We start from the raw sequence: 57671 nt of genomic DNA on the forward strand, positions 1-57671 counted from the left end.
CCCCCCGGCCGGCCGGAATCCTCACCGAGGATTCCGGCCGGCCGCCGTGTGCTCACGCAGGCGGCAACCGATCGGCACCGTACGTGGACCGGCTCTGCCTCCTACGGCCGCCACCGTATGGGGCATGACCCGACTGCACATGTTCCTTCTGCTCGCCGTCGTCGCGCTCAGCGTGCTGGCCCTGATCGACTGCCTGCGCACCGACCGGTCGCGGGTCCGGTCGTTCCCGCGTGCCGCGTGGGCCGTGATCATCCTGCTCGTCCCGATCAGCGGTCCGGTGGTCTGGTTCCTCGGTGGTCGTGCCGCGTCGGCGCCGCTCCTCGCCGTGAACGCTCTCCGCCCGATCGGGCCGGACGACGACCCCGAGTTCCTCCGCATGCTCGCCGAGCAGCTGCGCCGCCGCTGACCGCGCGCCACCTCCGAGTGCCACCGCGGCGCTGACGGCCGGCACGCCCGCGATGGCCTCCGACGGTGCGGATGTCACCGCGCCCGTCGGGCGCTACCGGCTCGACTTCACCAAGCTCTGGGACGGTCAGAGCGCCACCCTGACCGCGCTGGAGGTCTCCGACGACGTCTCGGCGCGGCAGGACATCCGCCAGTTCGTCGACTGGGGGGACGGCGACTTCACCTACCTCGACGGTGACGAGACGTCGGAGCGGCATCAGTTCTTCAATCCCGGCTCGTACACCGTGACCGTCCGGGTCACCGACAGGGCGGGCCCGGTGCGCCCGACCGCGAAGAACACCTGGCAGGTCACGATCAAAGGCCTCAAGAAGGGTACGTTGTACGCCTTCTACGCCGCCGTCGACAAGGACGGCAACCAGTCCGAGGTGAAGGTCAAGAAGCAGAAGTTGACCCGCTGACCCGGTTCTGAACGTCTGTCCGGCCCATGCCGTCCGGCCCGGCCGGCGGGGATGATCACCCCCGCCGGTCGGAACGACGATGGGAATGAGCTGGTGGGAGAAGACAGCGTCACGGCAGCGCCGAGGCGGCCCCGGTGGAAACGGGCGCTGACGGCCTCGGTGTTGCTGGTCGCCGGCGCCGCGGCCGCCATCGTCTGGTGGGGCCGGCCGCAGCTCGGCGAAGGCGGCCTCATCGCCGCCGGGGACGGCATGACGTGGGCGAACGACGGCGTCGCGAACACCCGCATGCTGGTGAAGGGCAAGCCGGTCGATACGGTCACCGCCACTTTCAGCATCCGGAACAGCGGGCGTCTGCCGTTCACCGTGCACGGCCTGGACGCGGCCGACTCGGACGACTGGCTGTCCCGGCAGCAGGTCACCTTCATCGCGGGTCACCCCGGCGAGGACGCGAACGCGACGCCACGGCAGCAGGTGACCCTGGGCCCGGGCGATGAGGCCACCGTCTTCTGGTCGCTCGACATGCATTGCCGGCCGCCGCTGGCCGAGGGCGTCCGCGGGGAACTCGACGCCCTGCGGTTCCGGGTGAGCTGGTGGGGCTTCCCGGCGAGCCGTGCGCTCGAACTGGAGCAGCCGATCACCTTCGTCGGTGACGACGTACCCGCGCCTCAGCCCGGGCCGGAGTGCCGCACCTGAATCAGGTTCATCCGCACGTGGGGTTACGCACCCGGCCGGATGAAAGGCAATAAAAACCATAAAAGCCCTAAATCATGCCGGTACGGTTCAGGCGTGACTACCAAGAGAGACCGTTCAGGTACTTGGAGTAACCTCGCGGCCGCTGTGGTGGCTTTGACGGGGTTGCTGATGCTCCTCGTCGTCGCCCCCATGCGTGCCGAAGCGCGACCCGCGTTCGCTCCTGATGCCGACCTCGCCGCGAAGGTCGACAAGCGGAACGTCGTGCCCGGCGAGGACGGGCAGATCGCCATGCGCCCCGGCGGGCACGTGTTCGCGACCGTGAGTCGCGGGACGGTGCGGCAGTGGAGCTCGCGGACCGGGCGCCCGGTCGGTGCGCCGATCATCGGCCACACCGGGCCGATCCACTCCGTGGCCTACAGCGCCGACGGCAGGCGGCTGGCGATCGCCGGCGATCATGACGTCTCGCTGTGGGACGCCGCCACCGGGCAGCGGGCCCTGCCGCCGCTGACCGATCACGCCGGGCCCGTGCGCTCGGTGGCGTTCAGCAAGCCCGCCCGGCTGATGGCCACCGCGGGTGACGACGGCACGGTGCGGCTGTGGAATCCGGTCACCGGGGAACCGGTCCGCACCATCGCCGCCAACCCCGGCGGCGTGCACCTGGTCGTGTTCAGCGAGGACGGCGACCGGCTCGCGACCTCCGGCGCCGGCGATGTCGTGCGGTTGTGGGACACCCGCACCGGCCGGCCGGTCAGCGAGGTGCTCGAGGTGAAGCCGGGCCCGGTGTACGCGATCAGCTTCAGCCCCGACGGCAGGCTCTTCGCCGCCTCCGGTGGCGACGACAAGGTGCGGCTGTGGGATCCGGCCACCGGCGAGTCGGCGGGCAAACCGCTGGTCAGCTCGTCCGGGCCCGTCTACGCGCTGACCTTCAGCCGCGTTCGCAAGCTGCTGGCCACCTCCTCCGGTGGCGACAACACCGTGCAGCTGTGGAACACGGTGACCCGTCGCCCGGTCGGCAAGCCGCTCGCCGGCCACACCGGACCGGTGCGGGCCATGCGGTTCGGCCCGAACGGCAGGTTGCTGGCCACCGGGGGCGACGACGGGGTCGTACGGGTGTGGAACAGCGGGACGGGGAAGCTCGTGGGCGTGCCTCTGACCGGGCACCGCGGGGCGGTCTGGTCGGTGCGGATCACCCCGAACGGCAAGCGCCTGATCAGCGCCGGCGCGGACGACAAGGTCCGGATCTGGCGGGTCCCCACGAGCGGGTCGCCGCTCAGAGCAGGACGATCATCAACTGGGCGATGAGGACCTTCAGGACCATCGCGATCGGGAACACCATGGCGTAGGCGAGGGCCGGCAGTTCGTTCTTCGTCCGGTCCTCGGCGAAGGTGAGCACGGCGGGGTTGGTGTCGATACCGGCCATGACGCCCATCAGCCAGGACAGTGGCATGCGCAGCAACCGGCCGACGGCGATGCAGACGACCGCGGTGCCGGCCGCGACCAGGGCTCCGGCGGCGATGATCTTCCAGGCATCGCCGTCGGAGAAGCCGCGTACGAGCACGCCGCCGGATTTCAGACCGACCCCGGCGAAGAACAGTGCCACGCCCAGCTGCCGCAGCACCAGGATCGTGGAGCGGGGCTGGTGCCAGGTGATCGGGCCGGTCCGCCCGGCGCGCCCCAGGACCAGGCCGGCGATGAGCGGGCCACCGGCCAGTCCCAGGCGCAGCGTGGCGTTCCCGGTGAGCGGTATCGCGATGGTGCCCAGGAGCAGGCCCAGCGCGAGGCCGAGGGTGAGGCCGGTGAAGTCGACCCTGGTCAGCGACTGGTCGGAGTCGCCCAGCAGGGCCGTCACCTCCGGCATGCGGTCCCGGGCGGCCACCACCCGGACCCGGTCGCCGAGTTGCAGCCGGGTGGTGGGGGTGGCGATGAGGTCGTGGTCGCCCCGCCGGACCCGGGTGATCATCGCGTGGTGGCGGCGCGGCAGGTCGAGTTCGGCGACGGCCATGCCGGCCAGATCCGGGTCGGAGACGGTGATCCGCCGGAAGTCCAGGGTGCCGCGGTCCAGCGACAGCGACGGTGTGACGTTCTCGCCGAGCCGGGCGACGAGGTCCCGGGTGGCGTCGCGGGTGCCGACGATCGACAGCAGGTCGCCTTCACGCAGGGCGGGCACGGTCGCGGCCAGGTGCATGCGGTCGCCGCGCCGTAGGCGTACCAGAAGGGCCTCGCCGTCCTGGTCGAGTTGTTCGGTGAGGTCGCGGATACCGGTGCCGGCCCCCCGGGTGACGAGCAGCGTGCGTTCGACCAGCCTTTTCGGGGCGGGAGCGAGGCGGGTGTTCTCGGCGGCCTCACGCCCGAAGTCGACCCGGACGAAGATCATGTAGGTGATCAGGGCGCCGATCATGGCGATGACGCCGTACCCATAGGTGAGGCTCATGCCGACCGCCGCGTCGTTGGCGAGCCGTCCCCCCTCGGCCGGGTCGATGGCGCGTAGCGCCTCCTGGGCGCTGCCCAGCGCCGGCACGTTGACCAGCGCGCCCGCGAAGACGCCGGCGGCAGTGGCGGGATTCAGGTGGAAGACGGCCGCCGCGCCGACCGCGATCAGCGCCGCGACGGTCAGGACCGCGGCGACGAAGGCGTTGTCACGCAGACCGCGCCGGCGCAGCGCCGCGAAGAAGGTCGGGCCGCTGGCGAGACCGATCAGGTAGACGAACAGGGCCAGGCCGAACTCGTCGGCGAAGTCCGGCAGGCGTAGCCGCTCGTCCAGCGCGCCGATGCCGAGACCGACGAAGAACACCGCGGCGACCCCGAGAGCCACGCCACGGATCCGGATACTGCCGACGAGATGTCCGAGGCCGAGGACGATCGCGCACAGCAGGACCTCGTTGGCCGCCAGAATCTCGATCGGGGACAAGATCACCGTTCATACCCCGTGATCACACTACAAAATCCCGATCCCGGGGTACGGCGAACGGCCGTACCGGGTGAGCCGGTCGATTCCGGGGTTCCGGCATGCGGTGACGATCGACGACGGTGATCTTTCTGTGCTTGCGGGCGGTCGCTACCGTACCGTTCTGTGATTTTGGAAGATCTTGGAAGGGGAGCCATGCCCTCGATCCCGCGCCTCGCGACGGTCGGCCTGATCGCCGCCGTGTCGGTCACCGCTCTCGCCGCGCCCGCGCAGGCCGCCTCCGTCGGCGTCGCCTCGGTGACGTCCGCGACCAAGGTGCAGTTCAAGGCGGCGTCCGGTAAGCGGAGCCGGGTGGTGGTGCTCCGTTCCGGGAACCGGATCACCATCTACGACGAATTCGCCCCGCTCAAGGCCGGGAAGGGTTGCAAGGCGGACAAGAGCGACAAGCGGGCGGTGCACTGCACGACGGCGAAGACGCCGGGACGGGTCACCGTCTGGACCTACGGCCGCAGCGACGAGATCGTCAACGACTCGGACGTGCCGATGACCGCCTACGCTGGAACCGGTAACGACCGCATCATCGGTGGCACGCGCCGGGACCAGATCTCCGGAGAGGCCGGCAACGACAACATCGACGGCGGGGGTGGCAACGACAGCGTCTGGGCCGGGTCCGGCAACGACGTCGTCGCCGGCCGCACCGGCGACGACCACCTGTTCGGCGGCTCCGGCAACGACCGTCTCTACGGCGGCGAGGACGACGACATCCTCCGTGGCGAGACGGGCGCCGACTACCTGAGCGGCGGCGACGGCAACGACTCGCTCGGCGGCGACGAGCCGGCCGGCGGCGTCGCGGCCGACACGCTGTACGGCGGGCCGGGCGACGACCTGGTCACCTACGCCTCCTACACCCGGTCGCTGTCGATCGACGCCGACGGCGTCCGCGGTGACGACGGGCAGTCCGGCGAGCGCGACACGATCGGCGCCGACGTGGAATCCCTGTTCGGCGGGGAGGGCAACGACCGGATCGGCGGGAACGCGGGGGCCGGCTCGTTCATGGGCAACGACGGCAACGACGTGATCAACGGCGGAGCCGGCAACGACTGGCTCGTCGGCGGGGACGGCAAGGACAAGCTGTACGGCGGGGCCGGGGACGACAGCCTGGACGGCGAGGACAGCCTGAAGCAGGTCGCCGACCTGCTCGACGGCGGCGTCAACGGCGCCTACGGCGACGACTGTCACGGCACCCGCCTGGACAGCCGGGTCAACTGCGAGAAGTGATCCGGGCCCGGTCGACGATCTTCGAACGGGGGAGGATGAACATGTCGAGGTCTTCTTCGCTGGGCAGGGCCGGAGTGGCTCTGCTCAGCGCCACGGCGGCGGTGGGTGTCTTCGCGGCGCCCGCCCAGGCCGCCTCCACCGGCATCGTGTCGGTGACCTACAGCAAGGCCGCCGAGGCGCCCTACCTGACCTTCAAGGCCGGCTCGGGCAAACGGAACGCGGTCGTGGTCAGCCGGTCCGGGCGCACGCTCACCATCGACGACCGGGTGACCCTGCGGGCCGGCAAGGGCTGCAAGGCGGTCAAGGGTGACCGGACCCGGGTCCGCTGCGCCATCCCGGCGGACCTCGGTGGGCTCGCCTTCACCCTCGGCGCGGGCGACGACCGCATCACCGACCAGAGCGGCCTGGGCATCTTCGTCAAGGCCGGACCCGGTCGGGACACCCTGGTCGGCGGCACCGGGCCGGACTCGCTGTTCGGGGGCACCGGGTCGGACCGTCTCTACAGCAACGGCGGTGACGACTTCCTGGTCGGGGACACCGGGCACGACACGCTCGCGGCCGGCGCCGGGAACGACTACCTCGACGGCGGCAACGGCAACGACCTGGAGTACGGCGGGGACGGCGACGACACCCTCAGCCAGGGCTACGAGACCACCGCGACGGACGCGGACCGGCTCTCCGGCGGCGCCGGGTCGGACATGGTCTCCTACTCCGGCCGGCAGAAGGCACTCAGCGCCGACGCCGACGGGGTGACGGGCGACGACGGCCGCAGCGGCGAGGGCGACACCATCATCAGTGCCGAGTACCTCGTCGGCGGCCTCGGCGACGACCGGCTCTCCGGCACGGCCGGCGCCGACCACCTGTCCGGTCTGGCCGGCAACGACGTGATCCTCGGCAACGGCGGCGACGACCTGATCGAGGACTACGCCGGCGTGAACCGGCTCGACGGCGGCGCGGGCGACGACGTCATCCGCGGCGGCAGCGGTAACGAGGTGCTGCTCGGCGGCCCCGGCGCCGACCGGCTCTTCGGCAACGCCGGTGACGACCACCTCGACGGCGCGCAGGACGGGACGGTCGACTCCCTGGACGGCGGCCCCGACAACGACGACTGCGTGCTCACCAGCGACCCGGACACCCTGGTCAGCTGCGAGTGACGGGAACGACGAGGGCCGGCATCCCGTGTGGGATGCCGGCCCTCGGCCGTTGCCGCTACCTCAGAATCCGGCGCTCACCCGGGTGAACGCCCAGTCCGCCTGGGCGATGCCGGAGCAGTTGCTGACCACGCCGCCGCCGGCGCAGCCGCGGTCCCGGTTGACCGCCCAGAACGCGAAGCGGGCCAGGCCCTTGCTCGTGGCGTAGTCACGGATCCGGGTCCAGGTCTCCACCGAGGTGACCTCCTGCTGGTCGGAGAGACCGTTCATGCCGGAGATGCCCATGTGCGAGTACGCCTGCGCGTCGGTGTACCCGAACGTCGACTTGAGCACGTTCTTCAGGCCCTCGGTGGCGCCGACGGTCGCGGCGTACATGTCGGAGTGGCCGCTGAAGTCGAACGGCATCTGGGTGAAGACGTCGATGTTCGCGCCCTTCGCCTTGGCCTGCTGGATCAGCCGTACGCCGTGCGCGTTCGGGCCGGTCGTCGTGGTGCCGAAGGTGAGGATGGTCTTCACGCCCGGGTTGCGCTGCTTGACGATCTTCAGCGCGTCCACGATCCGGTCGGCCACCGCGTAGTTCTCGAACTCGTCGGTGTTCTCGATGTCGACGTCGATCGCCTTGAGCTGGAAGGTGTCGATCACCTTCTGGTACGCGCCGGCCAGCGCCTCCGGGGTGGAGCAGTTCGGGCCGAGCTTGTTGCCGCTCCACCCGCCGATCGACGGGACCACGTCGGCGCCGGCCGCCCGGATCGCCGCGATGGTGCTGGCGTGCGCGCCGCCGGTGAGTCCGCTGGAGCCGTCCCAGGCCGGGTTGCAGCCGTTGCTGGCCAGGACGAACGCCATGGTGAACGCCTTGATCCCGGTGGCGTTGACGACCGTGGACGGGGCCGGCGGGTTGCCCCAGCCCGGGTAGATGTACGGCGCGGCGGCCATCTTCGTACCGGTCGAAGGGGGTGTGGTGGGGTTGGTCGTCGGCGGTGTGGTCGGGTTGGTGGTGCCCCCGCAGACGCCGTTGTCGATCCAGACGGCCCACTGGCTGCTGTTGGTGGCCGGGGATTCGTTCTGGGTCCACCACTTGGCGGTGTAGTTGTGGCCGTTCTGCGAGGCCACGTTGTCCTTCACGTAGACCGCGGAGGCGCTCCACGCCGGGGCGCACGCGACGGCCGCGTTCGAGGTGGCCATCGGGAGGATCGCGGCGGCCGCGCCGACCGCCCCGACCGAGGTCACGAGAGCGATTTTCCTGCTCAGCTTCATGGGGATGCTTCCTGGGAGGGGGTGAGAGATCAGGGAAGGGTGGCGAGGTGCGGGTCGATGGTGTTGGCCCACGCGTTGCCGTTGGTGACGTCCCAGTTGATCGACCACGTCATCGCGCCGCGGATGCCCGGGTAGGTGGCCGGCGGCTTGAAGGTGCCGCAGTTGGTGGCCTTGGCCAGGCAGTCGAGGGCGTTGTTGACGACCGACGGGGCGACGTAGCCGCCACCGGCGGCCCGGGTGCTGGCCGGCAGGCCGAGGGCGATCTGGTCCGGGCGCAGCCCGTTCTGCAGCGGGATGCAGGCCAGCGCGGTCAGGAAGTTGACCGTGCCCTGGCCGTACGCGGCGTTGTTGTCGCAGCCCAGCATCGCGCCGGAGTTGTAGTACTGGGTGAAGACGACGGTCAGGATGTCCTTGATGTCGAGCGCCAGCTTGAAGTACGACGACTGCGGGTTCTGCATGTCGATGGTCTGCGGCGCCATCGTGATGATCAGGTTCGCGCCGACCTTGGCCCGCAGGCTGCGCAGCGCGCTCGCCATGTAGGTCGGGTTGAGCCCGTTCTCCAGGTCGATGTCGACGCCGTCGAACCCGTACGTCTGGATCAGCGAGTGGACCGAGTCGGCGAACGCGGTGGCCGCGGCCGCGCTGTTGACGGCGACCGTGCCCTTCTCGCCGCCGACCGAGATGACCACCTTCTTGCCGCGCGCGTGCAGGGTGGCGATGTCCGCCTTGAACTGGGCGGTGGTGTAGCCGCCGACCGCGGTGGCCAGGCCCGGGTCGAGGTTGAAGGTGACCGCGCCCTGGGTGGCGGTGGCGTCCGCGAAGGCGACCGCGATCAGGTCGTACGTGGCCGGGACGTCGGCCAGCTTGAGCGGCGCGGCGCCGTTGTCGAAGTTCTGCCAGTAGCCGGTGAGGAAGTGCTTCGGCAGCGAGCCGTTGGGCGGGGTCGTGGTGGGGGGAGTGGTCGTCGGCGGGGTGGTCGTGGGCGGGGTCGTGGTGGGCGGCGTGGTGGTCGGCGGCGTCGTCGTGGGCGGCGTGGTGCCGCCTCCACAGACGCCGTTGTCCGCCCAGACGTCCCACTGACCACTGCGGACGGCCGGGGACTCGTTCTGCGTCCACCACTTGGCCGTGTAGTTGTGGCTGTTCTGCGAGACCACGTTGCCGTTGACGTACACGGCGGTCGGACTCCACGCGGGCGCGCAGGCCGCGGCGGCCGAGGCCTCGCCCGAGAACCAGGTCGCCGCGCCCCCGGCGACCAGCGCCGTGACCGTTGCGAGGATTACCGATCGGGAGCGCTTCATCGGCGTCCTTTCGAGTGATCTGGGGATTCTCCAATCTTTAGGACTGTTAACAGTAAAAGTAAAGAGTGTGGCGACCTTAAACATCCTTAAATCTCCATGCGTGATCGTGTGGCGACCGGGGTCTACCATCCGGGCATCGATCTTGAAGGGGGACGCGGATGTCCGGGAACACCTGGCTGAGCAGGGCGGCAGCGGCCATGGCCGGCGCCACGGCGGCGGTCGGAGTCTTCGCCGCGCCGGCGCAGGCCGCGACCACCGGAGTGGTGGACGTGCGGTACGCCGAGCCGGGCGACCCCGGGCAGATCGTTTACAAAGCCGGGCCGAGCCGGCGGAACGTCGTCGTGGTCACCCGAACCGGCCGCACCATCACCATCGACGACCGGGTCGCCATCCGGGCCGGCAAGGGCTGCAAGGCGGTCAAGGGCGACAAGACCAGAGTCCGGTGTACGCCCAAGGCGTACCAGGGCGTGAGCGTGTACCTCGGCTCCGGCGACGACCGGGTCACCAACCGCAGCGACGTGCCGATGGTGGCCCTGGGCGGCTCCGGGAAGGACACCCTGATCGGCGGCCCCGACACGGACCTGCTCCAGGGCGGAACCGGCGCGGACCGCCTCTACGGCCAGGGCGGCTTCGACATGCTCTACGGCGAAAGCGGCTACGACCTGCTCGTGGCCGGCGCCGGCGACGACCGGCTGGACGGCGGCACCGGCAACGACCGGGAGTACGGCGGCGACGGCGACGACTGGCACATGCAGGGCGAGGAGACCACCGCCGCGGACGCGGACTGGATCTCCGCCGGTAACGGCACCGACCGGGTCTACTACACCCACCGGACGAAGGGGATCAGCGCCGACTCCGACGGCGTGCGGGGTGACGACGGCCGCAGCGGCGAGGGCGACACCATCATCAGCGCCGAGTCGCTGGGCGGCGGTCATGGGGACGACCGGCTCTACGGCACCGACGGCGCCGACACGCTGATCGGCTTCAACGGCGCCGACCAGATCTACGGCCGGGGCGGCGACGACCATCTGGACGCCGGGCACGACGAGAAGGCGGACCTGCTGGACGGCGGCGACAACGGCACGGCGGGCGACACCTGCGTGGCGCCCGGCGACGACGACACCCGGGTCGCCTGCGAGCACTGACGACGGCCACATCAACGCGGCACGGCCGTGACCGTGCAGATCGACGCGCCGACGTACGCGAAGGGTGGGTGCCACCTTCACGAAGTAGCCGGTTCGCCTCCGAAAGCCGGCCGTGACCAACGATCCCGCTGGTCACGGCCGGCTTTCGGCGTACCGCCATCGTTGTACGTCCTGATAGTCCTATTGGCCGTGTGTTGCCCTCCGCGCCATCTTCCCGGCTGAACGATCGCGACACGTCGTGCCGTACCCCTCGGAGTTACCGGCTTGCGGCCCCTGTGCGACCCCCGTGCGTCAAGAAGGCCCTTCTCGGGAGTTGCTGTGCGACCCGTGCGACCGGCAGACAGGGACATATCCCGGCGTCTCATCGGTCCGGGCTTGCGCGAAGGGGTAGGACATGACGAACGACATCGCGAGTTTGCCCGATGCGGCGGCTGCGGAAGACAGAACGTGGGACAGCGCCTGGGAGTCCCTGTTGGGCGGATTGAACCTGGCGCGGGAGATCACCCGCCTGATCCTGGCTCGCCAGACCAATTCGGTGCGTGGGCACCTGACGGCGCTCGCGGAGTGCGAGTTCTTCCGGGTGGGCTCCGGTGTCACCGCCGAGCACCCGCGCGTGATCCGGGGCAGGGACGCGCTGCTCGAACGTCATCCGAAGAGTGCCGGCGCCTTCAAGGAGGTGTGGCAGGTAGCCGAGGGCGTTGCCGCTCACGGCCATCTGATGCATGCGCTCATCGTGGGCGAGCTGGTGGAGATGGCCGAGGAGTTCGGCTTCCGGCCGGACTCCTCGGCCGACACCGACGTGCGGATCAGGCAGGAGTCCATCTGGTGCTGGTACGAGCTGGTGCTCGCCGGGCTCAACGGTCGGGAATCGGTCGGCAGCACGACCCACGAGCCGAACCAAGGCATCTATCCCAACACGGAGAGCAATCGGGGCCGCAAGGAATGGGCACTTCGCCGGACCCGAGCGGGACGGAACGGGTCTCGGGGTGAGCGGTTGGCGGCCCGGGACATCGCCGAACGGATCGGCGGTTCGATCGAGTCGGTGCCACGGCAGATCGGTCCGGTCGATTCGCTCAGCATTCTCGATCAGATGCTGCCACCCGTTCTGGCTGCCGCAACCCGGCGCAGGCTGGCCCGGCTCACCGGCACCCCGCGGCTGACCACCTATCAGTCCGAGACCGTTCCGGTGCTGGCCAAGGCTATGGGATCGGGCGAGAACCTGCTGCTTAGCTCGGTCACCGGGAGCGGCAAGTCACTGCTGGGTCAGCTCGCGGCCGGGTACGTGGTCGGCCGGAGCGAACCCGGCCACCGCAACAACCGCCGGGCGGTCATCGCGCTTCCGCTCAAGGCGCTCGTCGGTGATGTCGTCGACGAGTTGACCGACTGGTTCAGGGATGCAGGTCTGCAGTTCCGGGTCCTGGGTGGGAGTCGCGACTACCCGGAGAACGTGGAGGACCTCGCCTCGGGGCGATACGAGGTCGCCGTGATGATCTACGAGACCCTCGACGCGTATCTCAGCAGCGGCCAGGACCCGCTCCGGGGCTGCGGCGTCCTGGTCGTCGACGAGCTGCAGTACCTCGACGACGAAGAGCGTGGCCCACGGCTGGAGTCGATGCTGACGAAGGTCCGTCTCAACTACCCGGCACTCCCCATCATCGGCATCAGCGCCGTGTTGTCACCAGCCAGCCGCACGCGGCTGGCGAAGTGGCTCGACGTCGACCAGGAGAGGCACCGGCACACCGAGGAGCGCCCGGTCTCCCTCGACGTCCGCGCCTACGACGGCTTCACGTGGCGCAAACTCCGCGACACCGGCCCGGGCAGCAGCGGGGGAGACGACGCGACGAGCGGCTTGATCGAGGAGGGACAGCTCGACCTGAAGTCGAAGGTGCTGTCGGACTGGAGGCAGGGTGGGGGCGCCGCCCACTCGATCGTCGCCCGCGCCCGAAGCGGCGGCAACGCCCTGGCGCCCGCGGTGGTCCTGCACAAACTCAAGGAGGACCCGGATCTTCGCGTACTCGTCTACACACGCTCGCGAACCAGCGCGGTCTCCCTGGCCACGGCGATCCAGGAAGCCATGGACCGGGAATTCGTCGCGGTCCGGCGGACCCGGACCAACCCGTGGCGGTTCGGCCGGTACCGCGACGAGTCGCTGACCAGCGAGCAGGTCGAGGAACGGCAGCGGCGGCTGAGTCGTACCGCCGCGCACGAAGCCCGCAGGGACGTCGAGATCGCGCTGATGACCGGCTGTGCCTACCACACCCGGCAGCTCACGCGCCCGCTGCGGGAGATCGTTCAGGACGAGTTCCGGGATGGCCTGCTGCGGGTGCTGGTGACGACGGACACCCTCAGCGTCGGCCTCAACCTGCCGGTCGACGTGGTCGTTCTCGCAAGCTCCACGGTGAGTACCGGCGGGTCCGCGGGGGAGCTGCGGTCGTTGGGGCTCGGTGACGTGAAGAATCGCATCGGGCGAGCCGGCCGCCTCGGCCTGAGCAAGGCCGGCGACGCGTGGGTGCTGACCGAGGACGCCGACTACCTGCAGAAGAAACTTCGCCCGAACGACGAGATGGACGCGACGACGCTCAGCACCGTCGACGGCCTCTGGAAGCAGTACGTCTTCCCCCGCCATGGCGGCACCGAGGTGGCGAGCCGGATGGCCGGCGATGCCATGGCGTCCCTCGTCCTGCAAGACATGACCGCACAGGGCCGGAGCAAGCCGCTGGAGATGCATCTCGCCCGGGCGGGGAAGGTCATCGACGCCACCCTCCTGGCGCATCTCGCGCCGCGCGACCTACCGCGCGCCGAGGACGTACTGCGCACTCTGATCCAGCGGGGCCTGGTGGAGGAAATCGGCGCACGCGGATGGCGCGCGTCCCCGTTGGGTGTCGCGATCGCCGTCAACAACCTGCCGCTGCCGACCGCCCCCATCCTGCAGCGGCTCGCCGACATGGCGGTCAGCGGAGCGAGTGAGCTGGATCTGATCGCGGTGGCGGCCACCAGCGATCCGGTACGGCGGCTCAGCTGGATCTCGATGTCGCCCTGGGAACCCGACTGGACGAACGGCGAACTCGAGCGGGAGACCACCGGGTCGGTCGCCCGCCTGCTCTCGCCGATGCGGGCCGAGGGGTATGACGCCCGGATCGCCGCCGAGGAGGAACTGCTCCGCGAGCTTCGGCGGCGCGACCCGAGCGCCGTACTCAAGCGTCTTCCGGACTCCGTCCTTACGGATCACGAGCATGGCGAGGACAGCACCGTGGCCGGTCTGCTGCGCGACTCGGACGGCCTCCGTGACGTGAACGTCGTGTTGCGGGCGATCGTCGCCTACCTGTGGCGGCACGGCGTGCCGTTCGCCGAGATCAAGGGACGGGTGGAGGCCGGCACCCGCTTCGAGCGGGAGCGGCGATGGAGCCGCCGGAATCGGATCACCAAGCAGGTGCGCCGGGTCGAGTTGCATCTCGCCGACGTGGAACAACTGTGCGACCAGTTGAGCAACGTGCTGGGAGCAGCCGACCACGTCGCGCGGCATCGGAAGTCCGGCCTCCGTACTCAGCGGCTGCGCCAGCTCTCTGAGGAGATCTCATCGGGCGTGCCGGCATGGCTGACCCCGCTTCTCGATCTGCACGTCGAGGCCCTGCACCGGGAACGGCTAATCACCCTGTCCGGCGAAGACGAGCCCGAGGATCTGCGGGATCTCCTGACGGCCGGGGGACTGGAGCTGACCGGCGACGAGATCGACGCCGCACGTGCCGCGCTGGACTCCGCCGAACGCCGCCAGCAGGCGCTGCAGGCCACGTTACCGGTGGGTCTGGCCGACAAACCGGTCGCCGATGATCCGGCCGCGCCCACCTATGGCAACTACTTCACCGATCTGAGCCAGGCGGAGGACGTACCAACGGTGATCGACATCCTGACGAGTCTCCTGGAGCACTACCACCTCGAGGTGCAGCCGCTGACCGACGGGGTGCGGTTCCGGCTGCCCACCGGCGAGACCGGCACCCTGATCGTCGCCGCGGAGCGCGTCACCCGGGCGATCGTCGAGGAGACGCTGGTCAGCGAGCACCAGGACGATCAGCCGCGGGCGCTGCTGTGCTTGAAAGGGATGACCGATCGTGCGCGATCGTACGCAGAGTCGGCGCTCGTGCCGGGGCGTACCGTCCTGACCGGCATCGACAGCCTGCTCACTCTGCTCAACCGCTCGCTGCGTGCCGGGCAGGACTCTGGTACGTCGAAGGCGGAGGCGGTCTTCGAGAGCCTTGCGGCGGAGTGCGGCCGGGTCTCGGTCGTCCTGACGTCCGTATGACCGCCGTGCGACCCCGCTTCGCCGATCGACCGCCGGTCGCCCTTGTCATGCGACCCGTGCGTCCCTCATCCATGAAGAGGGTTCTCGGCCGAGGACCCGAGGGTGAGACGACCACCGCGTCCGGCTGTTGGAGGTAGGAGGCGGCGGCCGTCTCGGAACGTCCAGGAGGACGCTCGTGCGCCATCAAATCATCAATGCCGTGGTGGCGGGAGCCACCGTCGGCGACAACGCTCTGACCATCCTGGTCACCGTGGGGCGCCTCGACCCGTACACGGAGAATCTGATCGCGGTGATCTTGAGCTTGACTCTGCTGGTCAACGCGCTGACGCTGCTGATCTGGACGGCTGGGGAAGCAGCCCGGTGACATTGACGGGTGAGTGAAGGACGGGGTGGCTTCCGCGGAAGCCACCCCGTCTCGTCGTGCGTCAGCGCTCGCAGCCGACCGTGGTGTCCGGGCCGGAGACGATGCACCGGTCGCCGAGGGTCACGTGGCTGCCGCCGTCCAGCAGGTCCGCGTCGAGGTCCCACTCGCCGATCTCGTCGTCGCCGGCCTCGCCGTAGATCCGGTCCCGGCCCTCCAGGCCGATCAGCACGTCGTCGCCCGCGCCACCGCGGAGCACGTCGTCGCCCATGCCGGAGTCGAACCGGTTGGCGGACGCGTTGCCGGTCAGCCGGTCGTCGCCGTCGCCGGTGTAGACGTCCTCCACGTCGGCGCCGACCGTGTCGTGCTCACCGGCCTGGCCGTCGTCGCGGGCCGAACCGTCGAGGTCGACCGTGACGCCGTTGCGGTAGGTCGAGTAGATCACCGAGTCGCGGCCCGGCCCGCCGCGGATGACGTCGGCGGTGGGTTCGCCCAGGCCCGGCTCGTCCCCGCGGAGCGAGTCGTTCCCGGAGCCGCCGTCGATCCGGTCGGAGCCGAGCTCACCGCTGAGGAAGTCGTCGCCGCTGGAGCCGAGAAGGACGTCGTTGCCGCGTTCGCCGAGGATGCCGTCCCGGCCGGCGCCGCCGTTCAAGCTGTCGCCGCCGGTCCCGCCGTAGATCAGGTCGTCGCCGCCGTATCCGTGGATCCGGTCGGCTCCGGAGCCGCCGCGGAGGATGTCCGCTCCCGGCCCGCCGCGGATCGTGTCGCCGCCGGTCCCGCCGTCGGCGGTCATGCCGAGACCGGTCCGGTTGACGATCGTGTCGACGCGGTCGCCGGTGGCGATCCGGATCCGGGTCGGTGCGGTCGTGGTGCGGCAGACGACCCTGGTCCGGTCGCCCTTGACGGCCTTGCAGCCGGCGCCGGCCTTGACCGCGACCCGGTCGTCGACCGTGATCCGGTTGCCGGACCGGGTCACCACGACCCGGTTCTGCGCGCCTTTCGCGGCGGTGTAGAGCACCCGGGTCCCGGAGACCCGGGCGTTACCGGCCGCGGCGGCCTCCGCCGGCACGGCCACGACCAGGCCGCCGAGCAGGGATGTGAAGAGAACGGCTCCAAATCTGGTGGATCGTCGCATATGGGTTCACCTCGTGATAGCGAGACCGGGATCACACAGGGAAACACATCGATGCAACGGCCCGCGGGTCAGCTGTCCTTGTTCACCAGGCCGGGGTTGTCCAGCAGGAACGAGGCGACCCGGTCCTCCCGGACGGCCTTGAAGAAGTCGTCGGCCGTCGTCGCCGGCCGGAACTCCTCGCCCAGGTAGTCGCCGTCGGACTCGAACTTGCCGCCGCCGGGGAGCTTGATCGTGGTCATGTCGTCGACGTTCACGCCCTTGAGCGCGAACGCCCACTCGAGTGGGTCGTTCCCGCCGCCCGCGAAGGTCAGCGACTCACCGGCCGCGTCGAGGATCTTGGTGAGCTTCTTGACGTCGGTGATGACCGACTTGCTCATCGCCTCCTTGGCCATGGCCTTGATGAACTGCTGCTGGTGGCGCTGCCGGTCGTAGTCGCTCATCGGGACGCCGGCGTTGGGGTAGCGCTGCCGCACGTAGTCGAGCGCCTGCCACGGCTGGAGCCGGACCGGCTTGCTGCTCTTCTTGTAGGACGCCTGCGGCCCCGTGTACGGATGCGGACAGTCACTGGTGACAGGGCAGCTCGACTTGCGCGGCCGCTGCTTGCCCTCGGGTGTCAGGTGCTCCGACTTCACGTCCATGTCGATGACCATGGAGACGCCGCCGAGCGCCTCGACCATCTTCTTGAAGCCGCCGAAGTTGATGATCGCCGCGGCGTCGAACTTGTCGATGCCGGTGTAGTTGCGGACCGTCTTGGAGAGCAGCTGGAAGCCGTTGACGACGTCGATCTTGCCGTTCACCTGGCTGCCCAGCGCCATCGCCGAGTTGATCTTCCCGCTGTGCGCGCGGACGCCGGACTTCGCGTCGGCCGGGATGTCCACGTACAGGTCGCGGGGCATGGAGAACAGGTAGGCCGTGCTCATGTCCGCGGGGATGTGCGCGATCAGGATCGAGTCGGACAGCGGCGGCGTCGAGGGCTTCCGCGGGTCGATGCCGACCAGCAGGATCGTCAGCGGGCCCTTGATCTCCTTGTCGGCCGGCGCCGCCTGCGCCGCGCCGTTGTCGAGCAGGTCGTTGTTGGTGAAACCGCCGGTGTACTTGGCGACCAGGGCCTGGCCGCCGACCATGGTCCCTCCGCTGACGACCATGAGTGCGCATCCGGCACCGGCACACAGCCGCGCCCACAGGGGTGTGCGGCGCTTCGCGGACTTTGGCAACCCTGTCTCCAACCTCGATGTGGGCGATGCGGCGGGTGACACCTTATCTGAGAGATTCCACGGCACGGGCCGGTCGATGGTTCATCGGAGGTCGCTGTGCGTTTCCTGTTATCCGACGGTTCCGGAACCCGTCGTCATTGACTGGCGGTCATCGAACTTTAAAGATTGTTACAAATAAAGTTCAGCTTCCCTCTCCCCCGGAGGATCCCCATGCGGAAGTTACGAGCCCTCCTCGGCGCGGCGACCGTCGCGCTCACCCTCGCCGGAACGCTGACCATCACGTCACGCGGAGACACGGCGGACGCCGCCATCGGCCCGGTGACCTGGTCGGACGAGTTCAACGGCGCGGCCGGAGCGGCGATCGACGGATCGAAGTGGAACTTCGACGTCGGCGGTGGCGGCTTCGGCAACAGCGAGCTGCAGTACTACACCAACTCCACCAGCAACGTCCGCCAGGACGGCCAGGGTCACCTGGCGATCACCGCCCGTAAGGAAAATCCGGCCTACTATCAGTGCTGGTACGGCACCTGTCAGTACACGTCGGGCCGGATCCTCACGTCCGGAAAGTTCACGCAGAAGTACGGTCGGTTCGAGGCCAGCATCAAGGTCCCGAAGGGGCAGGGCATCTGGCCCGCGTTCTGGATGCTCGGCGACAACCTGGGCAGCGTCGGCTGGCCGCAGTCCGGCGAGATCGACATCATGGAGAACGTCGGCAAGGAGCCGAACAAGCTCTACGGCACCATCCACGGGCCCGGCTACTCCGGCGGCGCCTCGATCGGGGGCAGCCGGACCCTGGGCGCCCCGCTCGGCGACGCCTTCCACTCGTACGCGGTCGAATGGTCTCCGAATCTGATCGTCTGGTACCTGGACGGCGCCGAGTACTTCCGCGTCACCCCGGCCTCGCTCGGCGGCCGCCAGTGGGTCTTCGACCACCCGTTCTTCATGATCCTGAACGTCGCGGTCGGCGGTAACTGGCCGGGCAGCCCGGACGCGAGCACCTCGTTCCCGCAGACCATGCTGGTCGACTACGTGCGCGTCTCGGCCTGGAACGACTCGACCACGCCGCCGCCGGCCACCGGCAACGCGCTGAAGAGCAACTTCAACGGCCGCTGCATCGACATCCCCGGCGCCAACGCCGTCGACGGCGCCCGGCTGCAGATGTACGACTGCAACGGCAGCGCCGCCCAGCAGTGGACCTTCGCGAGCGACGGCACCCTGCGCGCCATGGGCAAGTGCATGGACCCGGCCGGCGGCGCGCTGGCCAACGGCACCCCGATCCAGCTGGTCACCTGCAACGGCAACCCGGTCCAGCGGTTCACCCTGTCCGGCGCCGGTGACCTGGTGAACATCTCGGCGAACCGGTGCGTCGACATCACCGGATGGAACAACACCAACGGCGCCCCGCTCCAGCTCTGGGACTGCGGCGGCACCGCCAACCAGAAGTGGGCCAGGGCCTGATCCCGCCCCCGCTGGGAGACCGGATCACCGGTCTCCCAGCGGACGGACGTCCGCCTCGGTCAGACCCCATCGCTTCCAGAACAACTGATCCATCTCACGTTTGCCGGCGGCGATCTTCCCGAGAGTCGCGGTCCGCTCGCGGTCGGCCACGTCGGCCAGATCCCGGTGCAGTTTCCGGAGATCGGCCATCTTGGCCGTCACCGAGTCGTGGAAGGCGCGATCCTCCTGGTCCGTCAGATCCAGGGCCGGGACCGGTACGTCGGGGATGACATCCGTGCCCCGGGCGAAGTAGCCGCCGCGGAACGGACTGCCCCGCTTGCGCAGGAAGAACTCGACCGGCGCCTGATCGAGCAGCGCCAGGAGGAAGTCCAGCGAGATGCCGGTGTCGCGCGGGTAGAGGGCCACCTCACCGGCCGTGCCGCCCGAGGAGTAGACGACGCCGGTCTCGTCCAGCCCGTACTTGTCGCCCTTCTGGTTCACCGAATAGATGATCTTCGGGGACCGGGCGCAGTAGTCGGTGGCCTGCTTGCGGCCGTACGCGTAGAAGGTCTGCTGCCGGGTGCTCTCGTCCATGTTCCGCCCGCGCATGCTCTCGCTCTGCGCCGACAGATACTTCCAGGCCAACGGGTACGCGGACCGCATCTCCGCGACCGGGATGAGGTCGAGGCCGCGGTACGGGAAGATGATGCGCGCGTCGGGCAGCACCGCGTGGTAGGACCGGACGGTACGCGAGTCCTCCAGGTACGGCCGGGTGATGCCCAGCTCGACCGTCCACGTCCGCCCGTTCTTGACGAAACTCACCAGGTCGTTCTCGACCACCGGACGGTCCAGCACGTACACCCGGTTCCGGCTGGTCTGCACGCCGTTGCGGGCGTCGGCCAGCTCGGCGAGCGGAATCGACCGGCGCCGGAGCGCGGCCAGCACACGAGCCTCCCGGTCGTCCGCGGCCAGCACCCACGCGGCGCACGGGTCGGCCGGCAGCATGCCGTCGGTGACCAGGACACCCTCCGGGTCCGGTCGCGCGTACTCCCCGACCGAGCCCGGCTCGCTGTAGGTGAAGCCGTCCCGGTGGCCGCGCCGCGCGACCAGGGCGCACACGTAGATCGACTTGCCCGGGAAGATCTGCGTGTTGCGGAAGTTGGCCAGCCGGACCGGGCGCACGTCGTCACGCAGGCGTTCCCGCAGCTTCTCCCCGGTCACCAGGGTCATCCACTTGTTCGGGATCACCACACCCAGGCAGCCGCCCGGGCGCAGCCGGTCCAGCCCGAACTCGACGAAGGCGAAGTACTTGTCGAACTGCTTGTGCAGCAGGCGGTAGTTGCGCCGCAGGTAATCGAACTCGGGCAGATCGAAAGCGCGCATCTCCTCCGTCTTCATGTACGGAGGGTTGCCGACGACGAGGTCGAACCCGGCCGGCAGCCGGTGATCCTCGAGGTTGAGCGGCCGGGTGTGCGCCAGCTGCTCCTCGGAGGCGCCGGGCAGCTCCCGGACCAGCGTGTTGCCGTGCACGATGTTGGCCGTCAGGTCGGGCAGTATCCGGTCGCCGGGCGGGAGGGAGGCGCTCGACTCGTCCTCCAGCAGGCGTACGAGCAGCCCGAACCGGGCCACCTCGACGGCGTTGTAGTCGACGTCGATGCCGAAGAAGTTCTCCGCGAGGAACCGGCGCTTCTCGGTGAAGCGCAGTCGCCACTCGTCGTCGCCGGTCTTGTAGACCTGCGTGGAACGGGCCTCGGCCAGCCGCCGGGCGTGCCGGTCGGCCAGCACGTCGAAGGCGTGCAGCAGGAACCGGCCCGAACCGGTGGCGAAATCCAGCACCTTCGGCTCGGTGTTCTCCGGCGCAAGCTCGGCGACGGCGTCCCGGACGACCGTGGCGACCACGTCCTCGGGTGTGGTGACCACCTCGCGCCGCGCGTACTCCAGCTTCTTGTTCAGCGCGACGCGCGGTGCGCCGGTCCGGCCGATCGTCAGGTGCTCGGCCAGCGACGCCTCGTAGACCAGGCCGAGGAAGTTCGCGTCCAGCACCGCGAAACTGAACGGTGAATACGGCGCGTACAGGTTCTCGACGATGCCGCGCAGCAGTCCACTGTCGACCTGGAGGGCGGGATCCCGGTCCGGCGACGACGACTCGAACAGACCGGTGTTGTACCGCTTGTCCAGCCTGCTGAACAACTGGACGATATCGGTCCGCGGCCCGCTGAACGCCTTCCGCAGAACCTCCGCACCCTCTATGCCGCGGTCCTCGCACATGCGCACGAAGATCAGCCGGTTCAGCAGGCGCTGCACCAGATCGTTGAGCAGCGGGACGGCGATGTCCGGGCGGCGGCCGACGATGTCGTCGCCGAGGGCGACCCGCCACCGGTTCAGCTGGTCCACGAACGCCTCGTCCGCGGGGACGCGCTGGACGCCGGCGACGCCGAACCGGGTCGACCACTTCGGGTCCAGCACCGCGTCGCGGCCGAGAACCGAACCGATGGCGGCCCAGTCGCCGACGAAGTCCGAGTAACGCCAGTGGTGCAGCCGGCACACGGTCGGGCCGTCGGTCTTCCCGGCCGGCACGGTGGTGTCGTAGACGCAGAGATCACGGAAGTTGGTCAGCACCACGATCGGGTGGCCGGCCGTGTAGCCGTACGCCCGCGCCTGGAAGACGCTCGCCATGTCCGTCGTGATGTCCACCGACGGCTTCTTCGCCTCGACGTAGAGGACGCCGGTCCCGTTCCGTCGCAGCGTGTAGTCGGGTTTGCCGGCGGCCGACTGGCGGCTCTGCTCCCGGACCACGTCCTTGACGGACGGCGCCAGGCCGGCCCGGTTCTCCACGTCCCAGCCCAGCTCACGCAACAGCGGGTCGATGAACTCGCTGCGCGCGTCGGATTCGAGATACCTCTGCCGGGGTGCCACGTACTGGGGCTCGCCGACGGTGAACCTGTCGACGAGGGAACGCAGCGCCTCCGAGGGCAGCTCGGTCAACGGACCTCCCGGGCTCAGATCGCGACTGACCGGTTCCGGTCAAGACGGCGCTGGAGAAGCGTACGACGTGCGTCCGCGAGAGTGGCGAGAACCGAGTCGTCCAGGCCGTCCACCACCTTCGCCAGCCGCCGGTCCGTCTCCTCGACCAGCAGGCTGTCCTTGTCCGGATCGGTGGACCGGGAGATGCCGTCCAGCCGCTCCAGCTCGTCGGCGAGCTCGTCGGCCACGAAGGTCCGCAGCCGGGCCACCTCGCTGGGCACCAGCTCCAGCACCCCGCCGCCGAAACTGCGGCCCTCGATCTCGGCACTCAGGATGGTCAGCGAGTTGTGGAACGACGCCGCCACCGCCGGGCCGCGCCGCGCGTACGCCGTGGTGAGCCGCCCCTGGTAGATCGTGTCGGTGGTGATCGCCGACACGGTGTTGAGGACGACCCGGGGGAACAGGTGCGAGCGCTTGGAGAGCAGCAGCTCGGCGGGCGCGACCACGGGCACCCGGTACCACGGGCTACGGATCCGGCACTTGTACCGCTCGTGCAGCAGATCCTCCTCGCCCAGGCCCAGGTAGCCGGTGGGGCCGGGCGCCTCCATCGGGTCCGGTGCGGTGGAGGAGAAGTCCAGGAGATGACCCTTGCTGCCCCCGCTGCGGATCAGGTCGTGATCCTCCTGGGTGAAGACCAGGCCGGGCGCGTTGCGGATGCGGGGCAGCAGCGGCCTGGCCCAGGGCGCCAGCTCGTACTTCTCCACGGTCGCCTCGTCCACCGAGAAGAAGTCGTTCGCGCCGGTCACCGTGGCGACGCTGAACCGCACCGCGCTGCCGAGGCCGATGCAGCCCGGCAACTGCGAGGCGCCCGTGTACGCGTCCGCCTGGGCCGGAGTCAGCAGGAAGTTCGTCCACGTGGGCGCGCCCGGCCGAACCTGATGACTCCAGGCCGGGCGATCTCCACTGTGGTCGAACACGCTGAGGGTCGCCGTCTCGGCGGAGGCGTCGCGCCGCCGCCCGCTGAGCACCACGACCTCCTGGAGCACCCCCGGGAAGGAGTTCGGCGGGAACAGGTCGATCTGCAGCTCGGTGGTGTGGGTGAGCAGCCAGTCCCGGACCATCGAGGCGGAGATCCCGGTGAGGAACTCGGCGGGCAGGATGAAGGCGAACACCCCGCCCTCACGCAGGCAGGAGATGGCCTTCAGCAGGATCGGGATCCACAGGTTGGAGACGCCCTTGAGAGTCACGCCGAGGTGCGTGGCGACCGCCTCCGCCTTGCGCCGCTCGTCGGCGTCGACGAACTGGAAGCGGACGAAGGGCGGATTGCCCACCACCACATCGAAGGACGGCGCCAACCGGACGTAGTCGTCCAGAAAGCTGCCGTGGTGCACGTGCAGGCTCTCGCCGAGGGCCGCGCCGCTGTCCCGGCACGCGGCCGCCTCCGGCTCCAGGATCTCGACGGCCACCACATCACCGACCCGCTCGCGAAGCGGGTGCCCGGCGATGCCGCGCAGGAACGCCCCGTCACCGGCGCTGGGCTCCAGCACCCGGAGGGCATCGGTGCCGGTCACCAGCGCGGAGACCCGCTCCAGGCACACCCGCACGAGCCCGGCCGGTGAGTAGAAGCCGCCCCGCAGCTTGTCGGCGGAGACCTCACTGGCCAGCTTCACTGCGGATCTCCCCTGGTCAATCAGTCTTCGGGCGCCGGCACATTCTAGGCGTGCCGACCGCGATCCCGCCCGAGTGGTGGCCTTCCTCTCGGCGACCACCGCAGCGGCGAGGGCGGCGACGACCGGCTCTACGCCGAGCCCGCCTGACCCCGCGACCACGAAGGAGCCGGTGGCGTGACCGCACCGGCTCCTTCGCCGTTCTCACCACTCGCCCAGGTTCTCCAGGAACCGCTGCATCCACTGCCGGCCGGCCACGCTGGTGATCTGCCCGGCGGTGGACAGCGCGTTCGCCAGGTGCGCGGACGAGGTGGGGCGGAAGTCGGTCTGGTGCGCCTCGCACGCGTACCGCCAGCTCTTCACGTGCTCGACGCACCGGCAGCTCGTGCACCGGTACTGGGCACTGCTGCCCACCTGCACGAAACCGTCGTCGGAGGCGTGGAACCACTGTGCCGCCGGGCCGGGTTCCTTCCGCTCGGACAGGCAGGCCGGGCAGCGCATCACCAGGCTGAACCACTCGGCTTCCGGAACCTGCGTGTCGTACTGGCTCATCGGGGTTCCTCCTTCGCGGGCTGCGGGTGGTCGATCTGATAGGCCAGATGCACGGCCAGCTTCCGGTTGAGTTCGCTGAGCCGGACCAGACCGCTGCTGCGGCTGCGGGCACGGGTGTGCAGATGCCGGGTGGCCTCCAGCCGGGAGTCGGCGAGGAACCGCTCCTCGATCTTGTCGGACTCGTGCAGGCCACGGCCGAGCGCCTCGGCGGCGTCCAGGATGTCGGTCTCGGTGGGCACGACCTCGTCGAGATCCGGCAGCTCGTACGGGTGGTCCATGATGCAGTGCAGGACCGGTACGGCGTACTCGTCGGTGACCGCGAGCGGCCGCCGGGCCCGGCCGCCGAACCAGCGCAGGAAGTCGTCGGTCATCCACTGCGCGTCCTCGACGACCGGCTTGACGATCCGCTCCAGGCTCTTGATCTGGAGGTGGACCTCCCAACGGACGTCCAGCTCCGATTCGGTGATCCGGTCCCGGTCCGGGTGCTGGTCGAGCCGGGTGGCGGTCAGATTGCGGTAGCCCTCGCTCACCTGCTCCAGCCGCTCCAGCGCGTTGAGCAGCCGCTCCCAGGTGTCGTCGAGGAACTGGAGGTTCACCTGCCTCGGCGATTCCATGGTCTGCCGTGGCACGGCCTGACGGCGACCTCCGTTGGGGATGTCAGACACTGAGCTCGTCCTCCTCCGGACTGGTGTTACGGGTATGGGTGGCACGGTCGAGAGCCGTGATGAGGTGTCGTTTGCGGACGACCGGGTGATCCGGTTCGTCCCACAGCGCGCCGGTCAGCGCGTCGTCGCAGACCCGCAGCGCCTCGCCGATCGAGCGGTCGCGGAGTTCGGCGGCCAGCTCGTCGGCGGTCACCTCGCCGTCCAGGTACGGGGCGAGGCGGTGCTGCACGACCGTACGGATCTCGGTGGCCGACGGCAGGCCCAGCTCGACGGCGTCGGAGAAGAGCGGGTCGTGCCGGACCGCCGGAGGCAGGCCCCCGGTACGGGCCGTCACGATCACCGAGGCCGCGGTGGCGTACGTCAGTTGGGTCATCTCGTTGTCCACCTGGGCGAGCAGGCGGCGGACCAGGTCGGGATCGCCGGCGGTGAGCCGGTCGAGGTCGTCGATGAGCACGATGCTCGGCGACGTCTGCCGGGCCTTCACGAAGGTGTCGCGGATCATCCGCTCGGCCTCGCCCGCCCACGGGGTGAGCAGCTCGATCGCCGGCAGGCGCAGCAGCGTCGCCGACATCCGCCGGGCCAGCGCACCGACCAGGCTGGTCTTGCCGCCCAGCGGCGGTCCGGTGAGCAGCAGCGCGCCGGGCCGCGCCACGCCCAGCCCGGCCAGCCGGTCCCGTCGGGTGAGTGGCCAGTCGACGAGCTGGAGCAGGGCCTGTTTCGCCGTCTCCAGACCGGTCAGATCGTCCCAGTCCGGTCCGGTGAGCGCCGGGCGCAGCTCACGGAACGCCGACGGCTGCACGGTCCGCAGCCCTTCGGCGAAGTCGTCCGGGCCCACCTCGGCGCGGCTCAACGACGCCGGGTCCAGCCCGGTGCGCATCAGGCGCCGGGCCGCCGCGAACGCCGCCTCCTGCACCAGGCTGGCCAGGTCCGCGCCGACGAACCCGACGGTCCGTTCGGCCAGGTCGTCGAGGTCCACGCCGGCGGCCAGCGGGGTGCCACGGCTGTGCACCCGCAGGATGTCGCGGCGCCCGGCCTGATCCGGTGCGGCGATCTCCACCTCGTGGTCGAAGCGGCCCGGCCGGCGCAGGGCCGGGTCGATCGCCGCCGGCCGGTTCGTGGCGCCGATGACCACTACCTGGCCGCGGCCGTGCAACCCGTCCAGCAGCGTGAGCAGCTGGCTGACCAGGCGGACCTCCAGGTCGCCGGAGACCCGGTCCCGGGACGGCGCGATCGAGTCCAGCTCGTCGATGAAGACCACGCTCGGCTGCTTCTCGGCCGCCTCGGCGAACACCTCGCGCAGTCGGCGCTCGGCCTCACCGTAGAACTTGGACATCACCTCGGGGCCGTTGATCAGGAAGAAGTGCGCGCCCATCCGCTTGGCCACGGCCCGGGCGAGCAGCGTCTTACCGGTGCCCGGCGGGCCGTGCAGGATGATGCCGCGGGCCGCGCCGATGCCGAGCCGGGTGAACAGCTCCGGCTGCTCCGCCGGCCAGATGACCAGCTCGGTGATGCGCCGGATCGCGGCGTCCAGGCCGCCGATGTCCGCGAAGACGTCCTCCCCGGCCTCCGGGCGGCCGGTGGTGCGGTCGGCGGTGTCCGGGCCGATCGCGTCCTGGAGGGTCAGCACGGTCTCCGGGGTGCACCGGACCGGCACACCGGGCGGGTCGGCGGCGATCACCTCGAAGGTCAGGTCCGCCCCGCCGGCCGGCAGTGAGAAGCGGTGGCCGGGCAGGAAGGTGAGCCCGGAGTCGGTGAGGCGTACCCGTACCCCGCCGGCCTGCACCCGCCCAGCCGGGAGACCGGCGACCCGGGCCAGCGTCACCTCGGTCGCCGGCCGGGCATCCCGTTCCGGATCCCACCGCTCCACCCGGACGCTGTCACCGGCGACGATGCCGGCGTTGTCGAGGATGTATCCCTGCACCGCCACGATGCCCGGCGCGAGGTGCTCGCCGGTGTGCAGGCGGGCGTATCCGGCCGCTCCGGTGGACGGATTCACCAGCCGGACGTACCGGGGTGCGCGGTCGTCGGGCCGGTCGGAGACACCGAGTCGCGGGGCGACGTCGGACGCCACCACGGCGAGATGCATGCCGCGATGCCGCGGCTCCTCCGGTACGGCGGTCAGGACGACGCCGGGTTCGGCCACTCGCAATGCACTGCCCCTTTCGGTATCGCCGTCACCAGTCCGCGAGGTTGGTCAGCACGCTCATCAGCCAGCGGCGGCCGCCGGCCTGTACGAGGGCGGCGGACATGCTCATCGAGCTGGCGAACAGCGCGGAACTGGTGGCGCGGTAGTCGCCGCTGTGGTTGCCGCACGAATAGCGCCAATGCGACACATGGGCCGCCTCCCAGCAGCTCGCACAGCGGATCCACGCATTGCTGCCGAGCTCCAGAGGCCCGCCGCAGTCGTGGTACCAGTAACTGGCCACGGTGCTTCGCATGCCGCTGCCGACGCATGCCGGGCACCGGAAGTAGAGGCGGTGATAGGTGATCACCAGTCGCCGAGGTTTTCCAGGAAGGTCATCAGCCAACGGCGGCCGGCGACGCTGGTGAGCTGGCCGGCCGTCGACACGGCATTGGCCAGGTGGGCCGAGGTGGTCGCCCGGAAATCCGATTCGTGCTGCTCGCAGGCATACCGCCAATTGCGCACATGGTGGCGCTGATAGCAGCTCTTGCATTGGTAGTTGGCGTCGTCGCCGATCTGGAGTCCACCGCCGCACTGATGGTGATACCAGTAACCGGGCAATCCGCCGTCCCGCCCGTCGGCGATACACGCCGGGCATCGGATGACTAAATCGAAGTACTGCGCCATGCCCTCGTCTGGCGGACAGATTCCCGGCTTTTCACGTCCCACTTCGAGATCACCGGGAATTCACACCCGGACGGGTGGCCGATCATCGACGTTCGGACGAGCGCCGATCCTCCACATCAACCACGGGCGAACCGGATGGCGTCACCGTTCGTAAGATGCCATGGGCCGCCGACCGGTGGCCGTCCCGGTCCGTGAAGGGGAACCACTGTGACGGCATCGCTGGCCGAACGGCGACAGGCCGGTCTGACCGCGCTCTACCTGGGCGTCTTCGCGATGATCTGGTTCAGCGTGCCGGACAGCCGGCCGCCCCTGGGCACCTACCTCGTGGTGGGCAGCCTGACCTCGATCCTGGTGGCCGGCATCGGCGCGCTGGTGGTGCTCCGGGCCCACCGGGAGGGCCCGGTGGAGCGGAACACGAGCACCGACCGCAGGTATCTGGTGATCTTCGCCGGAGAGCTGGCGGCGGCCGGCTTCGGCGCCGTGCTGCTGGCCGTCATCCACCGGTCGGAATACATTCCGGTGCTGGTCGGCGTGATCGTCGGCCTGCACTTCCTGCCGCTCGCGCCGGTGCTGAAGGATCCCGCGCTGCGGGTGCTGGGTGTCGCGGTCTGCCTCGCCGGGCTGGCCGGCCTGATCGCCGGGCTGGTCTCGGAGGTGGCCCCGGCGCGGGTGACCGCCTCCGGCATCGGGGTGCTGCTCCTCGGCTACGCCATCGGAGCGCTGATCCGGATCGTGGTGGGGCGGCCCGGCCGGTGAGACCGGGCCGCCTTTGAAAGATCAACCGATGGCGTACGCGCGGAAGACGGTCGCCTCGGTGTACCCACCGTTGGTGTAGGTGGCCCGGGTGCGCAGCGAGACCGCGCCGGACGCCGGGTTCGGGACGATCGCGTGCCAGACCCCGCCGATCTTCCGAACTCCGACGGAACGCCAGGTCCGCCCGCCGTCGGTGGAGATCTTCGTGCTCAGCGACTTGAGCTTCGGGTTCGCGCCCTTCTTCATGTCGCCGTACTTCAGGTAGCGGCTCAGCCGGAGCGCCACGTTCGTGGTGCTGCCCGGCTTGGCCTGGTTGTAGCCGTTCAGGCCGGCCGGCACGTGCTGCACGGCCATCGTCTGGGTCAGGCCACTGGTGTTCTTCTTGGCGTAGAACCGGAAGACGACGCTGGTCGCCGTCGACAGCATCCCGGCCGGGAAGACGAAGCCCGGCTCGTAACGGGTGCCGGTGCTGGTCAGCGTGTACCAGCCGGCCTTCTTGACCCGGAAGTCGATCGCGGATCTGTCCGAAGTCGGGGTGAAGGTCTTGAGCGTCTTGCCGCCGAGCTTGAGGGAGGCCTTCACCTTGACGGTGCGCTCGCTGCCGTAGGTGCTGCCCACGCCGGGGAAGTTCGGGTCCTGGAGCATGTCGTTGAGCTCGTAGACGATCCGGCCCTGATAGGTGGCGGGCAGCCGGGTGCCCGGGCCCCAGGCCGCGCCGAAGAAGCGGACGAAGTACGCCTTCCCTGCCGCGATGGTGCGGTTCGTGGTGAAGTGGTTGACGTACCTGCCCTCGCCGTTGGTGGCGGTTCCGGAGCCGGAGGTGCGGATGTCCCACTTGCCAGGGCTCAGGTAGAGCTTCGAGGTGCTCGGCCGGTCGCTGCTGCCGAGACTGGCCATCATGTAGTCACCGCAGCCGCCGCCGACCGCTTGTGCGTCGACCTGGGCACTGGTTCCGGCGGACGGTCCGCGCCGCGAGTCGACCGTGACCGCGCCGAGCTTGGCGGTGCTGAACACCCGGGCCGTCGTGCTCGGCACGCCCTTGGTGGTCTGGTGCAGGACCGCGTAGCCACCGATCGCGTCGTAGCCGTTCCAGTAGCCGAGAGCCGCGTAGCTGAGGTACTTCGACGCGCTCGGGATGACGTAAAGCGAGTCGGCGCCGTTGACGTAGAGCTCGATCCCGCCGAAGGGTGCGCCCTCGGCACAGATACGAGCGCCCTGGGTTCGGCTCAGACCGGACGGGGCCGGGCTCAGACCGAGGTTCACCAGCCGGCCCTGGCGGGCGTCGATGGTCAGCTTAGAGGCACCGGAGACCTTGACGGTCCGGCCGCCGAGCGTGTGGGTGATGCCGGTGCTGATCCGGGCCAGCACGGCGTAGTTGCCCTTCGGCAGCGTCCGCTTCACACCCGTGAATCGAATGAAGAGTCCGGAGATCATCGCATAGAACGGAACGGTATCGATGCTCTGGGGAATCGCCCTCCTGATGGGCTTTGTCCCCCGCGTACGAAAAATGGCGGTGTAAGGTCCGGTTTTTACCGCTTGGGCGAGTAGGCTCCGGGTCCTGTGGACAGCCTGAGCCGCGACAGTGTGGACCCGGCGGCGCACGACGCCGACCGGCTCGCCGAGCTGTTTCCCATGGTCGTCACCGAGGTGGTCGGCGCGGACGGCCGAGCGACCCGGGCCATCGACTTCGATCAGTTGCGGCGGCGGCTCGGTGACCACGTGGTCGAGGGTGAGCGGGAGCGCTACCGGCTGGAGTGGCCGGGCAAGCAGCGGGCGCAGCGTGAGGCGCGTGAACCGGCATCCGGGACATTGCGCCCCGTCCGCTCCGAGTCGGTGGATTTCGACACCACCGGCAACCTGTTCATCGAGGGCGACAACCTCGACGTGCTGCGGCTGTTGCAGGAGCCGTACCTCGGGCGGATCAAGCTGATCTACATCGACCCGCCCTACAACACCGGCAACGACTTCATCTACGACGACGACTTCTCGCAGACCCGGGCCGGCTATCTGACCGGATCCGGGCAGGTCGGCGCGGGTGGCGTGCCGCTGGTCGCCAATCCCGAGTGGGGCGGGCGGTTCCACTCGAACTGGCTGACCATGATGTACCCGCGGCTGGCCCTGGCCCGCAACCTGCTGGCCGACGACGGGGTCATCTTCATCTCGATCGACGACCACGAGATCGACAACCTCAAGAAGATCGGTACGGAGATCTTCGGCGAGCAGAACTTCGTCGCGCAGATCATCTGGCAGAAGGTGTACGCCCCGAAGAACTCGGCCCGCTGGTTCTCCGAGGACCACGACTACATCCTGGTCTTCGCACGGAACCGGGAACGCTGGCAGCCCCGGCCACTGGCCCGCACCGAGGCCATGGAGGCGCGCTACCGCAACCCCGACGACGACCCGCGCGGACCGTGGAAGGCCGAGAACATGTCGGCCCGCAACCGGTACGACGCCGGCGTCTACCCGATCACCACCCCGTCCGGCCGGGTCATCGACGGGCCGCCCCGGGGCAGCTACTGGCGCATCTCCCGGCAGCGGTTCGACGAGCTGGACGCGGACGGACGGATCTGGTGGGGCGCGGACGGCGACAATGTGCCCGCGGTCAAGCGGTTCCTCTCCGAGGTGGCGGCCGGACGGACCCCGCAGACGCTGTGGCCGTACGACGAGGTCGGGCACACCCAGGACGCCAAACGGGCACTGCTGCGCTACGTCCCGTTCGAGAACACGGCGAACGTCCTCAACTCGGTCAAGCCGGTCGAGCTGGTCCGGCGCATCCTCCAGCTGGCCGGCGACCCGGGCGACGGCGACATCGTGCTCGACTTCTTCAGCGGCAGCGGCACCACCGCGCACGCCGTCCTGGAACAGAACCTGGCGGACGGCGGCAACCGGCGTTTCATCAGCGTGCAGATCCCGGAACCGTTGCCGGTCGCCGAGGCCGGGCTGGCGTCCATCTTCGAGATCGGCCTGACCCGGATCCGCAACGTGGCCGCCGAGATCCGCGCCCGGAACCCCGGGACGGACCTCGACCTCGGATTCCGGGTGCTGCGCTGGGACACGTCGGGTCTCACCGATGCGCGGGTGCCACCGGACACGCTCGACCAGGCCGGCCTGGACGCGCACACCGACCGTATCCGGCCCGGGCGCACCGGGGAGGATCTGCTGCTCCAGGTGCTGCTGGACGAAGGCCTGGACCCGGCCACGCCGATCACGGCGGCGACGGTCGACGGGCGCGAGATCCTGGTCGCCGGTGAGCTGGTCGCCTGTTTCGCCGCCACGGTCAGCCCGGCGGTGGTCCGGGCGGTCGCCGAGCGGCGTCCGCGGTGGGCGGTCTTCCGGGACTCGGCGTTCGCCGGGGACGCCGACCGGATCAACGCCGGCCAGGTGTTCGCCGCGGTGTCGCCGGCCACCGACGTGAAGGTCCTGTGAGCGGTGCGGCTCCAGTTCAAGGTGCAGGCGTACCAGACCGAGGCGGTGGCCGCCGTGGTGGACTGCTTCGCCGGGCAGCCGCGACGGGATCCGGGTAACCGCAACGCGCCGCTGCGCCTGGCCCCGGAGCGGCTGCTGGAGAACATCCGGGCCGTGCAGAAGCGGGCCGGGCTGCCGCTCTCCACGGCGCCGGCCCGCAGCGACGCGGCCGCGGACGGCACCCCGAACCTCGACGTCGAGATGGAGACCGGCACCGGCAAGACCTACGTCTACATCAAGACGATCATGGAACTGCACCGGCGGTACGGCTGGGCGAAGTTCATCGTGGTGGTGCCCGGGGTGGCGATCCGCGAGGGGGTGCGCCGGTCGTTCGAGGTCACCGGCGAGCACTTCCGGCAGGCGTACGGAACGCGGCCGCGACATTTCGTGTACGACTCCTCGGAGCTGCACGAACTGGAGCGGTTCCGGGACGGCGCCGGCGTACAGGTGATGATCATCAACGTCCAGGCGTTCAACTCGGCGGCCCGGGACAACCGGCGCATCTACGACGAGCTCGACGCGTTCCGCTCCCGGCGGCCGATCGACGTGATCAGCGCGGCGCGACCGGTGGTGATCATCGACGAGCCGCAGCGGATCGGGTCGGCGCGGTCGCTCGCGTCACTGAGCCGGTTCGACCCCCTGATGGTGCTGCGGTACTCGGCCACCCACCGGGTCCTCCACGATCTGGTGCACCGGCTCGACGCGCGGGCGGCGTACCGGGAAAGGCTGGTCAAGAAGATCACCGTGATCGGCCTGGAGTCGCCGTCGTCGGCGCCGGTCACCGCGATCCGGCGGGTGCAGATCCGTGAGGTGATCCGGGCCCACCTGGACAAGGAGCGGGAGCTCTGGGCGCGCGGGATCAAGGTGCTGTCGTTGCTCTTCATCGACCGGGTCAGCCGCTACCGGGACTACTCGGCCGACGACGAACTGGGGGAGTACGCCCGGATCTTCGTCGACGAGTATCAGGATCTGGTCGCGGCCGAGCCGGACGGCGACTACCGGCGCCACCTGGCGTCGATCCCGGTGGAGCGGACCCATCAGGGCTACTTCGCGATCGACCGGCGTACCCGGCGATGGGTCGACCCGACCTCCACCGACATAGACGCATATAGCCTGATTCTTCGGGATCGGGAGCGGCTGCTGTCGCCGGAGGAGCCGGTCCGGTTCATCTTCTCTCACTCCGCACTGCGCGAAGGGTGGGACAACCCCAACGTCTTCGTCATGGGCATGCTCAAGAGCAGCGACAACATCGTGTCCCGGCGGCAGGAGGTGGGCCGGGGGCTGCGGCTCGCGGTGGACCGCAACGGCGAACGGATGGACGATCCGGCCGTCGTGCACGAGATCAACGAGCTGACCGTGGTGACCGACGAGTCGTACGCGTCGTTCGTGGCCGGATTGCAGAAGGAGTCCGGGTTCGGGACCGTGGCCGACGGCCGTCGCCTCACCCGGCTCACGCGCAACGCCAACTTCCACCGGCCGGAGTTCCGGGCGGCGGTGGAGCGGATCAGTCGCCGGGCCGTCTACCGGGTCGATTTCGGCTCCGACGAGTTGATCGCCCGTTGTGTCGCCGCGCTCGACACTTCGCTTCGTGTCGATCCACGGCGGATCGAGGTGCGAGCTGATCGGGAAACGCGGATGTACCCGATTCAGAACGAACCGCGGGATCTGCTGGGTGATCTCGCCGGTCGAACCGGGATCACGCGGCGGACGGCCGGGGCCGTCCTCGCCGGAGTCCGCGCGGAGACCTTCGGCCGGTACCGTGACGACCCCGCCGGCTTCGCGGACGCCGCCGCGACCCTGATAAGCCAGGAAATGTCGGTATTGCTGCTGCGAGGGCTTGCTTACGACGTCCTCCCCGGCCGCCGTGAGATCTTCACCGACATCCGGCCCCGGATCGACCTCGCCCACGCCGGCCCGAGACTGGCCAAGAACATCTACGACCACGCCACCACCGACCTCGCCCTGGTCCACGAGCTGGAGACCCGCGAGGACGTCGCCGTCTACGCCCGGCTGCCCGGCGACTACACGATCCCCACTCCACTCGGCGACTACCACCCCGGCTGGCTGGTGGCCCTCGACGACGACTGCCTGGTGATCGCGGCCGGCGGCGACACCGACCCGGCCCGGATCGAGTGCGCCAAGCGGTTCTTCGCCGCACTCGACGTCCCGTTCCGCGTCGCGGCGCCATCAGCGGTGTCCCGGTCCGCAGACGGCCGAACACCTCGACCCGGTGCGGGCGCACGTCGCTGAGCGGCTCCCGGCGAACACCTCGCAAGGCGCTCCGGCAGCCAAGACACAAAGCCCGATCCGAGTACGACAGCGCGGTGCTCACTCCGAGACGGTCCGGCGGCCACGGCGCGAAGCCCGATCCGAGTACGAAAGCGCGGTGCTTACTCCGAGACGTCCCGCCCGGCTTCATGTGTGAGGAACCGGCCGGGGATTCCGCAACAACCCCCGGCCGGCCCGCCCCATCGTAAGGAGCAACCCGGTCCTCCGGGCGTCCCGACCGCCGTCTCAATCCGACGAACCCCGCCTGTCTCGGCTCATGCCGCCTGTCTCGGCTCATGCTGCCCGGCCTGGCTCATGCCGCCTGGACCTGGCTGTGGACCGGGTGACCCTGCTGGCGTGGCTGGCGCCTTGTGCCTTGAATTCCGGTTTGTCCGCCGAGGGAGGTCCCGCAAGCGCCTGAAGACCGGCTCATCAGGTCTGGACCCCGCCGCCTCTCAATGAGGATGATCGAGACGACATCGAAGTCGTGTCGCGACCCCATGCTTCCGCCGCGCCGCAGTGTTCGATGATCAGGAAGGACAAGCCGAGATGACCGACTTCTCCACCCGCCTCCGCCGCGCCACCATGGTCGAGCACCGTGAAGCCGAGACCCGCAGCTTCATCTCCCGCCTGCTGGCCGGCTCGGTGCCGATGACCGGGTACGCCGCGTTGACCGCCCAGTACCTGATCATCTATCGCGAGTTGGAAGCCGCCGCCGCCCACATGCGGTCCCTGACCGGTTCGTCATCCGGCCCCGCCGCCGATCGCGCGGATGCCGTTTCCGATCACGCGGGCGCCGCTAGCGACCGCTCGGGCACCGTTTCCGATCGCGCGGGCGCCGCTGTCGACCGCTCGGGTGCCGCTGCCGATCGCGCGGGCGCCGGTTCGGTCGCCGAGCTGGTCGCGGGTTTCGCCGATCCCGCGCTGACCCGGGTGCCTTCCCTGGAAGCGGACCTGGCCCACCTCTACGGCCCGGACTGGGAATCGGCCATCACCGTCCTCGACTCCACCCGCCGCTACGCCGAACGCCTCCGTGAGCACGCGGCCACCTCGCCCACCCACTTCATCGCCCACCACTACGTCCGCTACCTGGGCGACCTCAGCGGTGGCCAGATGATCGGCCGCACCCTGGCCAACCTCTACGGCCTGGGCGAGGCGGGCACGTCGTTCTACCGCTTCGAGCGGATCCCCGACCCGCGCGCCTACAAGCTCGCCTACCGGGCCCGGCTCGACGCCCTGGACCTGACCGAGGACCAGGCCGGGGTCATGGTGGCCGAGGCCCAGCTCGCCTTCCGCTGCAACGCCGACATCTTCGTCGAGCTGGGCGCCCACTACCCGGAGAGCCCGGAGGACGACCTGGCCCCCGCCGCCTGACCCCGGCCCACCCTCCACCGCCAGGCCCGGCCTTTACCGCTGGGCCTGGCCTCCACCGCCCGGCCCAGCCGTCCGCAACGGCCCGGCTGGGCAGTGGCTCGCACCGATCGTCGCTACGGCCTGGTCAACTCCTCTACCGCCGGGCCTGGTCTTGGCCGCCCGGCCGTCCTCTACGGCCCGGCGGGGCCGGGGCGAGCTCCGATCGTCGCTACGGCCTTGTCAACTCCTCCAGGTCGCGGAGGATCTCGGAGGCGACGACCGGGTCGAGGCGGTCGAGGGTGAGGCGGCCTTCGTCGCGCCACCGGTTCGACGTGCCGTCGTGCAGGTAGACGTGCTCCAGTTCCTGGTCCGGGAAGACGTCGAGCGCGCCGATCGCGATGCCCGGATTCAGCTCGACGACCATCTCCAGGCCGGGCGCGACGACGAACTCGATGGCGCCCTGCACACCCGCGTCCTGTGGGGCCTCCCGGCGCCAGCCGCGGCGTTCCAGCCCGAGCACCTTCGTGGTCGGGACCTTGAGGCGTTCGAACCGGGCCAGCCGAGTGCCGGTGCGCTCCTGGTCGGTGAGGGTGTGGACCGGCCGCGCCAGCTGCGGGAACGGTTGGAGGATCTCGTAGTCGGCGAACACCTCGCCCCAGGCCGCCACGGCGTCGCCGAGGTGCAGCGGATGCGCCAGCCCGATCACGGCGTCGTCGGGCGGCGTGGTCGCCTCGTCGTCCACGGTGGAGAGGGAGCGGTCCTCGGCGACCCGGAACGATCCGGTCGGCGCCCCGTCGGCGTCGAACGTCACCCACACCAGGCGGCGGACGATGTGCCAGATCAGCGGGTGATCGATGAAGAGCCGCCGGAAGTCGGCCGCGCTCCACCGCCGGTTCGTGACCATGGCCCGTTCCAGTCGGCGGACCTGGTCGGCCGCGATCGTCCGGACGTCCTTCTTCAGCGCGGCGAACCGCTTGTAGGCGGCCGGCGCCAGCTCCGCGTCGTCGCGCGCCCCGGGCTTGGGCAGGGCTTTGAGCCGCTTGCCGTCGGCGTCCGTCACGAACGGCCGCAACTGCTCGTCGAAGCCCACCGTGAACTGCCGGGAACCGTAGTCGAGGCGCAGGCTGCCGTCCGCGTCCAGCCCGAGGTCGGGCACGAGCCGGTCGGCCAGCTGTTCGGCGGTGAGCCCCAGCCCGGCGGCGACCTCGTCCATCTTCTGCCGGGCGGCGTTCTTGAGGCCGGTGAACTTGGCGCGCTGCGCGATGCCGTGCAGGTGCATGAGGGCCACGTCGCTGCCGATGCCGGCGAGCACCTGGAGGCCGGTGACCGCCTTGGCGTGCCCACCGTCGCCGGGCCAGGCCAGGATCAGCGGTGCGAGCCGGCGGACCGTCTCGTCGTCACCGAGCAGGCCGAGCGCGTCGAGCACCCAGTTCTCCTTCGAGAGGGCACCGGACGCCTGCCACCGCTCGAAGAGGCTCCACGCGAACGCGGCCAGGCTCTCCGGCTCGCAGGCCGCCCGGACCCGGTCGACCGCCGGGTACGGCGTGTCGAGGCGGGACATCGCCAGGACGGTGACCAGGTTGGTGACCGCCTCGCCGGGCAGCGATCCGGCGCCGTCGCGCAGCAGCACCGGGTGGAGGAGATTCGGGTCCGCCCAGGCCGGGGCCGCCGGGACCTTGGTGGTGACGAGGCTGAGCGGATCGGTGGCGAGCAGTGTCTCGATCGCGGCGGCGGCCTCCGTGCCATAGCCTCCGGCGGCCGTGCGCACCGCCTCGGAGTGGCCGTGGGTGTGCAGGGTGAGCAGCGCGTTCTCGGCCTGCTGGCGGGCCTTGCCGGCTTTGCCGAGAGCCGGCGGGATCAGCGCGCGGGCGGCCGTGGACGGGTGCCGTAGCAGCCACTCCAGCGCGTCCGCTCGGACGCTCTTGAGCCGGGCCAGCCAGTCCGCCGCCAGGACGGCGATCGCCGGGTCGCGGAACGGTGGCATCAGCGACGCCATCTCGGTCGGCGCCCGCCGGGCCAGCCGCAGCAGCAGCGGCAGCGTGTCGAGCCCGAAGCGGGCGGCGACGGGACGCATGTACGTCCCGGCGGACCAGGTGTCGCTCGGGTCCCACGCGGCCATCGCCTGCCGGGCGGTCTCCTCCGGCGCGTCGAGGAACAGCAGGGCCGCCTCACGGGCGCTCAGGTGGGTGGTGCTGACCTGGCTCGCGTAGCTCTCCCACTCGCGGTCCCCGCCGTACCGATGGATCTGGGTTTTGGCCCACCGCTCGTGCTCGCCCTCCGGCCAGTCGAGGGCAGCCGGGTCGTCACAGGTCAGGCCGGTGACGACGACCGGCTTGACGGGTTTCGTGGCGCGTTTCCACGGCGGGTCGGCGAGCACCGGTGGGACGGCGGAGAGCGGCGCGGGTGGGACGGCGGCGGCCTCCTCGGCGAGGATCAGCTCGATGCGGCCGGCCGCGTCGGGGCTCAGCTCCGTCGCGATCCCGGCCGCGAGGTCGCGGTGTTTCAGCACGTGGGCGCGGAGCAGGTCGGCGACCTCGCGCTTGCCGGCGGCCTCGGCGAGCAGCCGCAGCGCCCGTGCCGGACGGCGATCGGCGTGCTCCACCAGGGCCGGCGCCACGTATTTCGTGTCGACCCGCTCGATCAGCCCCCGGGTGACCTCGTCACCGGGGAGGACGGCCAGCACCGACAGCAGGCGGCGGCGCGTCTCGGCGTCGGTGTAGCCGTTGTCGAACCAATGGAACAGGGCCGGCGCGGCGGCCGGGCCGACCCCGTCGACCAGGGTGGAGAGCATGTGCAACGTGCTGGTCATCGTGTAATCGGCCGCTTGCGGAAGCAGCGTCGCCACGTCGTCCGGGGTGCTCGCGGCGGTGAGCAGCAGGGCCGCGAGGTAGGCGTCGAAGGCGGCGACGGCGGCCGCCGCGTCCTCCTGGAACCAGGCGCGCTCGTCCGGGAACAGGACGGTGGTCGCCGTCCGGGCGTAGGCGTGCTTCTGCCGGAACGGCTCGACCGCGGCTTTGACCTCGGCGAACTCCTGCTCGGAGGCGCCGGCGAGGGCATGCCGGACGCGGAGCAGGATCAGCATCGGCGCGTCGGCCACCCCGGTGTGGCTGACATCGCCGGGGTCCTTGAAGCACACACCGATCTTGTCGGTGTTCGCTGCTCCCCGTGGCACGAAGGCGTCCTTGATCGTCAGTGCCATCAGGTTGATCGCGGCCTCGGCGGCGAAGCGCAGCCCGTGCTCGGCGATCCACACGTCGGCGTAGAGGTGCGCCCAGTCGGTGGAATCCCAGCGGCTCAGCTGGTTGATCGCCGGGACGCCGGCCGCGCCGAGCGGGGTGGCCTCCGGCGAACCGTCCAGCCAGGCCCGCGTTTCGATCTTGATCGGGTCCGGGGTGCTCGGCGAGGACAGGAACTGCCGGATGCGGTCCTGGGAGCGGGCGGTGTCGCCGTCCACCGCGGCACGCGCCTTCGGTGACGGCACGAACCGGGTCACTCCCGCGCTGCCCCGGCGGGCGGAACGGTATCGATACCAGCTCGATGGGAAGACGAACGCGTCCTCGGAGACGACGGCCGGGCTCGCCTCCACATAACCCTTGGCGAGCTTCTCGTTGATCAGCCGGGTCTCGTGGGCCGCCGCGGCCGACTCGTCGGCCAGTGTCTTGACGCTGGTCTGGCCCGCTGTGCCGACGCGTCCGAATCGGACGGTGACGTCGCAGCCGTCCCGGTCGATCTCCCAGAATTTCGCCGACGTGCCCGCGACGAACTCGAAGCTCCGCATGGCGCGAACAGTAACGACCGGGTCCGACAAAAACGCGCGGCGTGCGATCATCCGCTGATGCCGGACTCCTTGATCCAGCGGCGCCAGACCGCCATGCGAGGCTGCGACCGCATCCTCTCCGGGGCCAGACCGCTGACCATGCGCGACCACGTCGCCGCCTTCGAGACCGCCGCCGACCTGGACGGCCTGCCCGACTTCTACGGTGGCGGCCCGGTCACCGACCTGGAGAAGCGGGTGGCCGCGCTGCTCGGCACGCAGGACGCCGTGCTCTTCCCGACCGGGACGATGGCCCAGCAGGTGGCGCTGCGCTACGGCGCCGAACGGATCGGCGTCCCGGCCGTCGCCCTGCATCCGCTCGGCCACCAGGAGGTGCACGAGCGGCACGCGTACGCCGATCTCACCGGCCTGCGCGGGATCCGCTCGACCGATGCGCCCCGGAACCCGACCGCCGCCGAGATCGTCAGTCTCGCCGAGCCGGTCAGTACGGTCGTCATCGAGCTGCCGCTGCGCGACGCCGGTTTCGTGCTACCCACCTGGCCGGAGCTGGTGGAGGCGACGAAGGCGGCCCGCGGCATCGGCGCCCGGGTGCACTTCGACGGCGCCCGGATCTGGGAGTCGGCCCCCTACCTGGGGCGTTCGATCCGGGAGATTGCGGCCCTGGCGGACAGCGTCTACGTGTCGTTCTACAAGACGCTCGGCGGGATCAGCGGCGCCGCTCTGGCCGGCACCGCCGACCTGACCGAGTTCGCCCGCACCTGGCGCCACCGGTACGGCGGCCACCTCTTCCAGCAGTGGCCGGTCGCGCTGTCCGCGCTCGCCGGCCTGGACCGTGAGCTGCCCCGGATCCCCGAGTACGTGGCACACGCCCGGGTGATCGCCGGCGCACTGTCCGCGCTGCCGGGGGCCCGGGTGTTCCCGGAGCCGCCGCACACCCATCAGTTCCGGTTCTGGCTGCCCTATCCGGCGGCGGTCCTCAACGAGGCGGTGCTGGCGATGGCCGAGCAGGAGGGCGTCTGGTTCGCCGGCGGTTGGCGGGACGCGGACGTGCCCGGTTACGCGTTGACCGAGGTCACGGCGGCCGGGCATGCTCTGGAGTGGACGGCTGCGGATGTCGGCGCGGTCGGCGTACGTCTGCTTGATCGGTTGAATCAGGAGACGCAACGCACGTGACCGGTCCGCGCCCGGCCGGAATCGGTGGAACCGTCCCGATAGGTGAGCATCCAGCGTCTGCCTGACTCGGGAGCGGCCCAGAACCAGCCGCTCGCCGGCGTACCGGGGAAGGTCTTCGCGTCGACGGCCGGCACCGTCCGGGTGTCGTCGACCGTGGTGGCCAGCTCCGGTAGCGTCGGAAGGCGCCAGGACCGGCTACCCAGAGTGAGTTCCGCGCAGTAGCCCGTTGCCGCCGAGGCGGCCATGGCCGCCGGCGCGAAGCCCCGCTGCCAGGTCAGACCGGTCTCGGGATCGGTGGCCTGCCCGGCCGCGATCCGAAGGCCGGTCACCATGGGTGTCGCCGATCGGGTGCAGCGCACACGGTGCCGGGCCGACTGGGTCGCGCCCCGGCTGATCGGTCCGCTGACCGCCCAGGCCTTCCGCCCGGCGCCGGTCGCCGCGTAGGGGGTCGACGTCCAGAAGAACGGGCCGGGGGCGGCGATCGACAGCGATTCGGCCCGGGTCGGCAGCCTCCAGACGGCATCGGTGCCGACGCCGGCGCAGTAGGCCTTCGCCGCCGCGAACGTGTAGGTGCCCGGGGCGTCGATCACGGAGAGCGCGGCCGACTCGGTGGCCGCGGACGGCGCGGGCGAAACGGTGGTCGCTCCGGCTGCCACATCGGCGGCCTCGGCGATCGGTCCGGGCCGTTCCGAGAGCCGGGTGTACGCCGAAGCGCCCGCCCCCACCAGCACGATCGCCGCCAACCCGGCGACGAGTGTCCGCCGTCCCCGCCGCGGCTCCGGCGCCGTGGACCGGCCCCGGGCTCCTCCCGGAACGACGTCCGGGCTCTTTCGCGAAACGACGTCCGGGTCCTCGCGCGGGGTGACCGCAGGCGACACGTCGGCGGCGAGGAGCCGCTCGATCGACTCCTCGCCCCGCAGCCGTCCGCGACAGGTCCGGCATTCCCGGATGTGCCGCCCGAACCGGTCCCGCCACTGTGGATCCGGCGCTCCGTCCCAGGCGCTGACCGGCACCGCGAGCCCTCGGCACCGCGGCGACGCCTCCAGTGCCGCGACGAGCGTGCGGCACCACTCCAGAGATGTACGCATCCGCTGGATCCGTACGTCCGCGTCGGCCCGGCTGGTCTCCAGCCGATCCGCCACCTGCCCGCGGCCGATGCGTCCCCGCACCTCCTCCCGCCACAGCGCGAAGACGTCCCGGTCCGCTTCGCCGAGCCAGCGGACCGCCTGTTCGACCTGCCGCAGCTCCTCGACGCTGCCGGAGTCCTCACTCGTACTCATGCGGCTTCGCCCTCGGGTCGGGGGGTTCGGTGTGATGCCGCGCCGAGATTAGGTATCCCCACGGGTGGTGTCAAAGCGTGTGAATCCCGTCGAGTGAAATTCGCCGAACCGTCATCCACCTGCCGTTTCCCGTGGGACGACCGCCCGGTAGGGGCCCCTGCCGCCGCTCAGGGAGATCAACTCGCACTTGTCGTAACGGCGGAAGCCGCCTACGCTGCCAGCAGCAGGAAAGCGCTTTCCTCATGACCGGCGGAGGGTTCCACATGGCAGCGCGCAGATCGATCGGCATCATCGTCAACGGGGTCACCGGGCGGATGGGCTACCGGCAACACCTGGTTCGTTCGCTTCTCGCCATCCGCGAGCAGGGTGGCGTGCCGCTGGCCGGTGGCGGGCACATCTGGCCCGAGCCGATCCTGGTCGGCCGCGACCCCGACAAACTGGCCGCCATCGCCGCCCGGCACGGCCTCACCGAGTGGACCACCGATCTGGACGCGGCCCTGGCCCGCCCGGACGTGGAGATCTACTTCGACGCCCAGGTGACCGCCCAGCGGGAGAAGGCGATCCGTCAGGCCATCGCCGCCGGCAAGCACGTCTACACCGAGAAGCCGCTGGCCGAGAGCTCCGCCGCGTCGCTGGAGCTGGCCGAGCTGGCCGTCGCCGCGAACATCAAGAACGGCGTCGTGCAGGACAAGCTGTTCCTGCCCGGCCTGCGCAAGCTCAAGCGCCTCATCGACGGCGGCTTCTTCGGCCAGATCCTGTCGGTGCGCGGCGAATTCGGCTACTGGGTCTTCGAGGGCGACTGGCAGGTGGCTCAGCGGCCGTCCTGGAACTACCGGCTCGCCGACGGCGGTGGCATCGTGATGGACATGTTCCCGCACTGGAACTACGTCCTCGAGGAGCTGTTCGGGAACGTCCGGGCGGTCCAGTGCACCACCGCGACCCACATCACCCGGCGGGTCGACGAGCGCGGCGAGGAGTACCCGGCCGACGCCGACGACGCGGCGTACGCGATCTTCGAGCTGGAGGGCGGCGTCATCGCCCAGCTCAACTCCTCGTGGACGGTCCGGGTCAACCGCGACGAACTGGTCGAGTTCCAGGTCGACGGCACCCACGGCAGCGCGGTCGCCGGGCTGCGCGGCTGCAAGATCCAGCACCGGGCCACCACACCGAAGCCGGTGTGGAACCCGGACCTGCCGCTGACCGGGAAGTCGTTCCGCGACGAGTGGACCGAGGTGCCGGACAACGAGGAGTTCGACAACGGCTTCAAGGTGCAGTGGGAGGCGTTCCTGCGGCACGTCGTCGCGGGCGAGACGTTCCACTGGGACTTCACCTCCGGCGCCCGCGGTGTCGCGCTCGCCGAGGCCGGCCTCCAGTCGGCCCGTGAGGGACGGCGGATCACGCTGTGAGCATCGTCAACCTTCCCGACGGGCGGCGACTGACGCTCTCCACGAAGACCTGGGAGAAGCCGGCCGGTGCGCCGGGCAGCCGGATCGCGTACGCGGCCGCCCACGTCGTCGCGGACCCGCGCGCGGAGAACGCGCCCGGCGCCCCCGCGGTCCTGGACTGGGAGCGGACCCTGGCGTTCCGCCACCATCTCTGGTCGCACGGCCTCGGTGTCGCCGAGGCCATGGACACCGCGCAGCGCGGCATGGGCCTCGACTACGCCGCGACCAGGGAGCTGATCCGGCGCAGTGCCGCGGAGGCGGCCTCGGCCGGTGGCAAGATCGTCGCGGGGGTCGCGACCGATCAGCTGGCGCCGGGTCCGGCGTCTCTCGATCAAGTGCTTTCGGCGTACGAGGAGCAGCTCGCCGACGTCCTCACCGCCGGCGCCGTGCCGGTGCTGATGTGCAGCCGCCACATGGCCGCCACCGCACAGGACGCCGACGACTACCTCCGCCTCTACGGTCACCTGCTGAGCCGGTCGGACGAGCCGGTGGTCCTGCACTGGCTGGGCACGGCGTTCGATCCGGCGCTCGAGGGCTACTGGGGTTCGTCCGACGTGGACAAGGCCACCGAGACCGTGCTGGAGCTGATCAACAGCAACCCGGCGAAGGTCGACGGCATCAAGATCTCGCTGCTGGACGCCGACCACGAGATCGGGCTGCGCCGCCGCCTGCCCTCCGGAGTGCGCCTCTACACCGGCGACGACTTCAACTACCCGCAGCTGATCCGCGGCGACGACCAGGGCTACTCGGACGCGCTTCTCGGCATCTTCGCGGCCATCGCGCCCGCCGCGGCGGCCGCCTTCGCCGCCCTGGACCGGGGCGACCTGGAGGAGTACGACCGGATCTTCGCGCCCACCGTGCCGCTGTCCCGGCACATCTTCGAGAAGCCGACGTTCTACTACAAGACCGGCATCGTCTTCCTCGCCTGGCTGGCCGGCCACCAGGACCACTTCACCATGGTCGGCGGCCTCCAGTCCGGCCGCTCGGTGCCGCACTTCGCCACACTGATCGAGCTCGCCGACGCCGCCGGCCTGCTTCCCGACCCGGACCTGGCCGCACGCCGGGCCAACAGGTTCTTCGAGGTGACCGTGGGATGAGCCGCTTCTCCTTCAACCAGATCACCGCGAAGCACTGGGCGCTGACCGACCTGGTCAAAGGCTGTGTGGACGCGGGCGTCGACAAGGTCGCGCTGTGGCGGGAGCCGGTCGCGGAGTACGGCCTCGAACGCTCCGCCGCCCTGGTCCGCGACGCCGGCCTGACCGTCACGACGCTCTGCCGCAGCGGCTTCTTCCAGCTCGACGGCTGGTACGACGAGAACCGCCGGGCCATCGACGAGGCCGTCGAGCTGGCCACCCCGGTTCTCGTCCTGGTCTCCGGCGGCCTGCCCGAGGGCTCGAAGGACATCGCCGGCGCCCGCGCGCACGTCGCCGACGCGATCGCCCAGCTGGTGCCGTACGCGGCCGCCGCCGGAGTCACCCTGGCGATCGAGCCGCTCCACCCGATGTACGCGGCCGACCGCTGTGTCATCAACACCTGGGACCAAGCCATGTCGATCGCCGAACAGCACCCGGTCGGCCAGGTCGGCGTCACCGTCGACACGTACCACCTGTGGTGGGACGACACCGTGCTGCCGAAGATCGAGGCGGCCGGCGACCGGATCGCCATCTACCAGCTGGCCGACTGGATCACCCCGCTCCCCGCGGGCGTCCTGACCGGCCGTGGCCTGCCCGGTGCCGGCTGCGTCGACATGCGCGCCTTCCACGACGCGGTGGCCAAGGCGGGCTACACCGGCCCGATCGAGGTCGAGGTCATGAACGAGGAGCTGTGGCAGCGTCCCGGCCCGGACATCCTGGCCGCTACCATCGCCGGCTACCAGGGCATCTGACCCCTCGACCGCCAGATCACCGGTCCGCGGCCAACGACGCCCGCGGACCGGCCACACCTCACTTCGGCGGCAGCGAACTCGCGAACGCCACGCCGGCCCGCAGCCGGCGCCACCCCACATCCGACCCCGCGCCCCCGCTGGGGGCACTGCCGCCGCCGATTCGGTGGGGTGAGATTCTCATTCGAGATCGGTCAGGGGAGGGCGATACGTGGCGGGGATCGACACCCCGGCCGGTTATACCCGGTTGCAGCGGATGAGTACCGGCGCCGAGGCTGATCTCTACCAGGCCTGGGACGAACGGGCCGGCCGCCGGGTGGCGTTGCAGCTCTTCCACCGTTTCGTCCGGGGCCGCGCCGAGGAGTCCGCGTTCGCCGCGCATGTCGCCGCCTCGGTCGGCCTGGGTGCCACCGCCGCGATCGTCCCGGTCCGCTCCGGCGGGATCACCGCGACCGGACGGCCCTGGCTGGCGCTCGACCTCATCGACGGCCGCACCCTGGACGACGTGCTGCGCGACCGGCCCCCGTCACCGGCCGAGGCCCTGCACCACGCGATCGTGCTGGCCGACGCGCTGGCCCGTACGCACGCGATGCGCCCGCAGATGGTGCACGGCCGGATCCGCCCGGAGTGCGTCCTGATCGGAGCGTCCGGCGAACCGATGCTCACCGGCTTCGCGGCGCCGCTCGGGCGCACCATGCCGGCGCCCCGCGACGACGTGACGGCGCTCGGCGCGCTGCTCTTCCGGGTGCTGACCGGTGCCGACTGGCCCGGTGACATCGACCGCGCCGACCGGATCGTCTCGGCCTGGCCCGGTCTGTCGCGGCTCTTCGACGAGGTGCTCACGCCGGTTCCGGCGGTCGACAGCATGGCGGGCTTCGCGGCCCGGTTGCGCCAGGTCTGGCACGCGTCCGGCGCGATGATCCCGCTGCCCGCGGCGCCCGGCCCGGAGATCATCCCGGCGTCACCGGTGGTCCTTCCGGCAGACCCTCCGGCGTACGTCTGGAAGCGCCGAATCGCAGCGATAACCCTGGTGGCGGCCCTGCCCGTGGCGATCGGCGCGGTACTGCTCTACGGGAAGCTGACCGATTCGTGGTGGCTCACCCTGCCACCGACCGGGATCACCGGGATCGTCGAGTGACCCGGGAGCGCCGCGTCAGCTGGTCGAGCCCTGGGCGCGGAGCTCCACCAGGAGGCCGTCGCGGTCGGTGAGGACCGCGCCCAGGATGCGCCGGCCGGCGGCGAGCAGGTCGGCGACGTCCGGGGTGCTGAGCATGTACATGACCAGGGCCCCGTCGCGGAACGACGTCACGATGCCGGCCCGGCGCAGGACCGCGAGCTGCTGGGAGAGGTTCGACGCCTCCACGTCGATTTCGGCCAGCAGGTCGCGGACCGGCTTCGGGCCGTCCTGGAGAAGTTCCAGCACCCGGATCCGGACCGGGTGGCCGAGAGTGCGGAACATCTCGGCCTTCGCCTGGTACAGCGGCACCGACACCATGCGTCCCCTCCGCCTAGACCCCGGCTCTACCGACGCCCAACTGCGAAGAATCGGGTGCGGTTACGGCGTACCCCCAAGGGTTTTCGATCCGTGAGCGTGACCACGACGGACCGCAACGTGAAGTCATGAGCAGTTTCTGACTTGAAGAAAACCGCAACTCGGCCGCCGTGCACCTGAAAGATCCCATGACCGGATGCGGCCGAGGCGCACATCGTGTGCGACCGGTCACCGCCGGTGTCCATCACGCTCAGGCCCAGACCCGAGGAAGTGGGAGGACACCCGAGATGCCGGACATGGACGTAGCCCTCAAGGACGCGATGCAGATCGACGGCGCCATCGGCGTCGCCCTGGTCGACCGATCCAGCGGTATGGCGCTGGGCATCGCCGGCGGGGGCAGGGACTTCGATCTCCAGGTGGCGTCGGCCGCGAACACCGAGGTGGTACGGGCGAAGCTGCGCACCATGGAGATGTTGAGCCTGCACGAGAAGATCGAGGACATCCTGATCACACTGGACTCCCAATACCACCTGATCCGTCCGTTGACCGGCCGTTCCGGGCAGGGCCTGTTCCTCTACCTGGCGCTGAACAAGGAACGCGCCAATCTGGCCCTGGCCCGGCACCAACTGCGGCGGATCGAGGAGGCTCTGGACATCTGAGCGTTTCCCGGTCCGTTTCACGCGGTCGACCGGGGACACTCGAGGCGGGAGGTGGTCGATCGTGCTCGCCCCGCCGATGGCCGAGGTCCGCACCGCCATGATGATCCAGTGGTGGCGCCGGATGACGTTTCTGCACTGGCGTTACCCGGCCGAGGTGGTGAGCCCGCTGCTCCCGGCCGGGCTCACGCCGGACGCCGAGGACGGCCTGGTCTGGGTGGGCATGCTCCCGTTCCTGATGGACGAGATCCGCCCACCCTGGCTGCCCGCCCTGCCCTGGCTCTCCACCTTCCCGGAGACCAACCTGCGCACGTACGTACGCGGTCCGGACGGCGGCGCCGGGATCTATTTCTTCTCGCTCGACGCCGCCCGGCTACCGGCCGTGGTGACCGCCCGTGCCGGCCTCAACCTGCCCTACCGGTGGTCCCGGATGTCGCTGCGCACCGACGGTGACGTGACCGAGTATCGCGGCAGTCGTCACTACGAGCCGCGCGGTGCCGGGTACCGGATCCGGGTCCGTGCCGGCGAGCGGTTCCCGGACGCCGAACTGGGCCGGACCGACCATTTCCTGACCACCCAATACCGTCTCTACACCGTGGTCGCCGGCCGCCTGACCAGCGTCGACGTGTGGCATCCGCGGTGGGTGCTGCACCGGGCACGGGTGCTCGACCTGGAACAGGATCTGACCACGGCGGCCGGTCTGCCGATGCCGCACGGCGCCCCGCTGGTGCATTCGTCACCCGGTGTGTGCACCCGGATCGGGCTACCCAGAGTGATCCGCTGACCGGATTCGCACATCTGTTCGAGTTATCCACAGGCTGTGTGCACAGCCTGTGTGTATCGCTCGTCAGTAGCGGTCGCCGGTGTCGACGTGCCGGTGGACCAGCGCCCAGGCGCCCGGCAGAAGGGCCGCCGCCAGCAGCATCTTCAGCACGTCACCCAGCAGGTACGGGGTGAGGCCCAGGCTCACCGCGGTGGTCAGGCCGATGCCCGTGGAGAACGCCAGCCACGGCACCCCGACCAGGTAGATCAGCGCGTTGCCGGCGGCCATCAGCCCGATCGTGTGGAGCGGGCGGCGGTCCCCGCCGAGGGCCGCGAGCTGGCCGGCCAGGGCAGCCGCCAGGACGAACCCGATCAGGTAGCCGGCGGTGGCCGAGGGCCAGCCGGAGGCGCCGTCCGCGAACCACGGGACGCCCAGGGCGCCGGCCACCACGTACAGCAGCATGCCGGCGGCGCCGCGGGTCGCGCCGAGCGAGGCGCCCACGAGCAGGACGGCGAAGGTCTGCCCGGTGATCGGGACCGGGGAACCGGGAACCGGGAGGGAGATCTGCGCGGCCAGGCCAACCGCCGCGGCCGCCCCGACGGTGAGTGTCACGTCGCGGACCAGGGAGCGGCCCCACACGTCGGCCAGCACTCCGGTGGACCGCCCGGCCGCCGTTCCGTACACGCTGTAAGTCACCGGGGGGCCTCCTGTCCGTACATCTAGGAGGCACCTTATGGCCCTCCCGGCCTGAGCGGCAGATCTGCGTGATGAACGTGATCAGCTGGTGATCGTTCCGCCGGCGCCGCGCCCGCGGCGCCGGCGGAACCGGGCTCTCAGAGCGTGAGAGTCCAGGTGTTGATGTACCCGGTGTCCGAGGAGTACACGTCCTGCGCCTTGAGACGCCAGGTGCCGTTCGCCGCCTCGCCCGACAGGTTCGCGGTGTAGGTGGCGCTGATGTTGTCGGTGCTGTCGGAGCTGGACGTCGCCTTCAGGGCGTAGGTGGAGCCGTCCGGCGCGACCAGGTCGAGCTTCACGTCACCCCGGTACGTGTGGACGACGTTCACCGCGATCGTCGAGGTGGACGACGCGTTGCGGGCGCAGCCGCTGATCGTGATGTTGCTGTAGACCGCCGAGCCGGCGTCCGGGATCGAGACATCGGTGGCGTTGGTCCCGGTGCAGCTCGCCGGCGAGGTGGTGGGCGACGCGGTCGGTGACGTGGTGGGCGTGCCGGTGGTGCAGGTCGGGTCGGCGCTCTGCGCCGGAACGCTGACCGCGTCCCACGCGGCCTTGGTCTTGTTGAACAGGCCACAGGTGCTGTCCAGGGCCTTGGCCGAGGTCAGCGTCCAGGTGCGGTACTTCAGGTAGGACGAGCTGGAGGTCTTCATCAGCATCGCGTTGTAGAAGATCTTGGTGGCGGTCTGGATGCCGACACCGGTCAGGGCGCCGGTGCCGCTGCACCGGGTGCTGGCCGGCTGCCCGTTGGTCGGGTTGGTGCCCTCGGCGAGCAGGTAGAACCAGTGGTTGCCGGGACCGGCCGCGGCGTGCACCTCCTGGCTCGGGGTGCTGCTGGAGTAGCAGTTGTCGTCACCGGCGAGCGACGGGTTGTACATGTACCGGATCGGGCCGCTGCCGACCAGGTTGACCTCCTCGCCGACCTGGTAGTCGGCCGGGTCGTTCGGGTTGGCCGCGAAGGCCTCGGTGGCCGCGCCGAAGACGTCGCCGACGAACTCCTGGGTGCCGTTGCCGGAGATGCCGCCCGGTGTGTTGTCGTCGATGCCGTGGCCGATCTCGTGACCCACCACGTCGAGCGACGCGATCCACTGGCCGGCGCTGTTCTTGCCGATCTGGACCTGGCTGCCGTCGTAGTAGGCGTTCGTGTCGTTCAGGCCGACGCGGATCGGCCAGGCGCCGCCGCTGCTGGTGAAGCCGGTACGGCCCAGCCAGCTGGAGAGCATCGCCTTCTGCTTCTGCGCCGCGTAGAACGCGTCCACGCAGCCGGTCTCCTTGTTGCTGCCGGTGCCGTTGCCCCACACGTTGTCGGCGCCGCTGAACACCGTGTTGGTCGACGAGTCCTGGCAGGTCAGCGTGGTCAGCGAGGGGTCACGCAGGCTGTACGTCGAGCCGGACAGCGTGGTGTCCAGGGTGACCGAGCCGGTGATCCAGCCGGTGCCGGTGCCGCTCACCCCGGTGACGTGCTCGTGGGTGCGCAGGACCGCGCCGGAGTTCGCGTCGACGTCCACGGTGAGCCGGCTGACACCCAGCTTGCCGTGGTCGTCGACCCGGGTGCCGTTGATGGTGGACTCCCAGGCCAGCGCCGGTGCGTCGGTGGTGTTGACCACGACCAGGCGGGTGCGCTCGACGTTCGCCACCGTCTTGAGCTCGCCCTTCGCGACGGTCACCGACTCGGCCGCGGAGAGCTTCGGGGTGACCGAGAGCTCGCCGATCGGCCGGGTCTGTGCGACCGACGTGTACTTCGTCTGCCCGGCCGTGTCGGTGACCACGACGAAGTCACCGCCGATGACCGGCAGCCCCTTGTAGGTGCGGTCGAAGGGTACGTACTGCAGATTGTCCGTGGTGATCACCTGGTGCTGCACGAACGCCTCACCGTCACTGGCCTGCAGGATCGATGGGCGATCGGCGACGAGGGCCGACGCGGTGCCCGCCGCCCGGGCCGCGACGGCGGCCGGATCGGTGGGCGGCAGGGCGGTCGCCGGTCCGGCGACCGCCACCATCGCGGACGCCGCCGCGGTGGCGGCGGTCAGCGCGATGACGACGGGGGTACGGGATTTCACGCCTTCTCCTCTCCCGCCCCGGGGATGGCGGGCGGGCCTCGACCGTCCCGGGACGGGACGGCGGGTCACACCGAGGTGACTTGAGGTGAGACGTTAGATATCGACCGGCGTCAGCGAATCGGGGAAAACCCTTGCGGTCAGCCGCCTACTTCGCTGACCTCGACGAACGGCGCGCCGTTGAACCACTGTGCGTGAATGATGAAGCTGTGGTTCGTCTCGTTGAAGTAGACCGCCAGGTTGACGTCGGAGCCGGTCTTCTCCACCCGGTAACCGTCCGCGGGCGTGGCGGTGACCAGGGAGACGATGCCCTCACTGGTCATCCTGACGACCGCCGTGCCGCCCTCGGTGGTGAAGGTCCGGACATAGGTCTTCACGCCGTCACTGGTGGTGACGGTCCACCCGTTCTCGGTGGTCGTCGCCGGCTTCGTCGTGGTGGCCGGCGCGGTCGTGGCGCCGGTGGTCCGGCTCGGCGAGGGCCGGGTCCGGCCGGGCTTCGCCGACGTGGTGGGCCGGGTGGTCCGGGCCGGTGCGGTCGTCTCCGCCACCGGCGGCGGCGCGTCGCTGGTCTCGGAGACCGCGGCGGGCGCCGGTAACTGATCGATGTCCGGCAGCGCGCCGTTGTCGGCGCGGGCCGCGGTCAGCACCGGGGACAGCGCCACCGATCCGAGCACGATGCTGGTCGCGGTGGCCAGGCACCAACCCGCTATCGGCACCCACCTGGAAGATCGCACGCGGCCATCTTCTCACCCGGTCTTATGGTTGTCGCCATGGCGATGATCCTGTTGGTCGAGGACGACCGCATCATCACGGCCGCGCTGACCCGTGCGCTGACCGAGGCCGGGCACGTGGTGCGCCCGGTCGGTCAGGCTGCGCAGGCGCTGAAGATCGTCACCCAGGAGCGGCCGGACCTGGTGATTCTCGACCTTGGACTGCCCGATATCGACGGCACCGACGCGCTGCGGATGATGCGGACCGTGTCCGACGTACCGGTGATCGTCGCCACCGCCCGGCGCTCCGAGGCGGACATCATCGCGCTCCTCTCGGCCGGCGCCGACGACTACGTGACCAAGCCGTTCTCCGGTGGGCACATCCTGGCCCGCATCTCCGCGGTGCTGCGCCGGGCCCGGACCACCATCGAGCAGCAGCCCAACACCATCACCGTGGGTGAACTGGTGATCAAGCCGCGGCAGCGCCGGGTGGAACTGCGTGGCGAGCCGTTGCAGCTGACCCGGCGCGAGTTCGACGTTCTCGCGTACCTTGCCGAGCGGGTCGGCCAGGTGATCAGCCGGCGCGAGCTGATGAACCAGGTGTGGCAGCAGGCCCGGATCGGCGAGGAGCAGACCATCGACGTCCACATCTCGTGGCTGCGCCGCAAACTCGGCGAGACCGCCGCGAAACCGCGCTTCCTGCACACCGTCCGAGGGGTGGGCGTCATGATGGTCGATCCGCAATGAGATGGGCGCTCAACCGGCTGGCGCTGGCCATCACCTCGATGGTGGCTCTCGCCTTCCTGGTGCCGCTCGCGGTGGCCACCCGGCAGATCGCGTACGACCGGGCCATCTCGGACGCCCGGCAGCAGGCCACCTCGATGGTCACCGTGCTCGGTGTCGACAGCGACCTGGTCTCCCTCACCAACGCGGTGGCCAGCACCGCCGCGGGCAGCGCCGGAAACCTGGCGGTCCACCTGCCCGGCGTCGAGCCGATCGGCGCCAGCCATCTCAGTGACGCCACCGTGCAGCGGGCCGCGCAGGAACGCCGGGCCGCCACCTCGGACAGCGACGGCGGCGTCGCCTACCTCCAGCCGACCGTGCTGACCGACGGCCGGACCGTGGTGGTCGAGGTCTTCATCCCGGAGGCGGACACCCGGCGTGGCGTCGGCACGGCCTGGCTCTACCTGGGCGCGCTCGCCGTCGTCCTGGTCGGCGGCTCGATCCTCTTCGCCGACCGGCTCGGCAGCCAGCTGGTCCGGGCCACCCGCGGGCTCGCGGCGGCCAGCCGCCGCCTCGGCGGCGGCGAACTCAACGAGCGGATCACCCCGATCGGCCCGCGCGAGCTGCGCGACGCCGCCACCGCCTTCAACGGCATGGCCGACGATCTACGGCGCCTGCTCGACCGGGAGCGCGAGCTCGCCGCGGATCTCTCACACCGATTGCGTACGCCCCTGACCGGCCTCCGTCTCGACGTGGAGGCCATGCCGCCCGGCCCGATCGCGGAGCGGATGCGGCAGGCGTGCGACCTGCTCGACGAGGAGCTGGAGGCGATCATCACCGGCGCCCGGCTGGGCAGCATCGAGAAGCGCGGCTCCCAGCAGTGCGACCTGGTCGAGGTGCTGGCCGACCGGCTGGCCTTCTGGTCGGTGCTGGCCGAGGACCAGGAGCGCCCGTGGGAGGTGGTCGGCGGCCACGAGCCGGTGATGATCCCGATGCCGGCCGGTGACGTGATCCTGGTGGTCGACGCGCTGCTCGGCAACGTCTTCTCGCACACCCCGGACGGCACCGCGTTCCGGGTCAGCGTCTCGGCCAGCGGCCTGCTCGTCGACGACGCCGGCCCCGGCATCCCGGACCCGGAGACCGCCGTGCGGCGTGGCGTGAGCGGCGCCGGCTCCACCGGTCTGGGCCTGGACATCGTGCGCCGGACCGCGGAGACGGTCCGTGGTCAATTGGTCATCGACCGTAGCCCGCTGGGCGGCGCCCGCATCGGCTTCCTGCTCCACGCGCCCGTTCTGGAGCCGGCTGACCAGCGCAAACGTCGTTAGAACACGCTTTTAAAGGGGTTTGACGGTTCTGTTAAGGCTCCGTTATGGCAGCCCCTCCTAATGTTCGGCCGGTAACTGCCGGGTCGAACCGATGGAGAGCTGACATGCGCAGGAAGATCGCCTACCCGCTGGCCACCCTCGGGATGGTCGCCTCCACCCTGGCGGTCGCGTCGTCGCCCGCCCTGGCACACGGCTACGTCTCCTCGCCCCCGAGCCGGCAGGCGCTCTGCGCGGCCGGCACGGTCACGAACTGTGGCGCCATCCAGTTCGAGCCGCAGAGCGTCGAGGCCCCGAAGGGGTCCAAGCAGTGCAACGGCGGAAACGCCAACTTCACGGTCCTGAACGACGAGTCCCGGAACTGGCCGGCCACCACCGTCGGAAAATCGGTGACCTTCAACTGGGTGCTGACCGCCCGGCACCGGACCGCCACCTGGGTGTACTACGTGGACGGCGCCGCGGTCGCCACGTTCGACGACAAGAACGCCATCCCCGCGGCCACCGTCTCGCACACCGTCGACCTGAGCCGGTTCTCGGGCCGCAAGACCGTCCTCGCGGTGTGGAACATCGGGGACACCGTCAACGCCTTCTACAACTGCGTGGACGTCAACATCGGCGGCTCCGGCTCGACGACGCCGACCACGACGCCGACCACCGCGCCGACCACCGCCGCGCCGACGACCGCTCCCACCAAGGCGCCCACCACCGCGCCGACGACCGCCCCGGCCACGACCGCCCCGACCAGGACGACCGCCCCCGGGAACGGGACCGCGTGGGCGCCCGGGGTGTCGTACAAGATCGGTGACGTGGTGACCTACGAGGGCGTCTCCTACCAGTGCCGCCAGGCGCACTCGTCGATCCGCAGCTGGGAACCCGGCATCTGGACGCTCGCCCTCTGGCTGCCGCTGTGAAGGCCCGTCACGTAGCCGCCCTGGTCATCGCGGCCGCGCCGCTCCTGCTCGGGGCGTGCGGCACCGCGGCCGACAAGCCGGAGGCCGCGCCGGCCGCCACGGCCCCGGCGCAGAACGTCAAGAACGTCTCCGAGATCACCGCCGGGTCGACCTTCAACGACACCGACGTGATGTTCCTCCAGATGCTGATCGACAACCAGCAGCAGGGGCAGCAGATGGCGCAGATCGCCGCCGAGCGCGCCACCCGCCCCGAGGTCGTCGAGCTGGCCGAGGCTGTCCAGGTCACCCAGGCCGACGAGATCAAGATGATGACGAACTGGCTCACCGAGTGGGGTAAGCCCGCCACCCTCGACGAGCGGACCAGCCTGCACGCCGATCACGGTGGTCTGCCGGCCACCAGCGAGAAGGAGATCGCGGCGCTGAAGACCATGAAGAAGGCGCAGTTCGAGACCGCCTTCCTCAACCTCTTCCTCGGTCACCAGCACAACGCCGTCGAATTCGCCCAGCTCGAACTCTCCAAGGGTGGCAACGAGCAGGCCAAGGCCTTCGCCGAACGGGTCAAGCAGTCGCGTACCGACCAGGTCCAGCAGATGCTCAAGCTGCTGGCCGGCTGAACCAGCGGGGGATCAGGAATGGGACGACCCACCCGGGTCCGTCCCATTCCTGCTCTTCAGGCAGGTTGGTCCGCATACCTTGGGTACATGCTTGCCTGGTTTCTCTCCGTCACCCTCGCCGCCGGCGCGGCAGCGAGCCCCGCGGCCGCGGCCGCCGCACCGGTCTGGGACCACCCCGGCTACGACGCCGAGAACAGTCACTACAACCCGGCGGAAGACGTGATCAACGCCGGCAGCATCCGCCGGGCCGGCAAGAAGTGGCAGGTCAAGCTGCGGTCCAGCGACACCAGCTGCTCCGGCTACTCGGCGCCCCTGCTGTCCGGAGGTCGCGTCGTCACCACCGACCAACTCGGCGTCTCGGCCTACACGGCCGACACCGGGCGGCTGCTGTGGCGGTACGACTGGGACGACCCCGGCGACAACGGGACACCCCGGCTCGGCATCGTCGACGGGCTCGTCATCCTGACCAACAACGGCTGCAACTCACAGAGCGACCCGGACGGGCAGATCGTCGCCCTCGACCTGCGCAGCGGACTGCCCCGCTGGCGACAGGGCACCGACATCCCGGTGGTCGACAGCTCCGTCGACAAGGGCGTCATCGTGGTGTCCGGCGGATCGCCCTCGGACGAGGACAAGGTCGTGGCGTTCTCGGCCCGCGACGGCCGCACCCTCTGGACCAGGGCGAAGCACCTGTCCTCCGGCGTGTCCGCGAACGGGACGATCCTTCTTCGCCGGACCGACGGCAGCGAGGCCGCCCAGAACGAGAGCACCGGTGTGGACATCGTCACCGGGCGGGTGCGATGGACCCGCAAGGCCGACTGGACCGCCGAGGCCGCCGACCCCGACGGCACCCGGTTCTACGTCAGAGACGAGAAGACCCAGCTGCTCAGCGCCGTCCGGGTCGCCGACGGGCAACCCGCGTGGACGGCGCCGCTGTTCCCGTCCATGATCGCGGTCGACGGGAACCGCCTCTACCGGGTGTTCGACAAGGGCATCGAGGCGTTCCGGGTGACCGACGGGAAACGGCTCTGGACCGTACGGTCGACCACCGAGACGGCTCAGCCGGTACGGGCCGGTGGGCTGCTCTACAGCGGCGGGCAGGTGCGCAAGGCCGCCGACGGGACGGTGGCCGGGCCCACCTACGCCGGAGAGGTCATCGTCGCCGGCGGGCGGATCCACCAGGTGCTCGACGGGACGCTCAGCTCGTACGCCCCCTGAGCCGCCGACGCCGCAGGTGCAGGGAGACGAACCCGACCAGGACCGACGCCGACGCCAGCGAAATGAAGATCATCAGCGCGCCGACCGCCCACAGGCCGGTCTCGTCCGCCGAGGCCGTCACGCTGAACGCCGCGGTGAACGCCAGCGTCATGGCGGCCGCCGCGGACAACGGCAGCACACCCAGCTGCACGGCGCCGAACATGATCACGATCAGGGTCAGGACACAGCCCGCCACCTGCCACGCCTCGTACGGGCCACTGCCGTCGGCCTGGTACTCGTGGTCCCAGCCCAGCCAGCCGAACCAGGTGAGCGCGGAAAGGACGGCCACGGCCAGGGCGCCGGCCGTCTGAAAGATGGAGCGAGCCCTGGTGGACTGCGCGGGAACCTCGGTCATGGCACGGAGCGTAATGGGCGCGCTTCACCCGTACCGGGAAAGGTCTTCCTGAGGACCGCAACCATGCAGGTTGCGATTGCGGAGTTCCGCGGGCCCAGGCCGAAGCGGAACGCGAGGCCGGCCCGAAGAAGGAGGTGGCGCCGAGAGACGGCGCCACTTTCCTTGTGGGGGTGCCGCCGCCTTGGCTCCGATGTTCGCGCCGCTCCGAGAGCGCAACTACCGCCTGTGGGCGGCCGCCGACCTGGTCTCGGTCAGCGGCACCTGGATGCAGGTGCTGGCGCTGAACTGGCTGATCCTGTCGGCGACCGGCTCGGCCACCGCGATGGGCGCGGTCGTCATGCTGCAATCTCTGCCGGTGCTGCTGCTCGGCAGCTGGGGCGGCGCGCTCGCCGACCGCCTCCCGGCCCGGCCGCTGCTGATCGCCTTCCAGGCCACCCGCGCTCTGCTCGCCCTCGCCCTGATCCTTCCCTCCCTCTTCCCGGGCGGCTTCACCAGCGGCAACTGGCTGATCTACGGCGTCGCGCTGGCCTCCGGCGTGATCGGCTCCTTCGAAGGCCCGGTGCTCGGCCGCTTCGGCTCGGCCCTCGTGCCGAAGGACGCCCTGGCCTCCGCCCTGGCGCTCGGCTCGGTCCTCAGCTCGGCCGGCCGCATCGGCGGCATGGCCCTCGGCGGCGTGCTGATCGGCATCACCGGCCCGTCCGCCCTCTTCCTGATCAACGCGGTCTCGTACCTCGGCGTGATCCTCGCCCTGTTCGCCATGCGCCTCGGCGACATGCGCACCCTCGCCTCCGCTCCCGCCGGCCAGGGCGGCGTGCTGGCCGGATTCCGCTACCTGCTCGGCCAGCCGGTCATCCTGATCGTCCTGGCGCTGTCGTTCGTGCTCGGCTCCCTCGGCCGCAACTACCAGGTCTCGATGGCCGCCATGGTCTCCGGGCCGCTGGGCGGTTCGTCCGGATCGTACGGTCTGCTGTCGACGGTCTTCGCGGTCGGCGCGGTC

47 protein-coding genes (1 of these 47 running past the window's edge) are annotated in these 57671 nt (G+C 70.3%); 27 read left to right on the plus strand and 20 right to left on the minus strand.

Annotated elements, in window-relative coordinates:
• Positions 1–124 precede the first annotated feature (124 nt).
• The 4 genes from J5X75_RS18565 (at position 125) to J5X75_RS18580 (ending at position 2858) form a co-directional block, all read left to right on the plus strand.
• The gene (locus J5X75_RS18565; RefSeq protein WP_208468656.1) at positions 125–406 is read left to right on the plus strand and encodes a PLD nuclease N-terminal domain-containing protein; all 282 of its coding nucleotides are present in this window, start codon (positions 125–127) and stop codon (positions 404–406) included.
• 52 nt (positions 407–458) lie between these two features.
• A complete protein-coding gene (locus J5X75_RS18570) occupies positions 459–863 on the plus strand; it encodes a PKD domain-containing protein (RefSeq protein ID WP_208468657.1) in 405 nt (134 codons plus the stop codon).
• A 93-nt stretch (positions 864–956) separates the two neighbouring features.
• Positions 957–1556 carry a hypothetical protein gene (locus tag J5X75_RS18575; RefSeq protein ID WP_208468658.1) on the plus strand — a complete coding sequence of 200 codons (600 nt, stop codon included), beginning with the start codon at positions 957–959 and terminating at the stop codon, positions 1554–1556.
• A 168-nt stretch (positions 1557–1724) separates the two neighbouring features.
• Positions 1725–2858: a WD40 repeat domain-containing protein gene (locus J5X75_RS18580; RefSeq protein WP_208468659.1), complete on the plus strand. Its 1134-nt coding sequence runs from the start codon at positions 1725–1727 to the stop codon at positions 2856–2858.
• Here J5X75_RS18580 and J5X75_RS18585 read toward each other — a convergent pair.
• The gene (locus J5X75_RS18585; RefSeq protein WP_208468660.1) at positions 2827–4470 is read right to left on the minus strand and encodes an aspartate:alanine exchanger family transporter; all 1644 of its coding nucleotides are present in this window, start codon (positions 4468–4470) and stop codon (positions 2827–2829) included. The two genes, J5X75_RS18580 and J5X75_RS18585, sit on opposite strands and share 32 nt — an antisense overlap.
• A 186-nt stretch (positions 4471–4656) precedes the next feature.
• Between J5X75_RS18585 and J5X75_RS18590 the strand changes: the two genes are divergently transcribed.
• Together J5X75_RS18590 and J5X75_RS18595 are read left to right on the plus strand one after the other, a co-directional pair.
• Positions 4657–5739 (plus strand): calcium-binding protein, encoded by a 1083-nt coding sequence (locus J5X75_RS18590; RefSeq protein ID WP_208468661.1) that lies wholly within the window; start codon positions 4657–4659, stop codon positions 5737–5739.
• Positions 5740–5780: 41 nt separating this feature from the next.
• The gene (locus tag J5X75_RS18595; RefSeq protein WP_208468662.1) at positions 5781–6893 is read left to right on the plus strand and encodes a calcium-binding protein; all 1113 of its coding nucleotides are present in this window, start codon (positions 5781–5783) and stop codon (positions 6891–6893) included.
• Between the two features lie 60 nt (positions 6894–6953).
• Here J5X75_RS18595 and J5X75_RS18600 read toward each other — a convergent pair whose 3' ends face one another.
• Complete coding sequence (locus J5X75_RS18600) at positions 6954–8117, minus strand: carbohydrate-binding protein (RefSeq protein WP_307798143.1); 1164 nt, start codon at positions 8115–8117, stop codon at positions 6954–6956.
• A gap of 56 nt (positions 8118–8173) precedes the next feature.
• Positions 8174–9442, minus strand: coding sequence for a chitinase (locus J5X75_RS18605; RefSeq protein ID WP_208468664.1), 1269 nt, complete (start codon positions 9440–9442; stop codon positions 8174–8176).
• A gap of 158 nt (positions 9443–9600) precedes the next feature.
• Here J5X75_RS18605 and J5X75_RS18610 point away from each other — a divergent pair, with 158 nt between their 5' ends.
• From J5X75_RS18610 to J5X75_RS18620, 3 genes are all read left to right on the plus strand, one after another.
• On the plus strand, positions 9601–10587 hold the full coding sequence (locus tag J5X75_RS18610) for a calcium-binding protein (RefSeq protein ID WP_208468665.1): 987 nt from the start codon (positions 9601–9603) through the stop codon (positions 10585–10587).
• A 394-nt stretch (positions 10588–10981) separates the two neighbouring features.
• Positions 10982–14884 carry a DEAD/DEAH box helicase gene (locus J5X75_RS18615; protein ID WP_208468666.1) on the plus strand — a complete coding sequence of 1301 codons (3903 nt, stop codon included), beginning with the start codon at positions 10982–10984 and terminating at the stop codon, positions 14882–14884.
• Positions 14885–15059: 175 nt separating this feature from the next.
• Positions 15060–15248: a hypothetical protein gene (locus J5X75_RS18620; protein ID WP_208468667.1), complete on the plus strand. Its 189-nt coding sequence runs from the start codon at positions 15060–15062 to the stop codon at positions 15246–15248.
• Between the two features lie 61 nt (positions 15249–15309).
• Here the strand turns inward: J5X75_RS18620 and J5X75_RS18625 are convergent, their stop codons facing one another.
• Complete coding sequence (locus J5X75_RS18625) at positions 15310–16380, minus strand: calcium-binding protein (protein ID WP_208468668.1); 1071 nt, start codon at positions 16378–16380, stop codon at positions 15310–15312.
• Positions 16381–16448: 68 nt separating this feature from the next.
• Complete coding sequence (locus tag J5X75_RS18630) at positions 16449–17525, minus strand: LCP family protein (protein WP_208468669.1); 1077 nt, start codon at positions 17523–17525, stop codon at positions 16449–16451.
• Positions 17526–17804: 279 nt separating this feature from the next.
• Here J5X75_RS18630 and J5X75_RS18635 point away from each other — a divergent pair, with 279 nt between their 5' ends.
• On the plus strand, positions 17805–19052 hold the full coding sequence (locus J5X75_RS18635; protein WP_208468670.1) for a glycoside hydrolase family 16 protein: 1248 nt from the start codon (positions 17805–17807) through the stop codon (positions 19050–19052).
• A gap of 24 nt (positions 19053–19076) precedes the next feature.
• On the opposite strand, the gene J5X75_RS18640 is transcribed toward J5X75_RS18635, so the two are convergent.
• The 7 genes from J5X75_RS18640 to J5X75_RS18670 all read right to left on the minus strand — a co-directional run bounded on the left by J5X75_RS18640 (position 19077) and on the right by J5X75_RS18670 (position 27688).
• On the minus strand, positions 19077–22016 hold the full coding sequence (locus tag J5X75_RS18640) for an Eco57I restriction-modification methylase domain-containing protein (RefSeq protein WP_208468671.1): 2940 nt from the start codon (positions 22014–22016) through the stop codon (positions 19077–19079).
• 14 nt (positions 22017–22030) lie between these two features.
• A complete protein-coding gene (locus J5X75_RS18645; protein ID WP_208468672.1) occupies positions 22031–23665 on the minus strand; it encodes an Eco57I restriction-modification methylase domain-containing protein in 1635 nt (544 codons plus the stop codon).
• A 201-nt stretch (positions 23666–23866) separates the two neighbouring features.
• Positions 23867–24214 carry a hypothetical protein gene (locus J5X75_RS18650; RefSeq protein WP_208468673.1) on the minus strand — a complete coding sequence of 116 codons (348 nt, stop codon included), beginning with the start codon at positions 24212–24214 and terminating at the stop codon, positions 23867–23869.
• Positions 24211–24879: a hypothetical protein gene (locus J5X75_RS18655; RefSeq protein WP_208468674.1), complete on the minus strand. Its 669-nt coding sequence runs from the start codon at positions 24877–24879 to the stop codon at positions 24211–24213. The genes J5X75_RS18650 and J5X75_RS18655 overlap by 4 nt, the downstream gene beginning before the upstream one ends.
• Positions 24872–27022: an AAA family ATPase gene (locus tag J5X75_RS18660; RefSeq protein WP_307798153.1), complete on the minus strand. Its 2151-nt coding sequence runs from the start codon at positions 27020–27022 to the stop codon at positions 24872–24874. The genes J5X75_RS18655 and J5X75_RS18660 overlap by 8 nt, the downstream gene beginning before the upstream one ends.
• A 31-nt stretch (positions 27023–27053) precedes the next feature.
• Entirely contained in the window at positions 27054–27317 is a 264-nt protein-coding gene (locus tag J5X75_RS18665) for a hypothetical protein (RefSeq protein ID WP_208468676.1), read from the minus strand.
• A gap of 50 nt (positions 27318–27367) precedes the next feature.
• Entirely contained in the window at positions 27368–27688 is a 321-nt protein-coding gene (locus J5X75_RS18670; RefSeq protein WP_204297708.1) for a hypothetical protein, read from the minus strand.
• A 207-nt stretch (positions 27689–27895) separates the two neighbouring features.
• Between J5X75_RS18670 and J5X75_RS18675 the strand changes: the two genes are divergently transcribed.
• A complete protein-coding gene (locus J5X75_RS18675) occupies positions 27896–28444 on the plus strand; it encodes a hypothetical protein (RefSeq protein ID WP_208468677.1) in 549 nt (182 codons plus the stop codon).
• A 21-nt stretch (positions 28445–28465) separates the two neighbouring features.
• On the opposite strand, the gene J5X75_RS18680 is transcribed toward J5X75_RS18675, so the two are convergent.
• The gene (locus J5X75_RS18680) at positions 28466–29842 is read right to left on the minus strand and encodes a hypothetical protein (protein WP_208468678.1); all 1377 of its coding nucleotides are present in this window, start codon (positions 29840–29842) and stop codon (positions 28466–28468) included.
• Between the two features lie 159 nt (positions 29843–30001).
• Here J5X75_RS18680 and J5X75_RS18685 point away from each other — a divergent pair, with 159 nt between their 5' ends.
• The 3 genes from J5X75_RS18685 to J5X75_RS18695 all read left to right on the plus strand — a co-directional run bounded on the left by J5X75_RS18685 (position 30002) and on the right by J5X75_RS18695 (position 35548).
• Positions 30002–31867, plus strand: coding sequence for a site-specific DNA-methyltransferase (locus J5X75_RS18685; protein ID WP_307798144.1), 1866 nt, complete (start codon positions 30002–30004; stop codon positions 31865–31867).
• 3 nt (positions 31868–31870) lie between these two features.
• On the plus strand, positions 31871–34156 hold the full coding sequence (locus J5X75_RS46015; RefSeq protein ID WP_208468679.1) for a DEAD/DEAH box helicase family protein: 2286 nt from the start codon (positions 31871–31873) through the stop codon (positions 34154–34156).
• Between the two features lie 567 nt (positions 34157–34723).
• Positions 34724–35548: a biliverdin-producing heme oxygenase gene (locus tag J5X75_RS18695; RefSeq protein ID WP_208468680.1), complete on the plus strand. Its 825-nt coding sequence runs from the start codon at positions 34724–34726 to the stop codon at positions 35546–35548.
• A gap of 208 nt (positions 35549–35756) precedes the next feature.
• On the opposite strand, the gene J5X75_RS18700 is transcribed toward J5X75_RS18695, so the two are convergent.
• Positions 35757–39305 carry a DUF4132 domain-containing protein gene (locus tag J5X75_RS18700; RefSeq protein WP_208468681.1) on the minus strand — a complete coding sequence of 1183 codons (3549 nt, stop codon included), beginning with the start codon at positions 39303–39305 and terminating at the stop codon, positions 35757–35759.
• Positions 39306–39362: 57 nt separating this feature from the next.
• On the opposite strand from J5X75_RS18700, the gene J5X75_RS18705 reads away from it, so the two are divergent.
• The gene (locus tag J5X75_RS18705) at positions 39363–40475 is read left to right on the plus strand and encodes a threonine aldolase family protein (protein ID WP_208468682.1); all 1113 of its coding nucleotides are present in this window, start codon (positions 39363–39365) and stop codon (positions 40473–40475) included.
• Here J5X75_RS18705 and J5X75_RS18710 read toward each other — a convergent pair.
• Positions 40454–41755 carry an Lcl domain-containing protein gene (locus tag J5X75_RS18710; protein WP_208468683.1) on the minus strand — a complete coding sequence of 434 codons (1302 nt, stop codon included), beginning with the start codon at positions 41753–41755 and terminating at the stop codon, positions 40454–40456. The genes J5X75_RS18705 and J5X75_RS18710 overlap by 22 nt on opposite strands.
• A 263-nt stretch (positions 41756–42018) precedes the next feature.
• Between J5X75_RS18710 and J5X75_RS18715 the strand changes: the two genes are divergently transcribed.
• The 4 genes from J5X75_RS18715 to J5X75_RS18730 all read left to right on the plus strand — a co-directional run bounded on the left by J5X75_RS18715 (position 42019) and on the right by J5X75_RS18730 (position 46220).
• The gene (locus J5X75_RS18715; RefSeq protein WP_208468684.1) at positions 42019–43161 is read left to right on the plus strand and encodes a Gfo/Idh/MocA family protein; all 1143 of its coding nucleotides are present in this window, start codon (positions 42019–42021) and stop codon (positions 43159–43161) included.
• Positions 43158–44297: a dihydrodipicolinate synthase family protein gene (locus tag J5X75_RS18720; protein WP_208468685.1), complete on the plus strand. Its 1140-nt coding sequence runs from the start codon at positions 43158–43160 to the stop codon at positions 44295–44297. The genes J5X75_RS18715 and J5X75_RS18720 overlap by 4 nt, the downstream gene beginning before the upstream one ends.
• The gene (locus J5X75_RS18725) at positions 44294–45085 is read left to right on the plus strand and encodes a sugar phosphate isomerase/epimerase family protein (RefSeq protein WP_208468686.1); all 792 of its coding nucleotides are present in this window, start codon (positions 44294–44296) and stop codon (positions 45083–45085) included. Before J5X75_RS18720 ends, J5X75_RS18725 begins: the two co-directional genes overlap by 4 nt.
• 253 nt (positions 45086–45338) lie before the next feature.
• Positions 45339–46220: a protein kinase family protein gene (locus J5X75_RS18730; RefSeq protein ID WP_208468687.1), complete on the plus strand. Its 882-nt coding sequence runs from the start codon at positions 45339–45341 to the stop codon at positions 46218–46220.
• Positions 46221–46235: 15 nt separating this feature from the next.
• On the opposite strand, the gene J5X75_RS18735 is transcribed toward J5X75_RS18730, so the two are convergent.
• A complete protein-coding gene (locus J5X75_RS18735; protein WP_183224422.1) occupies positions 46236–46574 on the minus strand; it encodes an ArsR/SmtB family transcription factor in 339 nt (112 codons plus the stop codon).
• A gap of 287 nt (positions 46575–46861) precedes the next feature.
• Between J5X75_RS18735 and J5X75_RS18740 the strand changes: the two genes are divergently transcribed.
• Both J5X75_RS18740 and J5X75_RS18745 read left to right on the plus strand, forming a co-directional pair.
• On the plus strand, positions 46862–47233 hold the full coding sequence (locus J5X75_RS18740; RefSeq protein WP_208468688.1) for a hypothetical protein: 372 nt from the start codon (positions 46862–46864) through the stop codon (positions 47231–47233).
• A 61-nt stretch (positions 47234–47294) separates the two neighbouring features.
• A complete protein-coding gene (locus J5X75_RS18745) occupies positions 47295–48014 on the plus strand; it encodes a YqjF family protein (protein ID WP_208468689.1) in 720 nt (239 codons plus the stop codon).
• Positions 48015–48077: 63 nt separating this feature from the next.
• On the opposite strand, the gene J5X75_RS18750 is transcribed toward J5X75_RS18745, so the two are convergent.
• From J5X75_RS18750 to J5X75_RS18760, 3 genes are all read right to left on the minus strand, one after another.
• Positions 48078–48689, minus strand: coding sequence for a biotin transporter BioY (locus J5X75_RS18750; protein ID WP_307798145.1), 612 nt, complete (start codon positions 48687–48689; stop codon positions 48078–48080).
• Positions 48690–48826: 137 nt separating this feature from the next.
• Entirely contained in the window at positions 48827–50785 is a 1959-nt protein-coding gene (locus J5X75_RS18755; protein ID WP_208468690.1) for a M4 family metallopeptidase, read from the minus strand.
• Positions 50786–50922: 137 nt separating this feature from the next.
• Positions 50923–51516 (minus strand): DNA mismatch repair protein MutL, encoded by a 594-nt coding sequence (locus tag J5X75_RS18760; protein WP_208468691.1) that lies wholly within the window; start codon positions 51514–51516, stop codon positions 50923–50925.
• 36 nt (positions 51517–51552) lie between these two features.
• Between J5X75_RS18760 and J5X75_RS18765 the strand changes: the two genes are divergently transcribed.
• The 5 genes from J5X75_RS18765 to J5X75_RS18785 all read left to right on the plus strand — a co-directional run bounded on the left by J5X75_RS18765 (position 51553) and on the right by J5X75_RS18785 (position 56280).
• Entirely contained in the window at positions 51553–52239 is a 687-nt protein-coding gene (locus J5X75_RS18765; RefSeq protein ID WP_208468692.1) for a response regulator transcription factor, read from the plus strand.
• Complete coding sequence (locus J5X75_RS18770) at positions 52236–53540, plus strand: ATP-binding protein (protein WP_208468693.1); 1305 nt, start codon at positions 52236–52238, stop codon at positions 53538–53540. Before J5X75_RS18765 ends, J5X75_RS18770 begins: the two co-directional genes overlap by 4 nt.
• Before the next feature lie 104 nt (positions 53541–53644).
• Entirely contained in the window at positions 53645–54448 is an 804-nt protein-coding gene (locus J5X75_RS18775) for a lytic polysaccharide monooxygenase (RefSeq protein ID WP_208468694.1), read from the plus strand.
• Positions 54445–55062: a DUF305 domain-containing protein gene (locus tag J5X75_RS18780; RefSeq protein ID WP_307798146.1), complete on the plus strand. Its 618-nt coding sequence runs from the start codon at positions 54445–54447 to the stop codon at positions 55060–55062. The genes J5X75_RS18775 and J5X75_RS18780 overlap by 4 nt, the downstream gene beginning before the upstream one ends.
• 87 nt (positions 55063–55149) lie before the next feature.
• Positions 55150–56280 carry an outer membrane protein assembly factor BamB family protein gene (locus J5X75_RS18785; protein WP_208468695.1) on the plus strand — a complete coding sequence of 377 codons (1131 nt, stop codon included), beginning with the start codon at positions 55150–55152 and terminating at the stop codon, positions 56278–56280.
• Here J5X75_RS18785 and J5X75_RS18790 read toward each other — a convergent pair.
• Complete coding sequence (locus tag J5X75_RS18790) at positions 56261–56674, minus strand: hypothetical protein (RefSeq protein WP_208468696.1); 414 nt, start codon at positions 56672–56674, stop codon at positions 56261–56263. The genes J5X75_RS18785 and J5X75_RS18790 overlap by 20 nt on opposite strands.
• A gap of 190 nt (positions 56675–56864) precedes the next feature.
• Here J5X75_RS18790 and J5X75_RS18795 point away from each other — a divergent pair, with 190 nt between their 5' ends.
• A protein-coding gene (locus J5X75_RS18795) for an MFS transporter (protein WP_208468697.1) crosses the window boundary here: on the plus strand, positions 56865–57671 show its 5' portion. 441 nt of this gene lie beyond the right edge of the window; only the first 807 of its 1248 coding nucleotides appear in the window; its start codon is at positions 56865–56867; the stop codon falls past the right edge of the window.

The organism is Actinoplanes flavus (assembly GCF_017592555.1).
Lineage (GTDB): Bacteria > Actinomycetota > Actinomycetes > Mycobacteriales > Micromonosporaceae > Actinoplanes > Actinoplanes flavus.

Bases quoted from the DNA above. Each gene is read 5' to 3' on its own strand.
- J5X75_RS18785 (WP_208468695.1), top strand. From the start codon at position 55,150: ATGCTTGCCTGGTTTCTCTCCGTCACCCTCGCCGCCGGCGCGGCAGCG.
- J5X75_RS18590 (WP_208468661.1), top strand. From the start codon at position 4,657: ATGCCCTCGATCCCGCGCCTCGCGACGGTCGGCCTGATCGCCGCCGTG.
- J5X75_RS18705 (WP_208468682.1), top strand. From the start codon at position 39,363: ATGCCGGACTCCTTGATCCAGCGGCGCCAGACCGCCATGCGAGGCTGC.
- J5X75_RS18770 (WP_208468693.1), top strand. From the start codon at position 52,236: ATGAGATGGGCGCTCAACCGGCTGGCGCTGGCCATCACCTCGATGGTG.
- J5X75_RS18630 (WP_208468669.1), bottom strand. From the start codon at position 17,525: ATGGTCGTCAGCGGAGGGACCATGGTCGGCGGCCAGGCCCTGGTCGCC.
- J5X75_RS18715 (WP_208468684.1), top strand. From the start codon at position 42,019: ATGGCAGCGCGCAGATCGATCGGCATCATCGTCAACGGGGTCACCGGG.
- J5X75_RS18650 (WP_208468673.1), bottom strand. From the start codon at position 24,214: ATGAGCCAGTACGACACGCAGGTTCCGGAAGCCGAGTGGTTCAGCCTG.
- J5X75_RS18580 (WP_208468659.1), top strand. From the start codon at position 1,725: ATGCTCCTCGTCGTCGCCCCCATGCGTGCCGAAGCGCGACCCGCGTTC.
- J5X75_RS18790 (WP_208468696.1), bottom strand. From the start codon at position 56,674: ATGACCGAGGTTCCCGCGCAGTCCACCAGGGCTCGCTCCATCTTTCAG.
- J5X75_RS18695 (WP_208468680.1), top strand. From the start codon at position 34,724: ATGACCGACTTCTCCACCCGCCTCCGCCGCGCCACCATGGTCGAGCAC.
- J5X75_RS18635 (WP_208468670.1), top strand. From the start codon at position 17,805: ATGCGGAAGTTACGAGCCCTCCTCGGCGCGGCGACCGTCGCGCTCACC.
- J5X75_RS18775 (WP_208468694.1), top strand. From the start codon at position 53,645: ATGCGCAGGAAGATCGCCTACCCGCTGGCCACCCTCGGGATGGTCGCC.
- J5X75_RS18605 (WP_208468664.1), bottom strand. From the start codon at position 9,442: ATGAAGCGCTCCCGATCGGTAATCCTCGCAACGGTCACGGCGCTGGTC.
- J5X75_RS18565 (WP_208468656.1), top strand. From the start codon at position 125: ATGACCCGACTGCACATGTTCCTTCTGCTCGCCGTCGTCGCGCTCAGC.
- J5X75_RS18610 (WP_208468665.1), top strand. From the start codon at position 9,601: ATGTCCGGGAACACCTGGCTGAGCAGGGCGGCAGCGGCCATGGCCGGC.
- J5X75_RS18765 (WP_208468692.1), top strand. From the start codon at position 51,553: ATGGCGATGATCCTGTTGGTCGAGGACGACCGCATCATCACGGCCGCG.
- J5X75_RS18740 (WP_208468688.1), top strand. From the start codon at position 46,862: ATGCCGGACATGGACGTAGCCCTCAAGGACGCGATGCAGATCGACGGC.
- J5X75_RS18665 (WP_208468676.1), bottom strand. From the start codon at position 27,317: ATGCGAAGCACCGTGGCCAGTTACTGGTACCACGACTGCGGCGGGCCT.
- J5X75_RS18700 (WP_208468681.1), bottom strand. From the start codon at position 39,305: ATGCGGAGCTTCGAGTTCGTCGCGGGCACGTCGGCGAAATTCTGGGAG.
- J5X75_RS18625 (WP_208468668.1), bottom strand. From the start codon at position 16,380: ATGCGACGATCCACCAGATTTGGAGCCGTTCTCTTCACATCCCTGCTC.
- J5X75_RS18570 (WP_208468657.1), top strand. From the start codon at position 459: ATGGCCTCCGACGGTGCGGATGTCACCGCGCCCGTCGGGCGCTACCGG.
- J5X75_RS18730 (WP_208468687.1), top strand. From the start codon at position 45,339: ATGAGTACCGGCGCCGAGGCTGATCTCTACCAGGCCTGGGACGAACGG.
- J5X75_RS18710 (WP_208468683.1), bottom strand. From the start codon at position 41,755: ATGAGTACGAGTGAGGACTCCGGCAGCGTCGAGGAGCTGCGGCAGGTC.
- J5X75_RS18595 (WP_208468662.1), top strand. From the start codon at position 5,781: ATGTCGAGGTCTTCTTCGCTGGGCAGGGCCGGAGTGGCTCTGCTCAGC.
- J5X75_RS18615 (WP_208468666.1), top strand. From the start codon at position 10,982: ATGACGAACGACATCGCGAGTTTGCCCGATGCGGCGGCTGCGGAAGAC.
- J5X75_RS18725 (WP_208468686.1), top strand. From the start codon at position 44,294: ATGAGCCGCTTCTCCTTCAACCAGATCACCGCGAAGCACTGGGCGCTG.
- J5X75_RS18670 (WP_204297708.1), bottom strand. From the start codon at position 27,688: ATGGCGCAGTACTTCGATTTAGTCATCCGATGCCCGGCGTGTATCGCC.